Source organism: Rhizobium sp. P2_G2, from assembly GCF_056403555.1.
The window spans coordinates 55,765-110,069 of sequence record NZ_JBFUFF010000006.1; the positions used below are offsets into that span (position 1 = coordinate 55,765).

General features: G+C 60.9%; 63 protein-coding genes and 1 tRNA gene (2 of these 64 only partly in view). 33 read left to right on the forward strand and 31 right to left on the reverse strand.

Features of this window, described 5'->3' with window-relative positions:
• From AC1D06_RS07300 to AC1D06_RS07325, 6 genes are all read right to left on the reverse strand, one after another.
• Positions 1-1,101, reverse strand: the 5' portion of a protein-coding gene (locus AC1D06_RS07300; RefSeq protein WP_477985745.1) for a divergent polysaccharide deacetylase family protein. Its footprint begins 93 nt before the window's first position; the window shows 1,101 of its 1,194 coding nt (coding positions 1-1,101); the start codon lies at positions 1,099-1,101; the stop codon falls past the left edge of the window.
• A 105-nt stretch (positions 1,102-1,206) separates the two neighbouring features.
• Positions 1,207-2,553, reverse strand: coding sequence for a S41 family peptidase (locus AC1D06_RS07305; RefSeq protein WP_477878251.1), 1,347 nt, complete (start codon positions 2,551-2,553; stop codon positions 1,207-1,209).
• The gene (locus AC1D06_RS07310) at positions 2,543-3,874 is read right to left on the reverse strand and encodes a murein hydrolase activator EnvC family protein (RefSeq protein ID WP_477985746.1); all 1,332 of its coding nucleotides are present in this window, start codon (positions 3,872-3,874) and stop codon (positions 2,543-2,545) included. The genes AC1D06_RS07305 and AC1D06_RS07310 overlap by 11 nt, the downstream gene beginning before the upstream one ends.
• A gap of 351 nt (positions 3,875-4,225) precedes the next feature.
• Positions 4,226-4,708 carry a 23S rRNA (pseudouridine(1915)-N(3))-methyltransferase RlmH gene (gene rlmH, locus AC1D06_RS07315; RefSeq protein WP_477985747.1) on the reverse strand — a complete coding sequence of 161 codons (483 nt, stop codon included), beginning with the start codon at positions 4,706-4,708 and terminating at the stop codon, positions 4,226-4,228.
• 91 nt (positions 4,709-4,799) lie between these two features.
• Positions 4,800-5,213: a ribosome silencing factor gene (gene rsfS, locus AC1D06_RS07320; protein WP_477985851.1), complete on the reverse strand. Its 414-nt coding sequence runs from the start codon at positions 5,211-5,213 to the stop codon at positions 4,800-4,802.
• A gap of 119 nt (positions 5,214-5,332) precedes the next feature.
• A complete protein-coding gene (locus AC1D06_RS07325) occupies positions 5,333-6,547 on the reverse strand; it encodes a ubiquinone biosynthesis hydroxylase (RefSeq protein ID WP_477985748.1) in 1,215 nt (404 codons plus the stop codon).
• An 88-nt stretch (positions 6,548-6,635) separates the two neighbouring features.
• On the opposite strand from AC1D06_RS07325, the gene tesB reads away from it, so the two are divergent.
• The 6 genes from tesB to AC1D06_RS07355 all read left to right on the forward strand — a co-directional run bounded on the left by tesB (position 6,636) and on the right by AC1D06_RS07355 (position 12,107).
• Complete coding sequence (gene tesB, locus AC1D06_RS07330) at positions 6,636-7,520, forward strand: acyl-CoA thioesterase II (protein ID WP_477985749.1); 885 nt, start codon at positions 6,636-6,638, stop codon at positions 7,518-7,520.
• Positions 7,521-7,754: 234 nt separating this feature from the next.
• On the forward strand, positions 7,755-8,093 hold the full coding sequence (locus AC1D06_RS07335; protein ID WP_477985750.1) for a P-II family nitrogen regulator: 339 nt from the start codon (positions 7,755-7,757) through the stop codon (positions 8,091-8,093).
• Between the two features lie 52 nt (positions 8,094-8,145).
• Complete coding sequence (locus AC1D06_RS07340) at positions 8,146-9,480, forward strand: ammonium transporter (protein WP_477985852.1); 1,335 nt, start codon at positions 8,146-8,148, stop codon at positions 9,478-9,480.
• A gap of 394 nt (positions 9,481-9,874) precedes the next feature.
• A complete protein-coding gene (gene fic / locus AC1D06_RS07345; RefSeq protein ID WP_477985751.1) occupies positions 9,875-10,966 on the forward strand; it encodes a protein adenylyltransferase Fic in 1,092 nt (363 codons plus the stop codon).
• Between the two features lie 77 nt (positions 10,967-11,043).
• The gene (locus AC1D06_RS07350; protein ID WP_477985752.1) at positions 11,044-11,568 is read left to right on the forward strand and encodes an RNA pyrophosphohydrolase; all 525 of its coding nucleotides are present in this window, start codon (positions 11,044-11,046) and stop codon (positions 11,566-11,568) included.
• A gap of 119 nt (positions 11,569-11,687) precedes the next feature.
• Positions 11,688-12,107: a DoxX family protein gene (locus AC1D06_RS07355; RefSeq protein WP_477985753.1), complete on the forward strand. Its 420-nt coding sequence runs from the start codon at positions 11,688-11,690 to the stop codon at positions 12,105-12,107.
• Between the two features lie 83 nt (positions 12,108-12,190).
• Here the strand turns inward: AC1D06_RS07355 and bfr are convergent, their stop codons facing one another.
• On the reverse strand, positions 12,191-12,682 hold the full coding sequence (gene bfr, locus AC1D06_RS07360; RefSeq protein WP_477985754.1) for a bacterioferritin: 492 nt from the start codon (positions 12,680-12,682) through the stop codon (positions 12,191-12,193).
• 130 nt (positions 12,683-12,812) lie between these two features.
• Positions 12,813-13,121 carry a (2Fe-2S)-binding protein gene (locus AC1D06_RS07365; protein WP_477878262.1) on the reverse strand — a complete coding sequence of 103 codons (309 nt, stop codon included), beginning with the start codon at positions 13,119-13,121 and terminating at the stop codon, positions 12,813-12,815.
• Between the two features lie 233 nt (positions 13,122-13,354).
• Here AC1D06_RS07365 and AC1D06_RS07370 point away from each other — a divergent pair, with 233 nt between their 5' ends.
• Entirely contained in the window at positions 13,355-13,834 is a 480-nt protein-coding gene (locus AC1D06_RS07370) for an N-acetyltransferase family protein (RefSeq protein WP_477878263.1), read from the forward strand.
• Positions 13,835-13,855: 21 nt separating this feature from the next.
• On the opposite strand, the gene pncB is transcribed toward AC1D06_RS07370, so the two are convergent.
• From pncB to AC1D06_RS07395, 5 genes are all read right to left on the reverse strand, one after another.
• The gene (gene pncB, locus AC1D06_RS07375; RefSeq protein WP_477985755.1) at positions 13,856-15,160 is read right to left on the reverse strand and encodes a nicotinate phosphoribosyltransferase; all 1,305 of its coding nucleotides are present in this window, start codon (positions 15,158-15,160) and stop codon (positions 13,856-13,858) included.
• A 22-nt stretch (positions 15,161-15,182) separates the two neighbouring features.
• Positions 15,183-15,782 (reverse strand): bifunctional nicotinamidase/pyrazinamidase, encoded by a 600-nt coding sequence (pncA, locus tag AC1D06_RS07380; RefSeq protein WP_477878265.1) that lies wholly within the window; start codon positions 15,780-15,782, stop codon positions 15,183-15,185.
• Between the two features lie 99 nt (positions 15,783-15,881).
• Complete coding sequence (locus AC1D06_RS07385) at positions 15,882-17,084, reverse strand: MFS transporter (protein ID WP_477878266.1); 1,203 nt, start codon at positions 17,082-17,084, stop codon at positions 15,882-15,884.
• 121 nt (positions 17,085-17,205) lie between these two features.
• Positions 17,206-17,979, reverse strand: a complete 774-nt coding sequence (locus AC1D06_RS07390) for a DeoR/GlpR family DNA-binding transcription regulator (RefSeq protein WP_477985756.1) — start codon at positions 17,977-17,979, stop codon at positions 17,206-17,208.
• 380 nt (positions 17,980-18,359) lie between these two features.
• Positions 18,360-19,028: a cysteine hydrolase family protein gene (locus AC1D06_RS07395; RefSeq protein ID WP_477878268.1), complete on the reverse strand. Its 669-nt coding sequence runs from the start codon at positions 19,026-19,028 to the stop codon at positions 18,360-18,362.
• Between the two features lie 134 nt (positions 19,029-19,162).
• Here AC1D06_RS07395 and AC1D06_RS07400 point away from each other — a divergent pair, with 134 nt between their 5' ends.
• Together AC1D06_RS07400 and AC1D06_RS07405 are read left to right on the forward strand one after the other, a co-directional pair.
• Positions 19,163-19,975 carry an arginase family protein gene (locus AC1D06_RS07400; RefSeq protein ID WP_477985757.1) on the forward strand — a complete coding sequence of 271 codons (813 nt, stop codon included), beginning with the start codon at positions 19,163-19,165 and terminating at the stop codon, positions 19,973-19,975.
• Between the two features lie 93 nt (positions 19,976-20,068).
• A complete protein-coding gene (locus AC1D06_RS07405) occupies positions 20,069-20,548 on the forward strand; it encodes a group II truncated hemoglobin (protein WP_477878270.1) in 480 nt (159 codons plus the stop codon).
• A gap of 12 nt (positions 20,549-20,560) precedes the next feature.
• Here the strand turns inward: AC1D06_RS07405 and AC1D06_RS07410 are convergent, their stop codons facing one another.
• Positions 20,561-21,427: a methyltransferase domain-containing protein gene (locus tag AC1D06_RS07410; RefSeq protein ID WP_477878271.1), complete on the reverse strand. Its 867-nt coding sequence runs from the start codon at positions 21,425-21,427 to the stop codon at positions 20,561-20,563.
• Positions 21,428-21,527: 100 nt separating this feature from the next.
• Between AC1D06_RS07410 and AC1D06_RS07415 the strand changes: the two genes are divergently transcribed.
• From AC1D06_RS07415 to AC1D06_RS07440, 6 genes are all read left to right on the forward strand, one after another.
• The gene (locus AC1D06_RS07415; RefSeq protein WP_477878309.1) at positions 21,528-22,271 is read left to right on the forward strand and encodes a ComF family protein; all 744 of its coding nucleotides are present in this window, start codon (positions 21,528-21,530) and stop codon (positions 22,269-22,271) included.
• A gap of 42 nt (positions 22,272-22,313) precedes the next feature.
• A complete protein-coding gene (gene grxC / locus AC1D06_RS07420; RefSeq protein WP_477985758.1) occupies positions 22,314-22,571 on the forward strand; it encodes a glutaredoxin 3 in 258 nt (85 codons plus the stop codon).
• 8 nt (positions 22,572-22,579) lie between these two features.
• The gene (locus AC1D06_RS07425) at positions 22,580-23,425 is read left to right on the forward strand and encodes a carbon-nitrogen hydrolase family protein (RefSeq protein WP_477985759.1); all 846 of its coding nucleotides are present in this window, start codon (positions 22,580-22,582) and stop codon (positions 23,423-23,425) included.
• A 5-nt stretch (positions 23,426-23,430) separates the two neighbouring features.
• A complete protein-coding gene (locus AC1D06_RS07430) occupies positions 23,431-23,859 on the forward strand; it encodes a DUF1178 family protein (protein ID WP_477878274.1) in 429 nt (142 codons plus the stop codon).
• Positions 23,860-24,013: 154 nt separating this feature from the next.
• The gene (locus AC1D06_RS07435; RefSeq protein WP_477878275.1) at positions 24,014-25,429 is read left to right on the forward strand and encodes a lipopolysaccharide biosynthesis protein; all 1,416 of its coding nucleotides are present in this window, start codon (positions 24,014-24,016) and stop codon (positions 25,427-25,429) included.
• A 2-nt stretch (positions 25,430-25,431) separates the two neighbouring features.
• Positions 25,432-26,703 (forward strand): GNAT family N-acetyltransferase, encoded by a 1,272-nt coding sequence (locus AC1D06_RS07440; RefSeq protein ID WP_477985760.1) that lies wholly within the window; start codon positions 25,432-25,434, stop codon positions 26,701-26,703.
• A 4-nt stretch (positions 26,704-26,707) separates the two neighbouring features.
• On the opposite strand, the gene AC1D06_RS07445 is transcribed toward AC1D06_RS07440, so the two are convergent.
• Entirely contained in the window at positions 26,708-27,622 is a 915-nt protein-coding gene (locus AC1D06_RS07445) for a prephenate/arogenate dehydrogenase family protein (protein ID WP_477985761.1), read from the reverse strand.
• A gap of 72 nt (positions 27,623-27,694) precedes the next feature.
• Positions 27,695-28,447, reverse strand: coding sequence for a class I SAM-dependent methyltransferase (locus AC1D06_RS07450; RefSeq protein WP_477985762.1), 753 nt, complete (start codon positions 28,445-28,447; stop codon positions 27,695-27,697).
• A gap of 198 nt (positions 28,448-28,645) precedes the next feature.
• Here AC1D06_RS07450 and gloB point away from each other — a divergent pair, with 198 nt between their 5' ends.
• The 3 genes from gloB to AC1D06_RS07465 all read left to right on the forward strand — a co-directional run bounded on the left by gloB (position 28,646) and on the right by AC1D06_RS07465 (position 30,739).
• Positions 28,646-29,416, forward strand: coding sequence for a hydroxyacylglutathione hydrolase (gene gloB / locus AC1D06_RS07455; RefSeq protein ID WP_477985763.1), 771 nt, complete (start codon positions 28,646-28,648; stop codon positions 29,414-29,416).
• A 19-nt stretch (positions 29,417-29,435) separates the two neighbouring features.
• The gene (locus AC1D06_RS07460; protein WP_477985764.1) at positions 29,436-30,077 is read left to right on the forward strand and encodes a DNA-3-methyladenine glycosylase family protein; all 642 of its coding nucleotides are present in this window, start codon (positions 29,436-29,438) and stop codon (positions 30,075-30,077) included.
• A gap of 104 nt (positions 30,078-30,181) precedes the next feature.
• A complete protein-coding gene (locus AC1D06_RS07465) occupies positions 30,182-30,739 on the forward strand; it encodes an HNH endonuclease (RefSeq protein WP_477878281.1) in 558 nt (185 codons plus the stop codon).
• A 61-nt stretch (positions 30,740-30,800) separates the two neighbouring features.
• Here AC1D06_RS07465 and AC1D06_RS07470 read toward each other — a convergent pair whose 3' ends face one another.
• From AC1D06_RS07470 to AC1D06_RS07480, 3 genes are read right to left on the reverse strand one after another with little or no spacing between them, the layout of a single operon-like run.
• Positions 30,801-31,343, reverse strand: coding sequence for an O-acetyl-ADP-ribose deacetylase (locus AC1D06_RS07470; RefSeq protein ID WP_477985765.1), 543 nt, complete (start codon positions 31,341-31,343; stop codon positions 30,801-30,803).
• A 29-nt stretch (positions 31,344-31,372) separates the two neighbouring features.
• Positions 31,373-31,882: a disulfide bond formation protein B gene (locus AC1D06_RS07475; RefSeq protein WP_477985766.1), complete on the reverse strand. Its 510-nt coding sequence runs from the start codon at positions 31,880-31,882 to the stop codon at positions 31,373-31,375.
• Positions 31,883-31,894: 12 nt separating this feature from the next.
• Positions 31,895-32,485, reverse strand: coding sequence for a YqaA family protein (locus AC1D06_RS07480; protein WP_477878310.1), 591 nt, complete (start codon positions 32,483-32,485; stop codon positions 31,895-31,897).
• Between the two features lie 175 nt (positions 32,486-32,660).
• On the opposite strand from AC1D06_RS07480, the gene AC1D06_RS07485 reads away from it, so the two are divergent.
• Entirely contained in the window at positions 32,661-33,617 is a 957-nt protein-coding gene (locus tag AC1D06_RS07485) for an aldo/keto reductase (RefSeq protein ID WP_477985767.1), read from the forward strand.
• 100 nt (positions 33,618-33,717) lie between these two features.
• Positions 33,718-33,802: transfer RNA gene (locus AC1D06_RS07490), tRNA-Leu, on the forward strand.
• Between the two features lie 73 nt (positions 33,803-33,875).
• Here AC1D06_RS07490 and AC1D06_RS07495 read toward each other — a convergent pair.
• Together AC1D06_RS07495 and AC1D06_RS07500 are read right to left on the reverse strand one after the other, a co-directional pair.
• On the reverse strand, positions 33,876-34,373 hold the full coding sequence (locus AC1D06_RS07495; RefSeq protein WP_477985768.1) for a hypothetical protein: 498 nt from the start codon (positions 34,371-34,373) through the stop codon (positions 33,876-33,878).
• Positions 34,374-34,608: 235 nt separating this feature from the next.
• The gene (locus tag AC1D06_RS07500; RefSeq protein ID WP_477985769.1) at positions 34,609-35,538 is read right to left on the reverse strand and encodes a hypothetical protein; all 930 of its coding nucleotides are present in this window, start codon (positions 35,536-35,538) and stop codon (positions 34,609-34,611) included.
• A gap of 354 nt (positions 35,539-35,892) precedes the next feature.
• Here AC1D06_RS07500 and AC1D06_RS07505 point away from each other — a divergent pair, with 354 nt between their 5' ends.
• The 5 genes from AC1D06_RS07505 (at position 35,893) to lepB (AC1D06_RS07525) (ending at position 39,106) form a co-directional block, all read left to right on the forward strand.
• On the forward strand, positions 35,893-36,024 hold the full coding sequence (locus AC1D06_RS07505) for a hypothetical protein (RefSeq protein ID WP_477985770.1): 132 nt from the start codon (positions 35,893-35,895) through the stop codon (positions 36,022-36,024).
• 27 nt (positions 36,025-36,051) lie between these two features.
• On the forward strand, positions 36,052-36,309 hold the full coding sequence (locus AC1D06_RS07510; RefSeq protein ID WP_477985771.1) for a hypothetical protein: 258 nt from the start codon (positions 36,052-36,054) through the stop codon (positions 36,307-36,309).
• 218 nt (positions 36,310-36,527) lie between these two features.
• On the forward strand, positions 36,528-37,310 hold the full coding sequence (locus AC1D06_RS07515; protein ID WP_477985772.1) for a phytanoyl-CoA dioxygenase family protein: 783 nt from the start codon (positions 36,528-36,530) through the stop codon (positions 37,308-37,310).
• Positions 37,311-37,483: 173 nt separating this feature from the next.
• Entirely contained in the window at positions 37,484-38,374 is an 891-nt protein-coding gene (lepB, locus tag AC1D06_RS07520) for a signal peptidase I (RefSeq protein ID WP_477878303.1), read from the forward strand.
• A 78-nt stretch (positions 38,375-38,452) separates the two neighbouring features.
• Positions 38,453-39,106, forward strand: coding sequence for a signal peptidase I (lepB, locus tag AC1D06_RS07525; protein ID WP_477985773.1), 654 nt, complete (start codon positions 38,453-38,455; stop codon positions 39,104-39,106).
• A 2-nt stretch (positions 39,107-39,108) separates the two neighbouring features.
• Here the strand turns inward: lepB (AC1D06_RS07525) and AC1D06_RS07530 are convergent, their stop codons facing one another.
• On the reverse strand, positions 39,109-39,912 hold the full coding sequence (locus AC1D06_RS07530; protein WP_477878305.1) for a DUF72 domain-containing protein: 804 nt from the start codon (positions 39,910-39,912) through the stop codon (positions 39,109-39,111).
• 113 nt (positions 39,913-40,025) lie between these two features.
• Between AC1D06_RS07530 and AC1D06_RS07535 the strand changes: the two genes are divergently transcribed.
• Positions 40,026-40,619, forward strand: a complete 594-nt coding sequence (locus tag AC1D06_RS07535) for a hypothetical protein (RefSeq protein ID WP_477881892.1) — start codon at positions 40,026-40,028, stop codon at positions 40,617-40,619.
• Between the two features lie 346 nt (positions 40,620-40,965).
• Entirely contained in the window at positions 40,966-42,633 is a 1,668-nt protein-coding gene (locus AC1D06_RS07540; RefSeq protein WP_477985774.1) for an AMP-binding protein, read from the forward strand.
• Positions 42,634-42,642: 9 nt separating this feature from the next.
• On the opposite strand, the gene AC1D06_RS07545 is transcribed toward AC1D06_RS07540, so the two are convergent.
• From AC1D06_RS07545 to AC1D06_RS07555, 3 genes are all read right to left on the reverse strand, one after another.
• Positions 42,643-43,005, reverse strand: coding sequence for a response regulator (locus AC1D06_RS07545; RefSeq protein ID WP_477881888.1), 363 nt, complete (start codon positions 43,003-43,005; stop codon positions 42,643-42,645).
• A gap of 111 nt (positions 43,006-43,116) precedes the next feature.
• On the reverse strand, positions 43,117-43,659 hold the full coding sequence (gene hpt / locus AC1D06_RS07550) for a hypoxanthine phosphoribosyltransferase (protein WP_477985775.1): 543 nt from the start codon (positions 43,657-43,659) through the stop codon (positions 43,117-43,119).
• A gap of 46 nt (positions 43,660-43,705) precedes the next feature.
• Positions 43,706-44,359, reverse strand: coding sequence for a hypothetical protein (locus AC1D06_RS07555; protein WP_477985776.1), 654 nt, complete (start codon positions 44,357-44,359; stop codon positions 43,706-43,708).
• 137 nt (positions 44,360-44,496) lie between these two features.
• On the opposite strand from AC1D06_RS07555, the gene ftsE reads away from it, so the two are divergent.
• From ftsE to AC1D06_RS07575, 4 genes are all read left to right on the forward strand, one after another.
• Positions 44,497-45,156: a cell division ATP-binding protein FtsE gene (gene ftsE, locus AC1D06_RS07560; protein WP_477985777.1), complete on the forward strand. Its 660-nt coding sequence runs from the start codon at positions 44,497-44,499 to the stop codon at positions 45,154-45,156.
• Entirely contained in the window at positions 45,149-46,150 is a 1,002-nt protein-coding gene (locus tag AC1D06_RS07565) for a cell division protein FtsX (protein WP_477881881.1), read from the forward strand. The genes ftsE and AC1D06_RS07565 overlap by 8 nt, the downstream gene beginning before the upstream one ends.
• 62 nt (positions 46,151-46,212) lie before the next feature.
• The gene (locus AC1D06_RS07570) at positions 46,213-46,872 is read left to right on the forward strand and encodes a YdcF family protein (RefSeq protein WP_477985778.1); all 660 of its coding nucleotides are present in this window, start codon (positions 46,213-46,215) and stop codon (positions 46,870-46,872) included.
• 255 nt (positions 46,873-47,127) lie between these two features.
• Positions 47,128-48,105 (forward strand): zinc-binding dehydrogenase, encoded by a 978-nt coding sequence (locus AC1D06_RS07575; protein WP_477985779.1) that lies wholly within the window; start codon positions 47,128-47,130, stop codon positions 48,103-48,105.
• A gap of 66 nt (positions 48,106-48,171) precedes the next feature.
• Here the strand turns inward: AC1D06_RS07575 and AC1D06_RS07580 are convergent, their stop codons facing one another.
• Genes AC1D06_RS07580 through AC1D06_RS07595 form a run of 4 tightly spaced genes read right to left on the reverse strand, consistent with a single transcriptional unit; the run spans position 48,172 to position 49,656 of the window.
• Entirely contained in the window at positions 48,172-48,639 is a 468-nt protein-coding gene (locus AC1D06_RS07580; protein ID WP_477985780.1) for a DUF1801 domain-containing protein, read from the reverse strand.
• Between the two features lie 10 nt (positions 48,640-48,649).
• Entirely contained in the window at positions 48,650-48,865 is a 216-nt protein-coding gene (locus AC1D06_RS07585; RefSeq protein WP_477881875.1) for a hypothetical protein, read from the reverse strand.
• Between the two features lie 39 nt (positions 48,866-48,904).
• Positions 48,905-49,336: an SRPBCC family protein gene (locus tag AC1D06_RS07590; protein ID WP_477881874.1), complete on the reverse strand. Its 432-nt coding sequence runs from the start codon at positions 49,334-49,336 to the stop codon at positions 48,905-48,907.
• Positions 49,333-49,656, reverse strand: a complete 324-nt coding sequence (locus tag AC1D06_RS07595) for an ArsR/SmtB family transcription factor (RefSeq protein ID WP_477985781.1) — start codon at positions 49,654-49,656, stop codon at positions 49,333-49,335. The genes AC1D06_RS07590 and AC1D06_RS07595 overlap by 4 nt, the downstream gene beginning before the upstream one ends.
• Positions 49,657-49,857: 201 nt before the next feature.
• Between AC1D06_RS07595 and AC1D06_RS07600 the strand changes: the two genes are divergently transcribed.
• Positions 49,858-50,652, forward strand: a complete 795-nt coding sequence (locus AC1D06_RS07600) for a lysophospholipid acyltransferase family protein (protein WP_477985782.1) — start codon at positions 49,858-49,860, stop codon at positions 50,650-50,652.
• Here AC1D06_RS07600 and AC1D06_RS07605 read toward each other — a convergent pair.
• Positions 50,637-51,182 carry a gamma-glutamylcyclotransferase gene (locus AC1D06_RS07605; RefSeq protein WP_477985853.1) on the reverse strand — a complete coding sequence of 182 codons (546 nt, stop codon included), beginning with the start codon at positions 51,180-51,182 and terminating at the stop codon, positions 50,637-50,639. The two genes, AC1D06_RS07600 and AC1D06_RS07605, sit on opposite strands and share 16 nt — an antisense overlap.
• 43 nt (positions 51,183-51,225) lie before the next feature.
• Between AC1D06_RS07605 and AC1D06_RS07610 the strand changes: the two genes are divergently transcribed.
• Positions 51,226-52,239, forward strand: a complete 1,014-nt coding sequence (locus AC1D06_RS07610) for a DUF2125 domain-containing protein (RefSeq protein WP_477985783.1) — start codon at positions 51,226-51,228, stop codon at positions 52,237-52,239.
• 419 nt (positions 52,240-52,658) lie between these two features.
• Here the strand turns inward: AC1D06_RS07610 and AC1D06_RS07615 are convergent, their stop codons facing one another.
• Positions 52,659-54,305: the 3' portion of a TIGR02302 family protein gene (locus tag AC1D06_RS07615; RefSeq protein WP_477985784.1), read on the reverse strand. 897 nt of this gene lie beyond the right edge of the window; only the last 1,647 of its 2,544 coding nucleotides appear in the window; the start codon falls outside the window, past its right edge — the gene reads right to left on this strand; its stop codon occupies positions 52,659-52,661.

Genomic DNA, 54,305 nt, shown 5'->3' on the forward strand with positions numbered 1-54,305 from the left:
TTCGTCGAAGCCCGAGGCAACGCCAACAGCCTTGCCTTTGCTCAGCGCAATGCGTTCGAGCGCGTCGAGCTTCTTCAGGATCGCGTCCTTCTTGACCTCGTTGTCGAGCACGACGTCGGCGAAGGCCTGCGGCATGTTATAGGCCTTGGCATAGGTCGCGGTCAGCGATTGCGCCGCCGAACCATCGTCGAGGAAGAGCAGGCCGCGCTTGCCGATGTCGCTCATGATCGGCTCCAGTGCATTCGGGTCCGAGAGCAGCTTGCCGCCGAGATAGTTCATCACGCCGGTATAATTGGTCATCTTCGCCATCGATTCATGCAAGAGCTCGATATTCTTGTCCGGCGAATTGCCATGCGTCAGCGTCAGCGGGCCTGGATCGTTGTTCGGGTAATCGAACGGCTCCATCGGCACCTGCAGCAGGATTTCATGGCCGCCGCGGCGCGCCACCGGCATCCAGCGCCCCAGCGAATTGCCATTGGCGGCAAAAGCCAGCGTGATCTCCTCCGGCAGAAGTTTCAGCGCCCGCTGCGTGCCGGTCTGGCTGAGCCCGAGCCCGCCGATGATGATGGCAATGCGCGGTCCCTTGGCACCTGACCAAGGCCGGGCATAGCGGTCGACCGGCCGCGTGCCGTCGGCAGAGACCGTGGGCAGCTGGCCTTCGGCGGCGGTCTCGATCAGGTTCTCGTCCGGCAGCGCCGCCGTCTTCAGGTCCTGAGGGCCATTGGCATTGGCGTCGATGATCAGCGGACCATCCCTGCTGCGGTCGCGCGGCGTGATCTTGGTGACGATCGAGCCGTCATCCATCACCTGCCGCTCGACATTGGCGCCATCGAGCGGCTTGGTGCGCTTGAGCCTGTCCGCTTGTGTCGGGTCGGCCTGGGCGACCTTGGCGTCGACGGGTTTATCAACCGGCTTCTTTGAGACGTCAGCCAGTTCCGGCTTCTGGAAATGATCGGCCGGGCGCAGCAACGGATAGGCAGAGACACCGGCAAGACAAAGCACGACGACAACTGCCAGCAAACGGCCAAATGTGAAAAACGGCCGACGCTGGCGCGGTGGCCTTCTGTCCTGCCCGAGCGGCGAATGAATGCCGGAATTCAAGGGTGTCCGCCCGCCCTCTCAAATGGTTTCGGCGCATTTAACGGGATCGCCTTCCCGGAATCGAAAACGGCGGAGCCAAAACTCCGCCGCTTTGCAATAAACGCCTTACTTGGTCGTTTCGGCCTTCTTCTGCTCGACAGCGACGGCCTTGCTCTGGTCCGGCGGGAAAGCCGGGTCCTTCTTCAGGCCGCGCAGCAGATCGAGCGCGTAGTGCAGCTGGACGTCGTCCTTCGGATCCGGCGGCACATAGGCAGCCGAGCCGGAACCATCCGTCGTCTCGTTGGCGCCCTTGATATGGCCGGCGAGCGAGGATTCGGCCGCCTTCTCGATCTTGCCCTGCAGTTCCGCCGGGATCGGCTCATCGACCTTGACATCCGGCGTGATGCCGATGCCCTGGATCGACCGGCCCGACGGGGTGTAGTAGAGCGCCGTGGTCAGGCGCAGCGCGCCGTTATCGCCCAGCGGGATGATCGTCTGCACCGAGCCCTTGCCGAACGAGCGCGTGCCGAGGATGGTCGCACGCTTCAGATCCTGCAACGCACCGGAGACGATTTCCGAGGCCGAGGCTGAACCGCCATTGATCAGCACGATCACCGGCTTGCCGTTGATGAGATCGCCTTCGGTCGCCGAGAAGCGACGGGTCTCGCTTTCGATACGGCCGCGGGTCGACACGATCTCACCCTTGTTGAGGAAGGCGTCGGAGACATTGATCGCCTGGTCGAGCAGGCCGCCCGGATTGAGGCGCAGGTCGAGCACATAGCCTTTCAGCTTGTCGTTCGGCACCTGGCTCTGAATCTTCTCGATGCCCTTCTTCAGGTCGTCATAGGTCTTTTCGGTGAAGGAGATGATACGGAGATAACCGACATCGCCCTCGACACGCACCTTGACCGCCTGCACGGCGATGATGTCGCGCTTGATGGTGAATTCGAGCGGCTTGTCGGCGCCCTTGCGCAGGATGGTCAGCCTGATCGGCTGGCCGACATCGCCGCGCATCTTGTCGACAGCATCTTCCAGCTTCAGGCCGCGCACATCGACGCCATCGATCTTGGAGATCAGGTCGCCGGCCAGCACGCCGGCCTTGGCGGCGGGCGTGTCGTCGATCGGGGTGATGACCTTGACGAGGTCGTTTTCCATCGTCACTTCGATACCGAGACCGCCGAATTCGCCGCGCGTCTGCGTGCGCATGTCGTCGGCATCCTTGGCATTCATGTAGCTCGAATGCGGGTCAAGCGAGGAGAGCATGCCGCTGATGGCGCTCTCGATCAGCTTCTGCTCGTCAGGCGGCGTCACATACTGGGCGCGAACCCGCTCGAAAACCTCACCGAAAACGCTGAGCTCTTTATAGGTCGATGAGCCGGCTGCCTCGGCCGGCAGGCCGGCGGAGTAGACTCCGACCATCGCGGTCGAGCCCAGGAGGGCGCCCAGCAGCACCAGTGAAGTCTTACGTAGCATTTCGCGCCTTTCCAAGATTTTTCGCGGACCACCAGGGCAACGAATCGACCGGTTTTCCGTCCTTTCGGAACTCTATGTATAGTGTCGGTCGGTCCGTGACTATATTCACCGCGGCCGCACTTGCAATTCTCTTTTCACCCATCTGGCCGATCGGTTCGCCCGCGACGACGAATTGACCCTGCCGGGCTGTTACCGCATCCATGCCGGAGAGGACAATATGATAGTTCTCCCCCACATTCATGATCACCATCTGGCCGTAGCTGCGGAATGGTCCGGCGAACATGATCCAGCCATCGGCCGGCGCCGTCACCACCAATCCCTGGCCGGCTGCAACCGTCAGACCCTGTGCCGGATGGCCGGTTCCATCGTCATCACCAAAAAACCGCAAGACGTCGCCGGCAACCGGCAGGTCCAATTTGGCCTTCATTACCGAGAACGGATATGCGGGCGCAATGCGGTTTTTGTCGGGCAGGTTGGTCTCGGCGTCGCGCCTGGCCTGTTCCAGCTCGGCCGGCGACATGTTCTGACGCTTGATATCCTCGAGTTTTGAAGCCTCTGCGGCCTGCCGGGTCGAGGCGATGTCCTTCTCCATCGACGAGATCAAATTTTCGAGAGATGTGGCGCGGGACGCCAGTTCGGCCGTGCGCTGCTTCTCGTTTTCGAGCTCGGCCTTATTGCGTGTCGAGAGCTTGTCGTTCTCGTCGATCAGCCGCGACATGCGGTTTTCTTCCTCGAGCGCCGAGGCCATGGTCGTCACATAATTCTGGCGCTCGCTGGCGATCTGGGTCTTGACGTCACGCAGCGATTTCAGGTCAGCGGCAAGCTTGTCAGTCTCGCCACGAATGCCCGGCACCACGGCGCCGAGCAGAATCGCGCTGCGGACGGACGAGAGCGCATCATCGGGGGTGACCAGCAGCGCCGGCGGCGGATTGCGGCCCATGCGTTGCAATGCGGCCAGCACTTCGGCGAGCAGGCCGCGCCGCTCATGCAGCGACGCCTTGACCTTGGCCTCCTGGCCTTGGAGATCTTTCAGCTTGGCTTCTGTTGCGAGCGTCTGGCGCTCAAGCTCCTTGCGCTTGGACGCGGAGTCGACCAGCGCCTCGCGCAGCCCGGCCGTGGTCTTTTCGATGCCGGCAATGCTGGCTTCGAGCGATTCGGAATGCGCCTTGGCCTCGGCGATCGACTTGGCGACATCGCGCAATTCGCTCTCGGTGGCGGTGCGCTTGACGTTGAGCACGCTTTGCTGGTCGACGGGCGTGGTGCTGGCCGGCGTGGTCTCTTCGGACAAAGACCGACCGGGCAGCAGACAGGCCGCCGCCATGCACGCTGCCAGCAATGTCTTGTTCRTCGATCTACGCAAACCCTGCCGCACCGCGCCTCGAGAATCCGCGCATGTTAAGCTGATTTGCCCCAATCGCCAAATAATTTGGCATTTGCATGTCAGAGAACGATTTGCGGGCGATCTGCCTGCCGCCACCCCCCTCTGTCCTACCGGACATCTCCCCCTCAAGGGGGGAGATGGTGTGGGGCACCCGCTCGCCTCGTTCTCCAGCCACCGCTCGCAGCACTCGACATCGACTTGAGATGGGGTGCATGCCGCTAGCCAATCTCCCCCCTTGAGGGGGAGATGCCCGGCAGGGCAGAGGGGGGTCGCCGCAAATACAAGCACCCGTCACACCCGATGATAGGGATGCCCCGATAAGATCGTCACCGCCCGATAAAGCTGCTCCGCCAGCATCACCCGCACCATCTGATGCGGCCAGGTCATTTTTCCGAAGGACAGCACATGCGCTGCCTGCCCGTGCAGCGCCGGATCGAGCCCGTCCGGCCCGCCGATCGCCACGATCACGTCGCGCTTTCCGGCATCGCGAATGCCGCCGAGCAGATCGGCGAACGCCGGACTGTCCAACGCCTTGCCGCGCTCGTCGAGCAGGATCAGCCGCGCGCCGTCTGCAAGCAGCTTCTCCAGCACCGCCGCTTCCTCGCGCTTGCGCGTGTCCGGATTGGAGGCGCGGCTTTCATTGATTTCAGTGAGTTTTCCGAATTCGAGGCCAATTGCGGGGCCAGCCTTGGCGAAGCGGTCAAGGTAGCGCTCTGCCAGGTCTCTTTCAGGGCCGGATTTCAACCTGCCCACTGCGAATAGCGAAATCCGCATGGCTTTCTTCCGACCAAAATTTCCTTCGCGGAAGAACGAAGCTTCCGCAATTCATCAGCCCTGTCGACGCCGCTGGGGCGGCAGCCGAAGACTAGTGCAACGTCTCTTCCTCGAGATCCGGCGCGGCCCACATCTTTTCGATGTTGTAGAACTCGCGGATTTCGGGACGGAAGATATGCACGATCACGTCGCCCGCATCGATCAGGATCCAATCGCCGGTTTCCAGCCCCTCGACGCGGACCGGGCCGATGGCTTCGGCCTTGAGATCGTCGATCAGGTGTTCGGCAATGGCCGTCACATGACGGTTCGAGCGCCCGGACACGACCACCATATAGTCGCCCAGCGCGGATTTGCCCGTGATGTTGAGGGATGTGACGTTTTCTGCTTTCGAGTCTTCGAGACTTTCGAGGACCAGCTTGAGAGCGATGGCCGCAGCATCGTTACCGCGCTCCATGCTCCGGGAGTAGGTGTGAGGCACCACTCCTTTCGCGTGCACTGTTGTCAGAGGACTTCCTTTCTATCGAACAGAACAAGCACCGGACCGACGCAGCCCGGATAGATAAAGATAGTCATCAAACCTTAAAACTTTCAAGACACGGGTCTTAACCAATTTAAATACTTAGCTCAGGGCAGGGTGCCGTCGAGCAATTTGGGATTGCCGCCCTGACCCACGCCGGCTGCCTGCTTGATGAAAAAGCTCTTCAGTGCCGGCATTCGCTCGACCAGGCCGAGGCCGAAATCGCGCGCCACGCGGATCGGGGTAATATCGTTGGAAAACAGCCGGTTGAGCACATCCGTCGTCACGCCCATGCGGAATGTGTCGAAGCGCCGCCAGGACTGATAGCGTTCGAGCACGTCGAGCGCGCCGATATCCATGCCCAGCCGGTCGGCGTCGATCACGGTCTCGGCCAAAGCGGCGACGTCCTTGAAGCCGAGATTGAGGCCCTGGCCCGAGATCGGGTGGATGCCATGCGCCGAATCACCCGCAAGCGCGAACCGCTCGGCGACGAAACCGCGCGCCAGCGTCAGGCCGAGCGGGAAGGCACGCCGACCGCCGGCGATGCGAATCGTGCCGAGCTTGTGGCCGAAACGCCGCTCGAGTTCCTCCTCGAACACCAGGTCGTCGGAACGTACGAGACGCTCGGCATCCTGGCTGCGCTCGGTCCAGACCAGCGACGAGCGATTGTCCTTGAGCGGCAGGATGGCGAACGGGCCGGCGGGCAGGAAATGCTCTTCGGCGACGCCATTGTGCGGCCGCTCATGCGCCACGGTCGTGACGATGCCGGACTGGCCATAGTCGAAATTGACTGTCTTGATGCCGGCGATATCGCGCAGCTTCGATTTGACGCCGTCGCAGGCGACCAAAAGCCGCGCCTCGACCGTTTCGCCATTCGACAACTTTGCCTCGACCGAGGCCGGCTTGTTGCTGAACGTGTCCACCGTCGTCGCCGACCTGACATCGACGCCCAATTCGACGGCAAGCTTCAACAGCGGCCCGACCATGGCCGGGTTCGGCACCATATGCGCAAACGGCTCGCCCGCCGCGACATCGCCGTCGAAGGTGAGAAACACCGGCCGCACCGGATCGGCGGTGCGCGAATCGGTGATGATCATGCTGGTGATCGGCTGCGCCTCCGGCAGGATCTCGTCCCAGACACCGAGCGCCGTCAGCATGCGGCTTGCCGCTGCGGCAATTGCCGAGGCGCGCTGGTCCTTCTGCCAACTGCCCTCGGGTGCAGCGTCGACGACCGTGATCGTCAGGTGCGGCGCTGCCTTCTTGATCGACACCGCCACGGAAAGGCCGACATATCCACCACCGGCGACCAGGATATCGAGCATCGGGTGTACCTTTCTTTCGTCTTGCTGACGGTCTCTTACGGAGTATAGAGGATCACATCGCCTGATGAAACCGCCGGAGCCTGCCAAAATGCCGCCAGCACGAAACACTCTCTCCGAAATGGAACATCTGGTGGCGATCCTCGATCTCGAAAAGATCGAGGAGAATATTTATCGCGGGCTGAGCCCCGATGTCGGCTGGCAGCGGATTTTCGGCGGCCTGGTGATCTCGCAGGCGCTGGTCGCCGCCAACCGGACGGTCGCGCAAGACCGCTATGTGCATTCGCTGCACAGCTATTTTCTTCGTCCGGGTGATCCCGCCGTGCCGATCCTCTACGAGGTCGACCGCATCCGCGACGGATCGAGCTTCACCACGCGGCGTGTGGTGGCGATCCAGCACGGCAAGGCGATCTTCTCGCTCTCCGCCTCTTTCCAGGTCGACGAGCCCGGCCTCGAACATCAGGCAGCAATGCCCGATGTGCCGCTGCCGCAGGATCTGCCCGATCCGGAAAGCCTCTACGAACAATATCTCAAGGATGCACCCGAGCATATCAAGCGCTTCTGGATACGCGAGCGGCCGTTCGAGATCATTCCGCTGTCGATGGATCACTATCTCTCCAACAAGGCGCTGCCGCCGAAGCAGAGCATCTGGATCAAGGCCAATGGCAAAGTGCCGGAGGATCGCCCGTTCCAGGCCGCATTCCTCGGCTATCTCTCGGACATGACCCTGCTCGACACCGCGCTTTTTCCCCATGGTCTGTCGGTCTTCGACCGCTCCATCCAGGGCGCCAGCCTCGACCATTCCATGTGGTTCCATCATCCCGATCCGCTTGACGACTGGCTGCTTTACACCACCGACAGCCCCTTCTCCGGCGGTGCTCGCGGGCTGTCGCGCGGCAGCATCTTCAATCGCGCCGGCCGCTTGATCGCATCGACGGCGCAGGAGGGGCTGATCCGGAAACGGGCAAATGATTAATTGACGTGCAAAATTCAAAAACAGCCTATTTTTTATGCAAATGATTTTGAATCAACTGCCCGTTTTTTAGCGCCTTTCGTAATTAGCGTTAAATTTCAGTAACTTATTACCAGGCACCGAATCTGGCACGGCCTTTGTATAGCAAGGGGCGGTCACGGGAGGGTGCGCAGACATCCCGCGATTACGGAGAGGCGGCCCGCCGCCCGAGTTGTTCGTCAAAGGATGGGAAACCAGATGAAAATTGTCATGGCCATTATCAAGCCGTTCAAGCTGGACGAGGTGCGCGAAGCCCTCACGGCGGTCGGCATCCAGGGCCTGACCGTGACCGAGGTGAAGGGTTACGGCCGGCAGAAGGGGCATACCGAAATCTATCGCGGTACGGAATATGCGGTCAGCTTCCTGCCGAAGCTGAAAATCGAAGTCGGCGTTCCCAGCGAACTGGTCGACAAGGCCGTCGAAGCCATCGCCACCGCCGCCAAGACCGGTCAGATCGGCGACGGCAAGATCTTTGTCTACTCGATTGACCATGCCGTGCGCATCCGCACCGGCGAAACCGATTCCGAAGCGCTCTGACGGCCGCACATTTGCAGGGGAGTTTTACCTGATGTCACTATCCAAACTTACAATGAAGCTCAGCACGGCCTGGCTCGGCCTGGGCATGGCAATGGCGCCGGCCATCGCCTTCGCGCAGACGGCCACGGCGCCGGCCGCCGCCGCACCCGTGCCCAACAAGGGCGATATCGCCTTCATGTATATTGCCACGCTGCTCGTGCTGCTGATGATCGTGCCGGGCCTCGCGCTGTTCTACGGTGGCCTGATGCGCACCAAGAACATGCTGTCGATGCTGATGCAGGTCACCATGATCGGCTGCGTCGTCATGATCGTCTGGGCGGTCTTCGGTTATTCCATGGCCTTCGGCGGCGGCACCAATCCCTTCTACGGCGGGTTTGCCAAGGCCTTCATGATGGGGATGTCGCCGTCCACGACATCTGCGACCTTCACCAGCGGCGTCGTCATTCCGGAATATCTGTTCTTCCTGTTCCAGATGACCTTCGCGGCGATCACGCCTTGCCTGATCATCGGCGCCTTCGCCGAGCGCATCAAGTTCTCGGCTTCGGTGTTGTTCTGCACGCTTTGGACGATTGTCGTCTATTTCCCGGTCGCCCACATGGTCTGGGATGGTAACGGCTTCCTGTTCAAGCTCGGCGCTCTCGACTTCGCCGGCGGTACCGTCGTGCACATCAATGCCGGCGTTTCCGGCCTCATCGGTGCGATCATGGTCGGCAAGCGCACAGGCTTCGGCAAGGACATGATGGCGCCGCACTCGATGACCATGACGTTCATCGGCGCCAGCCTTCTCTGGGTCGGCTGGTTCGGCTTCAACGCTGGTTCCAACCTCGAAGCCTCCGGCGGCGCACTGATCGCTACCATGAACACCTTCCTGGCAACCGCCGCCGCAACGGTTTCCTGGTCGATCGTCGAAACCATGACCCGCGGCAAGGCCTCGATGCTCGGCGCAGCGTCTGGCATGGTTGCCGGCCTGGTTGCCGTTACACCGGCTTCGGGTTATGCCGGGCCGATGGGCTCGATCGTCCTTGGCCTGCTGGTTTCGCCGCTCTGCTACTTCTTCGTCTCGACGGTGAAGAACAAGTTCGGCTATGATGACACCGCAGACGTGTTCGGCGTCCATGGCATCGGCGGCATGTTCGGCGCGGTTATCACCGGCATTCTCGCCAGTTCATCGCTCGGCGGTGTCGGCTATGCTGCCGGCGTCACCATGGGCCACCAGATCGTGGTGCAGATCGAAGCTGTCGTCGTTACCATCCTCTGGACCGGCATCGGCTCGATCATTCTCTACAAGGTCGTCGACCTGATCGTCGGTCTCCGCGTGTCGCCGGAAGCCGAACGCGAAGGTCTTGACCTCTCGTCGCACGGCGAAGCCGCTTACCACAACTCATAAGGAATTGCGGCGCGACGCTGTCGCGCCGCCAACATTCCCGTCGCGGCCTATGGAAATATGCCGCCTTTGGCCCGAAGCACCCGCTTCGGGCCTTTTTATATTGGCGACCGATTCGTATGGTATTGTTTCTCTGACGCTCGGAGCCATGTGTCGATGGCGATGGATCTGACGTGCAAGAACAGGAAAATCACCGGAAATTTGCAGTCGCTCTGCACCAGTTTTACTGTTTTGGTGCGGATCAAGGCCAAGCCCGTGATCCAGATTGTAAGACGGTCTGCCCATCCTTGCTCCAAGCCTCATATGTCGATAGAATTGAACTCTGTCGACACGTCATGCCGACATGTCGTCATCATCGACATATCGAAACATGTCGATAAATGAGGAAAACCTCGACATGTCATTCAGACCCGACCGTCCCTACAACGACTTGCCTCTTCTACCCCCCGCAGCGGATATAGAATCCAAGGCGATTTTGAAGGCCTGTATCGAAGCGCGCGCTGCGATCGCTGCGTTGAAGATTGCCGGCCAACTAATTCCGAACCAAGCCGTGCTGATCAATTCCATCCCACTTCTCGAAGCCCAGGCGAGCTCCGAGATCGAAAACATTGTCACGACGGCAGACCGTTTGTTCCAATTCGCCAATGAAGGAGCTCAAGCTGACCCCGCGACAAAGGAAGCCTTGCGGTACCGTACGGCGCTAAATCGAGGCTTCCATTCGCTCAAGGAACGGCCAGTTTCCACGACGACAGCAGTCGATATCTGCCGCACGATCAAGGGCGTGGAACTCGATATTCGGGCAACGCCTGGGACGGCGTTGATGAATGAGGCGATGGGCACGATCATCTACACCCCACCCGAAGGTCAGGCACTGCTACGGGATAAACTCTCAAACTGGGAGCGCTTCATTCACGAGGCCGAAGAATTCGATCCTCTCATTCGGCTTGCGGTCATGCATTACCAGTTCGAGGCAATCCATCCGTTTATCGATGGCAACGGCCGTACCGGACGTGTCCTCAATCTGTTGTATCTTGTCGACAAAGGCCTGCTGGAAATTCCGGTCCTCTATCTCAGCCGCCACATCATTCGCAACAAGCAAACCTATTATCAACGGTTGCTCGCGGTCACTGCCGAGGGTGCTTGGGAAGCATGGATCCTCTTTATGCTCGAGGCAGTTCGTGCAACGGCTGAATGGTCGACGGCGAAAATCCGTGCAATCCGCGACCTTCTCGATCGGACAGCGTCGCGTCTGCGGCAGGATGCATCCAAAATCTATTCCCGCGAACTGGTCGAAGTAATCTTCGTCAATCCTTATTGCCGGATCGGCGACCTCGTTTCATCCGGAATTGCCCAACGGCAGGCGGCGTCGACCTATCTCAAGACCCTTGTCGGTCTGAAAGTGCTCAACGAGGTCAAAGCAGGGCGAGAAAATCTCTACATCAATCCCGCTCTCCTTGCATTGCTGTCGGATCGCACTGAGGGTGTATAGTTTGCCATAAGAATTTGGTACGGCAGAGCTTGCGGCTCGCCCATTGGCGATCGCCGTGGAATTGTCTGGAGAGATGCATGAGCAACAAGATCAAGGCCGAGGACCTGCCCTATCGCCCCTGTGTCGGCGTCATGGTGCTGAACAGAGACGGGCTCGTCTGGGCCGGACGGCGCACATCGATCGACAACAGCGAATATGACGGTTCGATCAAGATGTGGCAGATGCCGCAGGGCGGCATCGACAAGGGCGAGGATCCCGAAGCCGCCGCCTGGCGCGAACTCTACGAAGAGACCGGGATGAAAAGTGTGAGCCTGATCGCCCAGGCGAAAGAGTGGTTCAACTACGATCTGCCGGACCATCTGATCGGCATCGGCCTCAAGGGCAAATATCGCGGCCAGACCCAGGCCTGGTTCGCCTTCCGCTTCGAAGGCGACGAATCCGAGATCGCCATCAACCCGCCGCCGGACGGCCATTCCGTGGAATTCGAGGAATGGGCCTGGACGAGGATGGAAGAATTGCCGGAGCGCGTCGTCGAATTCAAGCGCGGCGTCTACGACAAGGTGGTGGCCGAATTCGCCCATCTTTCAGGCGTAAAGTCCTGAATTAAAACGCTTCTAAGCTCACGGAAATCTTACCGATCGTGAACGTTCGCGCCATGACAGCGGCGCGAGCCGCCGCTATGACGCTCCTGGGAGGAGGGTGAAATCAAATGGAGCCGACAATGAACATCTCGACCGCCCTCGACCCCTATAAGCCCTATATCCTCAGCATCACCCGCATCATGACCGGCCTGCTCCTCTTGGCGCATGGCACATCCAAGCATCTCGGCTTTCCGATCGCCGATCATCTGCCGCCGGCCGGCTCGCTGCCTTGGGTCGCCGGCTGGTTCGAACTGGTCTGCGGTTTCCTGATCGCCATCGGCCTGCTGACGCGGCCCGCCGCCTTCGTCGCCTCGGGCCTGTGCGCCTTCGCCTTCTTCATCGCGCATTTTCCGAAAAGCTTCTTCCCGGTAGTCAACGGTGGCGATGCCGCCGTGCTCTACTGCTTCATTTTTCTCTATTTCGTCTTCGCCGGCGCTGGCCCATTGAGCATTGATGCCCTGTTCGGCAATCGCGCAGCCGGATCGCTCAAGACCGCTTAAGTGATTTTATCTGCTGGCACTCTGCCTAGAAAAAAGCCCTCGCCCGTTGCCGGACGAGGGCTTTTTTCGCGATGGCGCGAAACTCAGTGGCCTTCGGCTTCGTCGGCGGAGTCAGCATTCAGCTGGCCATACTTGCCCTCGCCAAGCTTGCGCAGCAGGTCGAGCTGGGTTTCGAGGAAGTCGATATGGCCCTCCTCGTCCGTCAACAGATCCTCGAACAGATTCATCGACACATAGTCGCCGGCATTGTGACAGATATCGCGGGCGGCCTTGTAGGCGGCGCGGGCGTCATATTCGCCGTGGAGGTCGGCTTCGAGCACTTCCTTGACGTTCTGGCCGATGCGCAGCGGCGCCACGGTCTGCAGGTTCGGATGGCCTTCGAGGAAGATGATGCGCTGGATCAGCCGATCGGCATGATGCATCTCCTCGATCGATTCGGCGCGCTCTTTCTTGGCGAGCTTGGTGAAGCCCCAGTCTTCGAGCAGGCGGTAATGCACCCAGTACTGGTTGACGGCACCGAGTTCGAGAAAGACGGCGTGGTTGAGCTGTTCGATGACCTTCGGGTCGCCCTTCATCTGGATACTCCTGGCTGGCGTTTTGCTGGCGGATAAAAACAGGATCGATAGACAAAGTCGAGAGGGCTTTGGCGATGAATCCAGAGGATAAGCGGGGAAGATGCCTCAGCGCCGCAAAGGCCGGCCGAAATCACGCAGCCTGTATGCCGCGCCGGCGTTCAAGGATCGCCGCCTTCTGCTCGGCCTGGAAGCGCTTCAGGCGCTCCATGAAATCAACCACTTCGAGCCCTTCGGATTGGCGCCGGGCGTGGTATTCCTCAGTGGTCTTGACGATGATGTCGACGACATTCGGAAAGCAGCCACAGCAGCGGCCGCGCTTCTGCATGGCATGATAGACCTTGCCCGGCACGATCAACTGCCAACAGTCCTGATCGAGGAGCGAGATGATCGTCTCCCTGATGTCCTTGTCGGTGATAACGTTGCAGCTGCATACCATCATGGCCGGAAAACCCGAACGAAGCACTCAATATTTCATGCTCCATCTTTAATCAAAAGACGACTGCCTGTGTCAAGATATACGTTGTCGCAGTTCTGCAAAAATTCGACCGGCCAAGGCCGGTTTTCGTGAGGTTTTCTTTCATTGGCTTTGCCGAGCCGCGTTGACAAGCCGGCCTGCCCTGCGCATGAACCACCTGGCGATTGACGCGCCCGAAGTCCACGCAAGGTTCCCCAATGACACTGACCGTTCGCGAAGCCGTTCCCGATGATGTGGCCGATATTCTTCACTTCATTCGCGAATTGGCGATCTACGAGAAGGCCGAACACGAGGTCGAAGCGACAGTCGAGTCGCTGACCGCATCGATCTTTGGCGAGAACTCTGTGACGCGTGCGCTGATCTGCGAGGAGGATGGCGCCGCACTCGGCTTTGCCGTCTGGTTCTTCAACTATTCGACCTGGCAGGCAAAGAACGGCCTCTATCTCGAAGACCTCTATGTCACGACGTCCGCCCGCAGCCGCGGCGTCGGCAAAGCCTTGCTCAAGCGGTTGGCAGCGATTGCCGTCGAAGCTGGCTGCGGCCGCTTCGAATGGAGCGTGCTCGACTGGAACGAACCGGCAATCCGGGTCTATGAGGCGATCGGCGCAGAGCCGATGAGCGAATGGACGCGGTACCGATTGAGCGGCGAGAAGCTCAAGGCGTTTGCGCAGGGCTGAGCGGGCCTAGGGCTGCAGCCGTCACACCGTCACCAGCTGTTCGTGGAAATCCTCTGTACCGAAGAACCGCTTGTAGCGCTCGACTTCCGTCGGCTCCCCCGTCGCCTTGCGCGGATTGTCCGATAGTTTTACCGCCGGCCGGCCATTGGCTTCCGTGACCTTGCAGACCAGCGAGATCGGGTCGAGATCGACGCCATCGGGCGCGCAATCATGGAAATCATTGGTGAGATTGGTGCCCCAGCCAAAGCTCATGCGCACCCGGCCCTGGAAGTGCCGGTAGGTCTCGATGATCGTATCGACGTCGAGGCCGTCGGAAAAGATCAGCAGCTTTTCCTTCGGGTCGCGGCCATGCGCCTGCCACCATGCGAGGATCTTTTCACCGCCTTCGATCGGCGGGGCGCTGTCGGGACGGAAACCGGTCCAGTCGGCCACCCAGTCCGGCGCTTTACGCAGGAACGCGGCCGTGCCGAAAGCGTCGGGCAGCACGATCAGCAGATTGCCGCCATAAAGCTGCTTCCAGTCCTCCAGCACCCTGTAGGGCGCCTCGCCGAGTTCCTTGTCGTTGACGGCCAGCGCCGCCTTGACCATCGGCAGTTCATGCGCATTGGTGCCGACCGCTTCGAGGTCGGTATCCATGGCAAGTAGCACGTTGGACGTGCCGGTAAAGGCCGGGCCGATGCCTTCCTTGAGCGCCTCGACGCACCAGCGCTGCCAGAGGAAGGAATGCCGCCGGCGCGTGCCGAAATCGGAAATCCTGAGCCCCGGATAATCGCGCAGCCGCTGCACCTTCTCCCACATGCGCGACTTGGCGCGCGCATAGATGACGTCGAGGGTGAACTGGCCAAGCCCCTTCATCGCCGTCCGCGAACGCAACTCGTTGACGATGGCGAGGGCGGGGATTTCCCACATCGTCGTTTCCATCCACTTGCCTTCGAAATTCAGCTCGTACTGGCCGTTGCGGCGCGAGAGCTCGTATTCCGGCAGGCGGAAATTGGCGAGCCAGGCAACAAATTCCGGCTCGAAAATCTGCTTGCGACCATAAAACGAATTACCCGCCAGCCAGATCATCTCTTTCTTGGTGAAGCGCAGGTCCCGGCAATGGTCGAGCTGGTCGCGCAGTTCATGCTCCTCGATGTCGTCGGCGAGCCGCACGCTCTTGGTCCGGTTGATCAGCGAAAAGGTGGCGTCGACCTCCGGATGCAGCTTCCAGATCATCTGCAGCATCAGGAGTTTGTAGAAATCGGTATCGAGCAGGCTGCGCACGATCGGATCGAGCTTCCAGGTGTGGTTCCACACCCGCCGGGCGATGTCAGTCTTCGTGGCCATCCGGGCCCTCCCTCAAAACGGCTTATGTGAGCGAGACGCCTGCCGCTTTCATCTCATTCGTCATCGTCGCGATCGAGCCGCCGAGGTCTATTCCCCGGCAGGCGTCGAGCATGACCTGGGTTTCGAAGCCGCTCCTGATGGCATCGAGCGCCGAAAAGGCGACACAGAAATCCGTCGCCAGGCCGCACAGCATGATTTTTCCGATGCCGCGCTCGCGCAGATAGCCGGCAAGACCGGTCGGCGTCGTGTGGTCGTTTTCGAAGAAGGCCGAATAGGAATCGATTCCTTTCCGGAAACCCTTGCGGATCACCAGCTCGGCCCTGTTCCATTCGAGCGCCGGGTGGAATTCCGCACCCTTTGTCCCCTGTACGCAATGATCCGGCCAGAGCGTCTGCGGCCCATAGGGCATGTCGATCATCTCGAACGGCGCCTTGCCGGAATGGCTCGAAGCGAAACTCGAATGGCCGGCGGGATGCCAGTCCTGTGTCAGCACCACGTGCTCGAAACGCGCAATCAGCCCGTTGACCAGCGGCAGAATGGCGTCGCCATCGGCGACAGCCAGTGCACCGCCAGGGCAGAAATCGTTCTGCACATCGATCACGATCAGCGCTTCCGACGACATGATGCACCCCCATCAACGGTCCGGATGCAAGGTCAATCATGTTTATCGCGGAGTGACAAGCCGCTGAGCTGAAAATGTGGCCTGCCCATCACCCTGAATTCAATGACCTTTGATGCCGTCCGCATACCGCGCCAGATTGGACAGCAGCAGCACGACGATCAGCAGCATCGGCGTGCCGATATAGATCGCCGAGAAGCCGATATGCTCGGCGACGAAGCCGAACAGCGTCGGCGCGAACAGCGTGCCCGAATAGCCCATGATGGTGACCACGGAAAGCCCGACGCCCTTGGCCATGCCCGGCAGGTTGCCAGCAGCGGAGAAGGCGATCGGCACCATGTTGGAAACACCCAGCCCCGACAGTGCGAAGCCCGCGATCGCCACCCCGGCATTCGGGGCAAAACCGCCGATCAGCATGCCGACAAAAGCGATCACGCCGGAGATCCGCATAGTCTGTACCGCGCCCAGCCGGTCGCGAATGCCGTCGCCGAACAGGCGCATGATCGTCATGGCTCCATGGAAGCTGCCGGCAGCAAAGGCGGCCAGCGTCAGGCTCGAGCCGAGATCGCGGTTGAGATAGAGCGCCGACCAGTCGATGACGATGCCCTCCTGCACCATGCAGAACAGCGCCATGATGCCAAGCAGCCAGGGCAACGGGCTCTTGAACAGGCTCGGTTTCGGACCGGCTTCCGCATGCGCTTCCTCGATATGCGGTCCGTCGTGCAGGATCATCGAAAGCGCTGCAAAAAGCACGATGGCGTCGACCACGGTGATGATGATCGAATGCGGAACGGCGCCGAAATGCTCGATCATGTAGCCGCCGGCCGCCGAGCCGATAAGCGCCCCCAGGCTCCAGAAGGCATGGCAGGACGACATGATCGCCTTGCGCATCGATTTTTCCACCTCGACGGCGTTGGCATTCATCGCCACGTCCATTGCGCCGGCAAAGCCACCGAACAGGAAGACCGCGATTGCCGCAGTCCAGACATTCGGCGCCAACGAGATCAACAACATGGTGAACAGGAAGACGATGCCGGTGCCCCTGGCGACAACGCTGGAACCATGCTTGGCGATCTGCCGGCCGCAAAGCGGCATGATGGTGATCGAACCAAGGCCGAAGAACACCACGATCAAGGCAATATAGAAAGGCGAGAGATTGAGCCGCTCCGACAGTTCCGGAATTTTTAGCGACCATGCGCCGGTATAGAAGCCGTTGGCGAGGAAAAGCAGACAAACGGCGACCCGCTCCTTGGGAAAAGTCCCGGTGAGTTGCGTCGGGCGCCCAGCAATCGATTGATCGGCCATGTTATCTCCAAAGTGTCGCCGAAGCGCACTGCTGGCCCCCAACGCCATATCCCGGCTTTGAAAGCGATTTCAATTTCCATCGAAAATCGATCGGATGCTTGGAAATCCAACCGATTTTCTGCTATTTTCCGGCGCGGACCAGTTCGGCGCCGGCAGCGGCCAGACTGTCGACTGTCCCCGGATCCGCATCATGCTCGACGATCACCGGACCAACTTTCTGGAACGGAATCACCGCGAAAGAGGCCGGCACGCCAAGCTTCTCATTGGTGACCGCCGCCATCACTTTCCGGCTCCTCAGCGCCACGAAACGCTTGAATTCCGCTTCCTCGTAGAACGACGCCGTGACGCCGTTCTCGGTATCGAGTCCGCAACTGCCGAGCACGCAAAGATCGGGATGAAAGCTCTCGGCCTCCTGCATTGCCTTGGCACCCAGCATGGCGCCGGACGTATGATCTAGCCGACCGCCGATACCGACGACATCGATCTCGCGCCGTCCGACAAGGCTGGCCGCAATCATCGGCGCATTGGTGATCACGGTGAGCGGCAGATCCGCGGGAATGGTCTGCGCAATTGCCAGATTGGTGGTGCCGGCATCGATAAACAGCGTCATGCCCGCTTTGAACAGGGTCACGGCCGCTTTCGCCAGCGCATCCTTGCGTTCCGGCTTTTCGGAGAGCCGCTTGATCAGCGTATTGTCCGCCCCATCCGCCGGCGCCAGCGCCCCGCCATAAACGCGCCGGCAAAGCCCGGCCGCTGCCATTTCGCGCAGATCGCGCCGGATCGTGTCCTCGGAAATGCGGAACTCCTGCGCCAGATCGGTAGCAATCACGCGCCCCTCGTCCGCAAGCCGCTTGCGGATGAGGCCCTGACGTTCATGGAGAAGAAGTTCGGTCATTGTCGAATCCGGTATGAATGCGTACAAACATGCACAAACGTGCACGAACTGTCAACGCTATTTTTTGCTGAAGGGAATAATGAAGATGCTCACGCCGCTAATATTCGGGAACAAAGGCTGGCATGGTTTGCTTTCGAGCCCGCCGCGAAAGAACCGTCCTGATTGGCGTCCACCGGTCAGCCCAGCCCCTTGAACCGGCCATCGCGCGCACTATTTAAGCTCACGAACCGACTGGCGCTGATGCAGCCGAATGGCTGGGACCGGCGGCAGTCAGGTGATGTAAAGGGCGCTCCCCGGAAGGGTCGAGCGCCCTTTCTCTATTCAAGCATCGCGCCACAACCTGCCTGCATTGCGTCAGCATTCCTGTTGCCAGATTATGGTCACACTCTCGGCAATCGTCCGAGCGCTTCGATCACTGCCGACGAATCGGTCAAAGCACCAAAAACACCGTTTTCGACCGTCACCATGTGAAGCGCCGCCTCATGGGCATATTGATCTCCACTGGCGCATGCATCGGAAATCGTCAGGCATTGGAAATTCCGGTCACATGCTTCGCGCAGCGTGGTGTGGACGCAGACATCCGTCGTGCATCCGGCGAACATGAGATGTGTTATCCCCTGGGCGCGCAGGACATGTTCGAAATCCGTGTAGGTGAAGGCGCCGTTGCATGTCTTGTCGACGATAATGTCCTGCGGCCGGACATCGATCTCCGGAACGATCTCGAAACCGCGACTTCCGCGCAGCAGCACGTCGGTACCTTCCAGCCCGGCCCGCTGGCGCCGCCATTTCTCGTAAGGCGTCATATCTGCCTGGTCGGCGCGATAGCCTTGCCTTGTATGGATGATTTTCACGCCGGCGGCGCGGCAGGCAGCGATCAACCCGGACAGGACCGGCAGCGTCGCACGCAAAGGCGATGGGTCGTAGCCCTGCCTGGCAAAATAGCCATCGGCGGAAAGGAAATCGTGCTGCATGTCGATGACGACAAGCGCGGTCGCGCCGGCCGTCAGGTTTCCATCATAGGGATAATCGAACGGTTTTGCCTTGATCAAATGGTCCTCCCCGGGAGCCGCAGCGGCCGGTGCATTCAGCGCAAGCCATATCATAGTCCATCCGCGCAAGCACTTGTGACGCAACTGAAACCGGCTATTGAATGGCGGCAGACCGCAGTTTCAGGGAGCGCACAATGACGGCAGCATTGACGGTTTTCCAGGCAAGAGCAGGCGATCACAACGATCTCGCGATCCCGGGCGCGATGTCGCTGTCGAAACTGCTCGCGCAGCGACTCGGTCTTGAACCGACGGTTATCGGCCGCCCCGAGCCGATGACCCGTGCCGGCTGGAAACCGGAACTCGAATTTGCGATGCCTGCGCTCGAGGCGATGCGCGACAGATTCGAGGCCGTGTATTTGCGGGGCCAGCGTTCCCTGGCCGCATCGAGCCGTTGCGCGGTTTCCCTTGCCACCTTGCCTGTTGTCGCAAGGCATCGTCCCGATGCCGTGGTCGTCTGGTTCGACGCCCATGGCGATCTCAACACGCCCGACGCCAGCGCCACCGGCTATCTTGGCGGCCTGGCGCTGACGGGGCCGCTTGGCATGTGGGAGTCCGGCCTCGGTTCAGGGCTGCGGTTCGAAAACCTGGTGCTTGTCGGGCAGCGGGACCTGGACCCGTTCGAAGTCGAGTTGATCGAAGAGCGCGACCTCCCCATGATCGCACCAGGCTCCAATCTGGCGCAACGTCTTTCCACAGCCGTCGGGGGACGTCCGGTCTATGTCCATCTCGACTGCGATGTGCTGGAGCCGGGGATCGTCCCGACAGACTATCGTTGCGAGGGCGGCCTATCCCTTACCGACCTGAAAGCCGCTTGCGCGGTTCTGGCGGAGAGCGAGGTCGTCGGCCTCGAAATCGCCGAATACCAGATTTCATGGGTGGAGGGTGGAGAACCGGTTTCTGCCGCACCGCTGATCGATGCCGTCTCGCCTTTGTTGGCCAGGCTTTAGACGCGGCCCGCGAGCCATCCTCCACATTCAAGCATCGCGCCTTGAAAGACCATCTCGCCCACACATATTGTCCTCTGACGGACGGAGGCAATGATGACGGTACCCACGCTCTACGAATGGATTGGCGGCTTCGATGCGCTGAAGCGGCTGACGACGGAATTCTATCGGCGCGTCCCGCAGGACGAATTGCTCGGGCCGGTCTTCGCGGGCATGGACAGGGACCATCCCGAGCATGTCGCCATGTTCCTGGCGGAAGTGCTGGGCGGGCCAAAGCTCTATTCCGAACAGCGCGGCGGCCATCCCGCGATGATCCGCCATCATCTCGGCAAGCACCTGACCGAGCCGATGCGCCGACGCTGGATCAATCTGCTGCTCGACACCTATACCGATCTCGGCCTGCCGGCCGATCCGGAATTCGCCTCGGCGCTTGTCGGCTATCTCGAATGGGGCACGCGGCTTGCGGTGATCAACTCGCAGCCGGGCGCCAAGGTCTTCGAGCATGCGCCGATGCCGAAATGGGGCTGGGGCGAGCCGGGCGGGCCATATATTCCGAAGCAAGCCAAATCTTCGTAAGCTTGATTCCGTTCAGTCCAGCTTGATGCCCTTCAACGCATCCGCCAGCCGCACCTTGGCCGAACCGGGCTTCAGCGGCTTCTGCTGGCTCTCGTGCGGTGCCCAGCCGGAGAGGAAGATCATCGAGAAGGTCGCGCGAATGCGGCCATCGGGATCGGAATAGCGCTCGGCATAAAGTCGCGCCGCTTCGAGGAAGAAGGTCCGGGTCATCGGCCGCTTCGAACGATCGGCGAGCGGATTGGTCTGGCCGAGCGCCCTGAGATCGGCCATCAGGCCGAACAGGGAATCATAGCGCACTGTATACGTTTCGACATCGGCAACCGGCAGGCTGAAACCGGCGCGCTGCAACAGGCCGCCCACGGCCCGAACCTCGCCGAATGGCACGACGCGCGGGCTGGCGCCGCCATAAAGCCGCTGTTCGGTTTCGAGCAGGACGTCATTGAGTTCGGCGAGCGTGCCGGCACCGGGGATCGCTGCCATCAGCAGTCCATCCGGCTTCAGCGCCCGGCGAATGCGGATCAGGCTGCCGGGGAGGTCGTTGACCAGATGCAGGAAGGGTGGCGCCAGCACCAGATTATAGGCATCCGCCTCGAGCGGCACATCTTCCAGCGAAGACGCGGCATGATCGGGCGCGGCCTCAGTCAGCACGTCGACCTGTTCCAGCCTGCCGATCTTGCCGGTGGCAAGCGCGGCCTGCGCCACCGCGCTCGTGCCGCCGAACAGTTCGGCCGCACGCTCGAAATGCCGCTCGACGGCGCCGAGCCGCAGTGCAAATTCCTCGGCGGCGAGATCGAGCAGGAAACCGGCCTTCGGATCGAACCTTTTTGCGGCACGGCGGCGTCGGGCCACGGCCAGTTCGGGGTCGATCAGGATATCCATGCCAGTCACTCGCAAAAACCGCTTCGCAAAGGCACCAATCCCCGACTATTGTCAATCCATGCAAGAGGCGGAAGAACAGGCAAGCGTGAGCAGAACGACGATGGTGCGCGGTCATCTCGCCGCGCTCGCGCGCCGTGCCGTCGACCTGCTTTTCCCACCGGCCTGTCCCGGCTGCGGCCGCATGGCGGCGGGTCACGGTGCGCTCTGTCCTGACTGCTGGCGCGACATCGCCTTCATCGAGCGGCCCTATTGCGAAGTGCTCGGCGTCCCCTTCAGCCACGATCTCGGCCCCGGCATTCTCTCGGCCGAAGCCATAGCCAATCCGCCGGATTTCGACCGCCTGCGCTCCGTCTGCGCCTTCAACGGCACCGCCCGCAATCTCGTCCACGCCCTGAAATACCGTGACCGTACCGAACTTTCGCCGATGCTGGCGCTATGGATGGCCCGCGCCGGCAAGGAACTGCTCGCCGATTGCGACGTCCTCGTTCCCGTGCCGCTGCATCGCTACCGGCTGATGTCGCGCAAATTCAACCAGGCGGCCGAACTGGCGCTCGCCTTGTCGCGCCTGACCGACAAGCCGATGCTCGCCGATGCCATCCGCCGCACCCGTCATACCAAGCATCAGGTCGGTCTCGGGCGCACCGGCCGTGCCGAAAATGTCCGTGGCGCCTTCCGTATCACCGAACGTGGCAAGGCCGAGATCGCCGGCCGCCGCATCGTCATCATCGACGACGTCTATACGACCGGCGCAACCGTCTCGGCCATGGCCCGTGCCGCACGCCGGGCCGGAGCCTCGGACATAGCGGTATTAACCTTTGCAAGAGCCCTTCCCGATACTATATGAACTTGAAATGACAGAAGAATAGAATTCTGATCGGAGAACGGCATGGCATCCGTGATCATCTATACGAGACAGTTCTGCGGCTTTTGCTCCGCCGCCAAGGCGCTGCTGGAAGCCAAGGGCGTCGACTATGTCGAGCATGACGCGACCGGCAAGCCGGACCTGCGCGCCGAGATGGTCGACAAGGCGCATGGCCGCAACACGTTTCCGCAGATCTTCATCGATGGCCGGCATGTCGGCGGCTGTGACGAGCTGCATGCGCTGGACCGCGCCGGCAAGCTCGATCCCCTCTTGGCAGCGTGAGGTCGGATATGGTCAAGGTCGCCGCCATCCAGATGTGCTCGGGCACCGACATCGCCCGCAACGCCGCCCGCGTCGAAGCGCTGGTGCGCGAAGCGCATGCTCAAGGCGCCGTCTATATCCAGACGCCCGAAATGACCGGCGCGCTGCAACGCGACCGCAAGGCGCTGTTCGACGCGCTGAGGCCCGAGGACACCGATGTCATCGTCGCCAAAGGTGCCTCGCTGGCCAGGGAACTCGGCATCCATCTGCATATCGGCTCGACGGCCATCGGCCTTGGCGACGGCAAGGTCGCCAATCGCGGCTTCCTCTTCGGCCCCGATGGAGCGATCATCTGCCGCTACGACAAGATCCATATGTTCGATGTCGACCTCGACAATGGCGAAAGCTGGCGCGAAAGCGCTGTCTACAGGCCGGGCCACGAGGCGCGCATCGCCGACCTGCCCTTCGGCCGGATGGGTTTTGCCATCTGCTACGATGTCCGCTTCCCGCAACTGTTCCGCACCGAGGCGCTTGCCGGCGCCGAAATCCTGACCGTGCCCACCGCCTTCACCCGCCAGACCGGCGAGGCGCATTGGCATGTCCTGGTTCGCGCTCGTGCGATCGAGAACGGCGCTTTCCTGATCGCGGCTGCGCAAGGCGGCAAGCATGAGGACGGCCGCGAAACCTATGGCCATTCGCTGATCGTCGATCCCTGGGGCCGCATCCTCGCCGAAGGGCCGGATAGCGGCGAGGCCGTTATCACTGCCGAACTCGATCTGTCCACCGTGGCGGCGACACGCCAGAAAATTCCGAACTTGAAGAATGCGCGCGATTTCGAAGTTGCGGAAACGCGCCTCAACGAAATGGTAGAGTAAGTTAAGTGATCCGCTATTCCCTTCAATGCGATAAGGAGCACGAATTCGAAGGCTGGTTCGCCTCGAGCGAGGATTTCGACCGGCAGCTCACGGCCGGCTATGTCAGCTGTCCGCATTGCGGCTCGCAATCGGTGACCAAACTGCTGATGGCGCCGAACCTCACCACCGGCCGGCAGAAGGACGGCATCCGCCAGATGGTGATGGACAATAGCCGCCGCGAAATGATGGCCAAGATCAAGGAAGTCGTCGCCGAAATCCGTAACAATTCCGAGGATGTCGGCGAGAAATTTCCCGAGGAAGCTCGCAAGATCCATTATGGCGAGGCGGAAGCCCGCGGCATCATCGGCCAGGCGTCGCATGATGAGGTCACGGCGCTGGTCGATGAGGGCATTGAGATTGCTGCGCTGCCGGTATTTCCGGAGGATGTGAATTAGCCGCGACGGAGCTGGTTCCCACTCCGTCTGATATGGCACAACAAATCCGTCAATATTCCCCGCTCGAAACCACCCTATCCACACCGTTTCTTAACCTCAACCGGCCTAGAACAGGCTGGGTATTCGTGCGTCACGAAATCGGGTATTGCGTATCATGGCCATCCTCCAGGCGTCCGCCAAGGACCTGCCGGAAAACCGCGTCGAAAGGCTTCTGGCCCTGCCCGGCAGGATGCATGCCTTTCTGACGGCGCGCGATGGCGGCGGCCAGGCTGGGCGCATGGCGCTGATCGCCTTCCTGATTCGCATCGTTTCGGCGGCCATCGCTTTCGTTTCGCAGATCATCCTCGCCCGCATCATGGGCGAGCACGAATACGGCATCTTCGTCTTCGTCTGGGTGCTGGTGATCCTGATCGGCAACCTCTCCTGCCTCGGCTTCCATTCCGCCCAGATCCGCTTTCTGCCGCAATTCCAGGCAGACAATGATTTCGAACGGGTCCGCGGCCTGGCCGTCACCGCCCGCATCTTCGCCATGCTCTCGGCTACGATCGTGGCAATCATCGGTTTTGTCGCGCTCGAAATCTTCAAGGCCGAGATCGAAAGCTATTATGTCGTGCCGCTGTTCATCGCGCTGTTCATCCTGCCGATGATTGCGCTGGGCGACACGATGGAAGGCACGGCACGCGCCAATAGCTGGGCCGTGGTGGCGCTCAGCCCCACCTATATCGTCCGGCCGCTGCTGATCCTGCTGTTCATGCTGGGCGCCGTCTGGGCCGGCGAGCCGCAGACCGCGCGCACCGCCATGGTCGCCAGCCTCGCCGCGACCTATGTCACTTCCGTCGCCCAGCTGTTCAACATCCGCTGGCGGCTCAGCCGGCATTTCGACAAGGGGCCGATCCATGTCGAATTCGGCACCTGGCTGAAGGTCGCCTTTCCGATCTTCCTGATCGAGGGTTTCAGCTTCCTGCTCACCAATTCCGACACTGTCGTCACCGGCCTCTTCCTGTCGCCGAGCCAGGTCGGCATCTACTATGCCGCCTCGAAGACCATCGTGCTGGTACAGTTCGTGTTCTTCTCCGTGAAGGCGGCATCCGCGCCGCGCTTCTCGGCGCTCTATGCGGCGGGCGAAGGCACTGAGCTCGCCCGGTTCGCCGGCCAAACCGTGCGCTGGGCCTTCTGGCCGGCGCTGTTCATCGGTCTTGCAGCATTGCTTGCCGGCAATTTCCTGCTCTCGATGTTCGGTCCCGGTTTTACCCAGGGTTACTATGTCATGGTGATCCTGTTTATCGGCATCCTCGCCAAATGCTCGGTTGGGCCAGGAGAGGTCCTGCTTGCCATGGCAGGCGAACAGACGCTGTGCATGAAGCTCTATGCCGTGGCGCTGACCGCCAACATCGTCTTTAACGTCGTGCTCGTACCGCTCTATGGCATCGAAGGGGCGGCCTTTGCCGCCGCCGGCGCGATGTTCGTCGAGGCGACCCTGCTGCACGTCGCCGTGCGCAAAAAACTTTCGATCGTACTTTTTGCCTTTGCCCGGCCCCATGGCCGCCGCTTGATGCCCAAGGATGCGTGACGATGGCCCCCGCACCGACCTATGAAGAAACCAGCTTCCAGATGTCGATGAAGCTCGCCCATGGCGACATCGGCCACCTGCGCGACCGGCCGCTGCCGGTGCTGGAAATCGACACGCCAAAACCGGGCCGCACGCTTTCCATCTATCAGGCGTCGTCCGGCTATGACCTGCAGGAAGAGCTTGATTTCCTCTCCAACAGGGCGATGGAGCCGAATGTCTTCTTCGCCAGCCGCTTCCTGGCGCCCGCCTTGCCGCGCCTCGAGGATCGCGAAATCCGCCTCGCCGTCATCCGCGACCAGCGCGACGACCGCAGCCGGCTGCGCTTCCTCATGCCGTTTTCGATCGAGAAGCCCGGTTTCGCCATCGGTGCGCCGATCATCCGCACCTGGGCCAATCCCTTCGGCCCGCTCGGCACACCGCTGGTCGATGGCGAAAACCCCGCCGAGACGATGGATCATCTGCTCGATGCGTTTGGCCGCGAGGCGAGCCAGCTGCCGCATGTGCTGGTGCTGCCCGATATCCGCCTGCGTGGCCCCTTCGCCCAGATGCTGAAGGCGATCGCCATTTCCCGCAACCTGCCGGTCTTCACCGCCAACCAGCATGAACGCCCGATGCTGGAAAGCCTGCAGGACGGCGAGACCTATCTCAAGGCATCGATCAAATCGAGCCATATGCGCGAGATGCGCCGTCAATGGGGACATCTCGAAGATCTTGGTGCGGTCACCTATAATGTCGCCCGCCATCCGCATGAAGTCCGTCAGCGCATGGAGGAATTCCTGCTGCTCGAAGCCAGCGGCTGGAAGGGTAAGAAGCGTTCGGCCATGCTCTCGGACCGATACCGCGCCGCCTTTGCCCGCGAGGCGCTGTTCAACCTCGCCGAGGCGGATGCCGCCCGTATCCACACCCTAGACATCGACGGCAAGGCGATCGCCAGCATGGTGGTGCTGATGATGAACGGCGAGGCCTATACCTGGAAGACGGCCTATGACGAAAGCTATGCCCGCTTCTCCCCCGGCAAGCTCCTGGTGGCCCACCTGACGGAATGGCATCTCGACGATCCTAACATCGTCCGCACCGATTCCTGCGGTGCGACCGATCATCCGATCATGAGCCGCCTCTGGCGCGAACGCGAGGAAATGGGCACTCTGGTCGTCGGCCTGCTGCCGAATTCCGACCGCGAGGCGCGGCAGGCGACGTCGCAACTGCATCTCTACCAGAACACCCGCAGCGTCGCGCGACTGATCCGCGAAAAGATCATGTCGTTCCGGAAATAACGGACTATCCGCGCCGGCCGAAATCCGCCGCCGCCGTATCCTGCCCCGCCTCGACGATCTCGCGGCGGATGGCGCGCGTGCGGGTAAAGAGATCGAACAGTTTGTCGCCCTCGCCCCAGCGGATCGATCGCTGCAGCGAGGCGAGGTCTTCCGAAAACCGCGCCAGCATTTCCAGGATCGCATCCTTGTTGTGCAGGCAGACGTCGCGCCACATCACCGGATCGGAGGCGGCAAGGCGGGTGAAGTCACGGAAACCGGAGGCAGAATATTTGATCACTTCCGATTCCGTCACGGTCTCCAGGTCCTCGGCCGTGCCGACGATATTGTAGGCGATGAGGTGCGGCAGATGCGAGACGATCGCCAGCACCTTGTCGTGATGGCCAGCTTCCATCCGATCGACGCGCGACCCGAGCGCCTCCCAGAAGGCGCCAAGCTTTTCGACCTCAGCCTCCTCGGTGCCCGGTACCGGCGTCAGAACGCACCACCGGCCCTGGAACAGGCTGGAAAAGCCGGCATCGGGACCGGAATGCTCCGTGCCGGCGATCGGGTGCCCGGGGATGAAATGCACGCCGGCCGGCACATGCGGCAGCATCTGCGCGATGACCGACGATTTGGTCGAGCCGACATCGGTCAGGATGGTACCCGGCTTCAGGCCCGGCGCGATTTCAGCCGCAACCGCCCCCGAGGCACCGACCGGCACGGAGACGATCACCAGGTCGGCGTCGTGCACGCATTCGACGGCGCTTTCCGTATAGAAGGTGCCAAGTCCCAGTTCCTCGGCGCGCGCCAGCGTCAGCGCACTGCGCGTGGTGATCGACACCTCGTTGGCGAGATGCTTTTCCTTGACCGCGCGCGCGATCGAGGAGCCGATCAGGCCGATGCCGATCAGGGCGATCTTGTTGAACTGGACATCGCTCATCTGTTGAAAATCCGCCGAAAATTCATTGCCGGCAGCCATTAGAGCCTTTCAAGCTTAAATGGAAGCGTTCTGTTATTTGTCGGGCGGCAGGCTGCGCGCCGTCGGCATGCCCTGCGGCGCCAGCACCKGCACGAACACACGGCGCGAGGCGCGCGCGAACACCGGCAGACCCTGGTAGAGCCGCTTCTGCGCCTCGGCAGCGATGACGCCGGAAAACAGCGGCAAGGCACGCCGGCCAAGCGGATCCAGGCTATGGAACAATCGCAACAGCAGCCGGGAACGGTAGGGCGGATAGAACAGGGCGCCGGCAAAGGCCCCCGGCGTGAAATTGGTCTCCCGCAACAGCGAGGTCAATTGCCCCCGCGAATAGGGCCGGCCGGCGCCGAAGGGCGTATGCTCGAGCCGCGCCCAGACACCGCGCCGGTTCGGCACCACGATCACCAGCCGCCCGCCCGGCGCCAGCACACGATAGATCTCTTTCAGCATTTCGCGGGGATTCTCGGCGAATTCCAGCGAATGCACCAGGAGGATGCGGTCAATGGAGGAATCCGGCAAAGGAAGATCCTCGTCGAACACCAGCGCGGTGGAGGACAGCGCCCCGGCCGGCCAGTTGACTGCCCCCTGCCCGGCCGGCATGAAGGCAAACGTGCGCTCTGCCCCTTCCCGGAACCGCTCCAGATAAGGCAGCGCATAGCCGAGCCCGATCAACCGCTCGTCCGGCAGGCGCGCCCAGAGCGTCTTCAGCGCCTGACTGATCGACGCCTCCGCCGCCTGTCCGAGCGGCGACGAATAAAACTCTCTCAAATCAACGATGTCCGTCTGCATCCGGCAAATGTAGCCGGCTCGGGCTGGACTTCAAGCGCTCATATCCTAAATGTGCGGGCGCGCCACGCATGTCTCCCGAAAGTGGGAACCGGTTTCGGGATAAAGAGATGYGCAAACAAAGAACCAAAGCGCCGGAGCGAACCCATGGATCGCGACGCGCTTTGGTCGCATTTCAGGCAAGCCACATGGAGGGACCCCATGGCTGAACTCGAAATCGAACTCTTTCCCTGCCGCCAGGACAATTTCGGCATCCTCCTGCACGACCCCGTGTCAGGGAAGACGGCATCGATCGACGCACCAGAAGAAAGGCCGATCCTCGACGCGCTCAATCGTCGCGGCTGGAACCTGACCGACATTTTCACTACCCATCATCACCATGACCATGTCGAGGCCAATCTGGCGCTCAAGGACGGCTTTGATGTCCAGATCACCGGGCCGAAGAATGAGGCCGACAAGATTCCCGGCATCGGCTTCGCCTTCGGCGATGGCGGCCAGTTCTCCTTTGCCGGCCATCCGGTCGAAGTGATCGAGACGCCCGGCCACACCGCCGGCCACATTTGCTACTATTTGCCTGAGGACAAACTGCTATTCTCCGCCGACACGCTGTTTGCGCTCGGCTGCGGCCGGCTGTTCGAGGCTTCCGCCAGGGAAATGTGGACCTCGCTTTCCAAACTCAAGGCGCTGCCGGACGACACGATCGTCTATTTCAGCCATGAATATACGCTGACCAATGGCCGCTTCGCGCTGACCATCGATCCGCGCAATTCCGAGCTCGTCACCCGCGTCAAGGAAATCGAAACACTGCGCGCCGAGGGCGGCCATACCTGCCCGACCACGATCGGGCTCGAAAAGCGCACCAATCCCTTCCTCCGGGCGGACGATGCCGAAATCCGCAAGCATCTCGGCATGGAGGGTGCTGAGGACTGGGAAGTCTTCGCCGAGATCCGGAGCCGCAAAGACAAGTTCTGATTGATAAAGACAAGTTCTGATGCAGCCGATCCGCACCGAAGCTGACATTGCCGCAGGCGTGCAAGCGCTTCTGAAGACCGACCCGGCCTTCGCCCCGGTCGTCGAGGCGGCGGGCCATATTCCCCTGCGCCACCGCCCGCCGGCCTATGAGGGGCTGGCACATATCGTCGTCGGCCAGGTCGTGTCGCGCGCCTCGGCCGATGCGATCTGGCGGCGGCTGGAGTCGCTGGCCGGCACGATCACGCCGGACCGCATCCTTGCCTTGAGCGTCGAGGAGTTGCGGACGACCGGCCTCTCCGGCGCCAAGGAATCGACGCTGCGCGGCCTGGCATCGGCCTGCCGCGACGGCCTCGATCTCGAACGGATCGCCTTCCTCGATGCCGAGGTGGCGATCGCCGAACTCACGGCGGTGAAAGGCATCGGCCTCTGGACGTCGGAAGTTTTTTTGCTGTTCTGTGCCGGCCATCCYGATGTCTTCCCCACCGGCGACATCGCGCTTCAAAGTGCCGCAGCAGAGGCCTTCGGGCTTGCCGAGCGACCCCAGCACAAGGCCTTCCGCGCCATGGCGCTGCGCTGGCAGCCCTATCGTTCGATTGCTGCCCGCGTCCTTTGGGCGTACTATGGGGTGAGAAACGGACGGCAGGGCATCCCTGTCACCTAAAATCTGGGAGTACAAAAAACTCTTTCTTTTCAGGACTTCACAATCCTGTCGCAATACCACTAGTATGAGTAAAGCAGGGAATTCGAATCGTTCAGGAGCTTGACTTGACGATTGCAGTGTCACCCCAGTCGCTTCCCGCCCTGGTCCTCAATGCGGACTACAGGCCGCTGAGTTATTACCCGCTTTCTCTCTGGTCCTGGCAGGACGCCATCAAGGCCGTCTTCCTCGATCGCGTCAATATCATTGCCGAATACGAGCACTCGGTGTCCTCGCCCAGCTATTCGATGAAGCTGCCGAGCGTTGTCTGCCTTAAGTCTTACGTGCAGCCGTCGCGCTATCCGGCCTTCACACGCTTCAACGTTTTCCTGCGCGACAAGTTCGAGTGCCAGTATTGCAATTCCGATGACGACCTGACCTTCGATCACGTCACGCCCCGTGCGCTCGGCGGCCAGACGACGTGGGAAAATGTCGTCACCGCCTGCGCACCGTGCAATCTGCGCAAGGGCTCGAAGCTGCCGCGCCAGGCCGGCATGTTCCCGCACCAGAAGCCCTACCGGCCGACAGTGCAGGACCTGCATAACAACGGCCGACTGTTCCCGCCGAACTACCTGCACGACAGCTGGCTCGACTATCTCTACTGGGATACCGAACTGCAGCCATAAGCGTCTTCGTGAGGCCGGGCACCGTCGGCGCAATTGCAAGAACCGTCAGACAAGTCCGGCATCAGATTTTGCTGAAGCCGCCATGCTTGGCTCTGTCGAGCGTCGCGGCGTAGATATCGAAGACTTGTCCCGGCAGGCACGCAAACAGGACGCGTTCAATGGAGTGATCTTGCTCGATGAACCGGGCAACCCGCTCCAGTGCGATCTCCGCAGCCAATTCCGGCGGATATTTATAAATTCCGCAGCTGATGGCGGGAAACGCTATCGACCGAACCTGCTTGGCTGCTCCCAACCGCATGCTGTTTTCGTAACAGGACGCCAACAGCGCAGGCTCTCCATTGCCGCCGCCACGCCATACCGGACCAACAGTGTGGATGATGAACCGGGCCTTCAGACGATAACCGCCCGTAACCCTTGCCTCGCCGGTCTTGCATCCGCCCAGCAACCGGCACTCATGCACGAGGTCCGGGCCTGCCGCACGATGGATCGCGCCATCGACGCCACCGCCACCGAGCAGCGAGGAATTCGCGGCATTGACGATGGCATCGACATCGAGCCGCGTAATGTCGCCGGCAATGACCTCCATGCGTTCGAACGCGTTCATGAGACCCTCGAGCGATAACAGGCGCTATTTCACGCCTTCCGCACTGCGAAAACGCCGATCACGGCAAGCACCAGCGTCGCCACCACATTCCAGCCGGAGAGCGACAGGCCGAGAATGCGCAGCGCCGCTTCGCTGCAGGACGGCTCATGCTGGGTGGAGAGGTCGCTCAGCAGATCGCCAGCGCTCTTGGAAATCGTATTGAGCGAAGCCGTGCAGCTCGACGGTCCTTCCCAGAATTTCCACTCGACGCCGGCGTGATAGACGCTCAGCCCCGCGCCGATCAGCATGGCGATCACGACGATGCCGATCAGCACGCGCGTCGTGGTCGCCGGCATCTTCAGCCCGGCCGAGAGGATCGCCAGGATCGCCAGGGGAATGCCGACATAATAGGGAATGCGCTCCTTGAGGCAGAGCTCGCAGGGAATGTAATGGCCGAAATATTCCAGGCCGAGCGCCGACAGGATGACGACCGCCATGCCGAGCGTCAGCAATAGGACGGCGGGGATCGACTGGCGGCCAGGGGAAGCGAGTGCGGTCATGGACAAATCCGGTCAGTGTTTCACGAGGAGATAGACGACATAGGCGACGACCAGCACCGCCGCCACCAAGCCTGCGATGAGATTGAGGCGCTTTTCGATGAAATCGCGGATCGACACGCCATATTTCGCAAACAGCCAGGACAGCAGCGCGAATTTGCCGCCGCGCGCCACGACCGCCGCGAGGAAGAAGAACAGCAGATTGACCTGCAGCACGCCGGAAAGAATGGTCACAACCTTCAGTGGCGGCAGATGCGCCAGCCCCGACGTCACCAGGAAAAGCAGGATCACCTCGAAATTGACATAGGACTTCAGCTTTTCGAATTCATGCATGCCGTTATAGAATTCGAGGATCGGCCGGGCGATCGCCTCGAAGAAATAGTAACCGATCAGCCAGCCGGCGACGCCGCCGAGGATCGAGCCGAGCGCCGCGATCAGGCCATAGCGCCAGACGCGTTCGGGCTTGGCGATCGCCATCGGCAGGAACAGCACTTCGGCAGGCACCAGAAAGATCGAGCTTTCGACGAAGGCGATGATGAACAGCCAGATTTCGGCGGAGGGACGTTCGGCAAGGCGGATGGTCCAGTCGTAGAGGCGCTTCAGCATGTTCATCCCGGTTGAAATGGCTGGCATCTTTATGCAGCCCCTCACGGATTTGTAAACCGCTGCGGCGCTGCAAAGCTACACTTTGATGTGATGCCGGCCGTACCGATTTCAGGCAATTGCGCTTGATTTTGGGCGTGCCGCGCTCTTTTCTGCGACGGCAAAAGGAGATGACGACATGGAAAAACGCCCGCTTGGAAATACCGGCTTCGACATCGCCCCGCTCGTCCTCGGCGGCAATGTGTTCGGCTGGACCATCGACGAAAAGCAGAGTTTTGCCGTTCTCGACGCCTTTGTCGACCACGGCTTCAACGCCATCGACACCGCCGATGCCTATTCGCGCTGGGTCCCCGGCAACCAGGGCGGCGAATCGGAAACGATCATCGGCAAATGGCTGAAGGCCAACCCCACCAAGCGCGATCAGGTCGTGGTATTCACCAAGGTCGGCTCGGAAATGAATGCCTCGATGACCAAGAAGGACCTGTCGGCACACTGGATTCTCGAAGAGGTCGACAATTCGCTGCGCCGCCTCGGTGTCGATGCGATCGATCTCTATTTCTCCCACTGGCCGGACCCGGACACCCCCTATGCCGAAACGCTCGGCGCCTATGACACGCTGCTGAAGGCCGGCAAGGTCAAGTCGATCGGCTGCTCGAACCTCGATGCCGAGCAACTCGGCGAGGCGCTGAAAGTCGCCAAGGACAACGGCTTGCCGCGCTATCAGGTGCTGCAGCCGGAATACAATCTCTATGCCCGCTCGAAGTTCGAAGGCCCGTTGCGCGATCTCTGCATCAGGGAGGGCCTGGGCGTCGTCAATTATTACGGTCTTGCCTCGGGCTTCCTCACCGGCAAATATCGCTCGGAGAAGGACTTGGACAAAAGTCAGCGCGGCAGCAGCTCCGCAAAATACCTCAACGAGCGCGGGTTTGGGATTCTCGCGGCTCTGGACGAGGTCTCCGCTCGCCACGGCGCCGACCAGGCCGAAGTGGCGCTAGCCTGGCTGATGGCGGCCCCCGGCATTACCGCGCCGATCGCCAGCGCCAGCAAGGTCAGTCAGGTCGAGAGTTTTGCCAAAGCCGCAGCCCTCAGGCTTTCTGCCGAGGACATGGACACGCTCAACCGGGCAAGCGTCTGAGTCTCTGTTCAAAAACACGAACGCCGCGCGAAAAACCGGTTGACCGGGCGGCGTTCCTTCGTATAGTCCGCCGCTGTCTTCCGTGATCCTCACTGACATTGCCCCATTGGCGGAATTGGTAGACGCGCTCGACTCAAAATCGAGTTCCGAAAGGAGTGCTGGTTCGAGTCCGGCATGGGGCACCAAAACCTTCTGCTTTGCCGAATATATATAGTAATTTCAACGAGCTAAGCCTCAAGGAAGGCTGAGCCGTACTGCTCAATAGCAGTCCCTCTGGGTGATCTCCACTACCAGTTTTTTCGAACTTCCGTCTTTTCTGAAGGTTAGCCCAAACATCTCAGGTGTTCCAGAAAGAAGAAGTTTGCTGATGCTGGGGCATACCGCCGGTATTATCTGATCTATATTATCTTCGTTGGCGACAGCTGCCGCGTTTCCAAACAGCGTATAATCGTAGTCAACCTCACCAGCAGGCATAGAAACACGATCCAGCCTTGCTTCTGCATCGATCATTTTCGGAAGACCTTCGTTGGTTCTTTGAGCCTCCAACACGTTGTCGAAGTAAACGGCTGCGGTTTTGTTGTGCAAAATTGGATAAAGCGAAACGAGGACAACCGGAAAAACCTGCCTCATCGCCCCCAATTCTGACGCTTTCCGCAGGATTGCATAAACAACGAGGCCAATGCCCCCCAATGCCACGGCAGCAGCCGTGTAGCTCACCCAAACCGGTAGTGCTGCGAGATCAACCACTTCCATCATCCCATCTCGCCCAGACAATCACCCAGCCTTCAACCGGCTGTCAATGATATCTGCCCCATAACTCCATCTCCCATGCCCTCGGCTATGCGACCACGGTGGCATGCGGTGAATCGGCGAGTGCCTGGATAAGCCAATAGCGCCGGCTCATCGGAGCCGGCGATTGTTTGTTTGGTTGAAACAACAGATACAGAAAGTCGTCGGCACCTGTTGCGCCATTGCTCGGTCAGCCGTGCGATCAGACTGTATGGAAATCCCCGGCAGTCAGGGCCAGGTTCGGATCGAGATGGGCGATCTCGACCGCCGCACCGTGGCCCGAGCCATCGGCGTCGTAGAAGAGGTCGCCGGTGCCGGCATTGTAGATGATATGCTGGTTGGCGGTCGTGGCGGCAGCACCGATCTTGAATTCGGAGGCTGCAAGCGTGCCAACGTCGAGCTGCTTGTAGGCGTGATGGGTGAATTCGAACGAGTCGGCGCTGACATCGAAGCCCATGACCTGGTCGACATTATCAGCGGCCGCAGCGGTCGAAAACCGAAACGTGTCGGCGCCGCCGCCGCCGATCAAAGTGTCAAAGCCGGCGCCGCCGGAAAGGCGATCGACGGTGGCGCCACCGCGCAGCGTGTCATCACCACCCAGGCCATCGAGGCGCAAATGGTCGGCGAGGACAAATACCGGTGCATTGGCGACCGCCTGGACCGCGGCATACATGGTATCATTGCCGGCTGTACCCTCCCAGTTGACGACATTGCCTTGCGCAAATGTCGCGCTCATCGACTGGATGGCCTGCCCGAGTTCGAAGGAGAGCGTTGCGACCTTTCCGTCGCTGATGCTGAATTCGATGCTCGAGGCGTGCGACAATCCACCGAAGATCGAACCGTCGTAAGGCGATAGCGCGGCAATGTTGGCGGCAGTATCGCTGATGACGACATCGACATCCTGGTCCTTCGCCAGCATGTCGTTCATCGCGTAATCCTTGTAGATCCCGAACATGGTGTGAACGTAGGAATAGACCGAGTTCACCGCATCGAAATCCGCCACCGTGTCGGTGATCGCGGTTTCGAACCGCCCATGCACGAATGAATTCGATTGATGCGCCCAAACATAGCCCTGGGCAGTGTATTCCTCGAAAAGCGGCGTGCTGATGATGGAGTTATGAATGCCTGGCATGACGTATTCCTTTCGTTGAACGGGAATCGGATCGTCTGGGAGGGGCGAGTAGAGGATTCCCTCTTGGCAAATGCTGACTAAAACTTATCGGAATGGGCCGCTCGACGCTGTTCCGTTCGGAACAACGGTGGATTTGCCACGTAATATTCGTTTGATTTACGAAACTGGTGAGGTGCCGTTGTTTTTTCCGCGACCCTCGGGAATGGCAAAGCTCCTGGAATCTCGCAGCGCCACGGGCTTTCAACTTACGCTGTCTCGGCAGAGCTCCGGCTCTCAGGAAGTTTCATCGAACCGTCTTCAAGTGCGAACGGGCGGCCCGACGGAACTTTTCACCCGGCGAATCATTGCAAAGACATGAAAAGCACAGGACAGAACGCCCGTCGTGGCATGATGACCTTCGTGGCCACGATCTTCTCCATCGCCTGCATGATAGCAGTGATGTATTTTGTCGTCTTCCATCCAGGCACGCCCGTGCTGCCCGGCTGAGGCATGAGGAGTCCCGATATGGGCATCATGGAAAGAATCAAACGCGCCTTTGGCGGCGACACGCCGGAAGTCGTCCGGGACGAGGCCGATACGCCGGAGGCGAGCTATCTGGGGACACAACTGTCGACGACGGGCGTGATCCCGGACGTCTCGACATCGGCGACGGACCCAGCCATGCATGACGTTGCTGCCAATGGCGTGCAACCGATTTCCAAGCCGGCCGAGATCGAACGGGGACAGAACCCGGAAGCCCGCCGCGACAACGAGATCGTGCGAAAACCCTGATGGGATAACGCCCACCTCGATCCCGGACACGAGGCCGAGCGGCTGTGCGACGACGCGTCCCATAGCCGTGCGGGCGTAAGAACCAATCTCCAACGCCAAACAGACCCCGCAAGGCACACCAGCTTGCGGCGGATCGACAAACGGTCCGGACCTGTGACACCCGCCAGCGAAAAGCAAGGATGTCGACATGCAGGCAACCGACCTCGTCCCCCCCCCAAATGATCGAGGACTGTCAGTGCGACGGCGCGGTGCTGGTCAAAGGCCTGTTTGCGTCCTGGGTGGAAGAACTGCGGGCCGGCATCAAGCGCAACATGGACGAGCCGGGCCCTTCTGCCTCCGAGAACCTGAAACCCGGCGAAAGCGGCCGCTTCTTCGACGACTATTGCAACTGGGAGCGCATTGCGGAATTTTCCGATGTCATCCGCCAGCCGCTTGTGGCGGATGTCGCCGCGGCGCTGATGCAATCCGAGACGGTGCAGATGTTCCACGACCATGTTCTGGTGAAGGAGGCGCAGACTTCCAAGCCGACGCCATGGCACCAGGATGGGCCCTATTATTTCGTCGAAGGACGCCAGACGGTCAGCTTCTGGTCGCCGCTCGATCCGGTGAAAGAGGCCAGCCTGCGCTGCGTCGCCGGCTCGCATCTCTGGGAAAAGCAGGTGCTGCCGACCCGCTGGCTGTCGGAGCAGAATTTCTATCCCGACCCGAGCGCCTATATGCCGGTGCCGAACCCGGATGCGGAGGGAATGAAAACCCTCGAATGGGACATGCAGCCGGGCGACGCCGTGGCCTTCAACTTCCTCACCCTGCACGGCGCCCGCGGCAACGACAGCGGCATCCGCCGCCGCGCCTTCTCGCTGCGCCTTGTCGGCGACGACGCCCGCTATGTCGAACGGCCGGGCCGCACTTCGCCATCCTATCCGGGGCATAACATGCAGCCGGGACAGCGGCTCAGGGAGGATTGGTTTCCCTATCTCAGGGGACGCGCGACGGCTGTCTGATTTTTCGGATTGCGACGAACGCACTGCTTGATTTGACGTAGGGAACAAGCAAGGATGGCGTCAGGTCCAAGTCTGTATATCAGTGATTTAAAATGAGCATATTAACCCCATTTCGCAATCGTCATCCGCTTGTCGCAGTCCTTGTCAGTTATTGCCTCGGCGTCCCGGCTGGCATGGCCTATATCGGGCGCGGGCGGCTCAGCATTGTCTATTTCATTCTGACTGTTCTGATCTGTCCCTTTGCGGGCATCCTGTTCGTCGGTGAAACCCGCCCGGGCATCTATGCTGCCATAGCCGGAATCGTGCTGCTGTTTCTCTTGGTCGGCCTTGTTCACACATTCATCTTGGCGCGCCGGATCCCGCCAGGAATGCAATACAAGTGGTATTCCAGATGGTATGGAGTCATCCCGATCTTCCTTCTTGTACCGTTCACAATTGCATTCGGTATGCGGTCATTCATCCTGCAGCCGTTCACCATCCCATCGGGGGCGAACATTCCCACTATTGTGATCGGCGATTATCTGTTGGCGTCAAAAATGGCCTATGGCTACAGCGAGTTTTCGATCCACTTCATGCGGGGCCTCGCTAGTTTTTCCCTGCTCAGAATCCCGCCCGCCCGCGGCGACATGGTCATATTCGGCCGGCCCAGCGACCCAAGCATAAACCAGATCATGCGAGTGATCGGCCTGCCCGGCGACCGAGTGCAAATGAAGGACGGAATTCTCTATCTGAACAACTTGGCGGTGAAACGCGAACCAGCCGGTACCTACACCAATACCGGCAATGATAACGGCGTCTCATATTCCGAGGTCCCAGTCTTCCGCGAAACCCTCCCCGGCGGGAGGACCTATCTGACGCTGGATCTGAGCGACGACGCCGAAGGCGACAATACTCAGATCTTCACGGTTCCGCCTGGTCACTATTTCGTGCTCGGCGACAACCGGGACAACAGCAACGATAGCCGATTCAGTATGGGCTTTGTTCCCGAGCACTATATCTATGCCAAGGCGCTCTCTGTTTATGACGGCACGAAGCCCGGTTTTCCGTTTCGAACAATCCAGTGACGTGCGTCTCTACTTTCACCCGCTCGACTGGCTCCCTCGCCGCAGGTTTGCGTGGCGCCAAATCAAGATGGAATTCTCATGGACCCGTTGACTTTACCGGCGCTCGGCCTGGCCCTTTTGATGCGCATCTTCATCTTTGAACCGTTTACGATTCCGGCGGGCTCAATGGTGCCGACCTTCGACATAGGCGACTATGTGATCGGCACGAAATTCAGCTACGGCTACGACCAGTTCTCGATCCCCTCGCCGATAAAGGCTGATCTGCCGGAGTTCCAGCTTATGAAAGGCGTGCCGAAGCGGGGGGATGTCGTCTTCTTCGCCTATCCTCCCAATCCATCTATCAGCTATGTCAAGCGTGTCATTGGCCTGGCCGGTGACCATGTGCAAATGATCGATGGCATGACCTACCTTAACGGCAAGCCGTTGCCTCGCCACCTCGTCGCGCACTATCACGGCCGGACGCCCGGCTATGATGGGGATGCGATCTATCGGGAAACGCTCCCCGATGGAACGAGCTACGATGTCATGGAAATCACCGACAATGGCGATGGCGACAACACGCAGGAATTCATGGTGCCGCCGGGACATTGCTTTGTCCTCGGCGACAACCGCGACAACAGCGCCGACAGCCGCTTTCAGGTTGGCTACGTGCCTTACGCCAATATCTTCGCTAAAGCACTCGTCAAGGTCGACTATTACGGCCCGAAACTGAAGGCGCACTCCATCCGCTGAGCCTACTTCACCCGCTCGATCAGCTCCATCGCCGCATGCGGGTTGCGCTCCTTGAAGCCGCTGATCACATAGAGGAACACGTCCCTCGCCTCGGCCTTCGGCTGATCCTTCGATGCGGCCTTGAGGTCATCCGGCACCTTGCCCGCAGCCCATTCCTTCGCCCTTTCGGCCCAGCGGTCGAGCACCTTCGGCGCATAGCCCTTGGCGTGGTCCTCGGTCGTACCCATGATCCGGGCATAGACGAAGGGGGCTGTAATATCGGCGATCTCAGGGAATTCCGAATCGCCAGCGGTGATGATCGCCACCTTGTATTCCCTGAGCAGCGCGATGAAATCCGGCGCGCCGAAGCTCTCATGCCGGACTTCGACGGCGTGCTGGATCTTGCGGCCATCCACCTCCTGCGGCAGCAGTTTCAGGAATTTCTCGAAATCGTCCGGATCGAATTTCTTCGTGCCCATGAACTGCCAGTTGATCGGCCCGAGCTTTTCCTTGAGCAGCAGAATGCCGCTGTCGAAGAATTTTTCGATCGAACCGCCGGCCTCGGCCAGCACCCTCTTATTGGTGGCGAAACGCGGCGCCTTGAGCGAAAAGACAAACCCTTCGGGGGTCTCGTCATACCATTTGGCAAAACTGTCGCCCTTGATCGAGCCGTAGTAAGTGCCGTTGACCTCGATCGAGGTCAGCTTGCTTGCGGCATATTCCAGCTCGCGCTTCTGCGACAGTTTTTCAGGATAGAACGTGCCTCGCCAAGGCTCGAAGGTCCAACCGCCGATGCCGATCCGGATCGTTCCCGCGTCCTTGCTCATCTCGTCCTCCGCTTTTGTGACTTTGTTCTAGTCGCGGAAGCGCATGCCGTCCAGCAACCCGAAAATATTTGCTCCCGCCGATCCGTCCTATCAGAGACAATACAGAGGGCACGATGATCCGTTCTATGCTGATTGCAGCGCTGTTTCTGGCAGCATCCACACTTCACGGCCAGGCCGAGGAGAAATTCTTCGGGTTCACGGTCAAGGGCGAACCGGTGAACCCCGTCTGCCTCGAACATATTCACCCCTGGCTCAGCGACACGGACATCATCATCAAGTCGATCATTCTCGACTATTGCCAGGACAGCAACTGGGCCTTCCCCTTCAACCCGATCAAGGTCGACGGCGATCTGGTCTCGACCGTGATCAAGGGCGTGGAAGATTCCGAGATCCAGTCGAGCACGTTCAGCTATCGGGTCGTCGGCAAGACGGACAACGGCATGTTCATCCTCGAACTGCCCGCCAATAACGAAATGGCCGCCTACACGATCACCGAACAGACAATCAAAAGCGATCTTTTCGAACCGGACCCCACAAAGGTGAAAATCCTGACGCAGGTCTCTCTTTCGTCTGTCTTCTGTGTGGAGAAGGCCTGGGTGAAGGGCAACACGGTGTTCGTGCAGAAGCATGTCCGCGATGAGAATGCCCTGCGTTCAGGAATGTGCACGCCGAAGATGGAGACGGTGTCTTACGATGTTGCGCCGTGATGGGTGCACGCGCATCAACAACGGTTCATCCAACAGTCCCTCTGTATGGGACAGGACCCTTCGAGGCCCCATTCCGCTTCGCGTCATGGGGCGCCTCAGGGTGAGGGAGTATGGGGCGCTCGCAGTGCCACAAGCACACGCGCAGCAAGGGGAGATTGGGGCACCACACCGCCACACTCTCGACCTCACCCTGAGGCACTTTTTCGGCGCAGCCGGAAAAGCCTCGAAGGGTCCGTACCAATCGCTGACATCAACCCTCCAGCCTCGCAACAACCGAGCCAGCTAAACTATTCCCCGCACCGCGAAAAAATGCTATTGCATTGCGGAAAGTGCGAGGTTTCTCGGAATGTTTCTGCCGAAATGCGATAGTTATGACGCGCTGATTGCCGATTTCCACTGGGAAATTCCCAAGAAATTCAATATAGGCCGAGCCGTTGCCGACGATTGGGCGGAGCGAGAGCCGGATCGTCTGGCGTTGCAGCATTTCAGCCCGGACGGTACCCATCGCGACCTGACCTATGGCCAGCTGCGCGACCGGTCCAATCAGCTTGCCAATGGCCTCGTCTCGCTCGGCGTCAAGCCTGGCGAGCGCGTGGCGATCCTGCTGCCGCAGAGTTTCGAGACGGTCATCGCCCATGTCGCCATTTATAAGCTCGGCGGCATCGCGCTGCCGCTGGCGCTGCTCTTCGGCGCCGATGCCCTGGAATACCGTCTCAGGGATTCCGGTGCCGCAGCCGTGATCACCAATGACTTCGGCTATGCCAAGCTCGACCCGATCCGCAAGCAATTGACCGGCCTGCGCCAGATCATCCTCACGGGGGGCGCCAGTCATGCCGATACATTGTCGTTCGACGCGCTCAGCGATGCCCATCCGCCGCTCTTTTCGGTCGCCGACAGTTCCAAGGACGACCCGGCGCTGATGATCTATACGTCGGGCACGACGGGACCGCCCAAGGGCGCGCTGCATGCGCATCGCGTGCTTGCCGGCCATGTGCCGGGCGTGCAGATGGCGCAGGAATTCATGCCGCAGCCGGATGACAAGTTCTGGACGCCGTCCGACTGGGCCTGGGCGGGCGGCCTACTGAACTGCCTGCTGCCCGGCCTGATGCTGGGCGTTCCGGCCGTCTGCTCGCCGGCGCAGAAATTCGATCCAGACCTTGCCTATCGCATCATGGCCGAAATGGGCGTCACCAATGCCTTCATCCCGCCGACCGCGCTCCGGCTGATGACGGCCATCGACCGGCCGCTGGAGAAATATGCGCTGAAACTGCGCGCCATCGGCTCCGCCGGCGAATCGCTCGGCCGCGAGACCTATGAATGGGCGAAACGCACGCTCGGCATCACCGTCAATGAATTCTACGGCCAGACCGAGTGCAATATCGTCCTCGGCTCGATGGCCTCGCTCGGCGTCACCCGCGCCGGCGCCATCGGCCGCATCACCGCTGGCCATACCGTGGCGATCATTGACGACAAGGGCCGCGAACTGCCGCGCGGCACGGCCGGCCAGATCGCCGTCAAGCGCCCAGACCCGGTGATGTTCCTGGAATACTGGAACAATCCGGAGGCGACGGCGAAGAAATTCATCGGCGACTGGATGCTGACCGGCGACCAGGGCGTCATGGATCGCGACGGCTATGTCGAGTTCTTCGGCCGGGACGACGACGTCATCACCTCGTCCGGCTACCGCATCGGTCCGTCCGAGATCGAGGATTGCCTGCTGTCGCATCCCGCCGTGCAGCTCGCTGCCGCCATCGGCAAGCCCGACCCGCTGCGGACGGAGATCGTCAAGGCCTATGTCGTGCTCAGACCCGGCGTCGCGCCGTCGGCGAAGCTGGCCGACGAAATCGCAGATTGGGTCAAGCAGCGCCTCTCCATGCATGAATATCCGCGTGAGGTGGAATTCATCGACGCCCTGCCGCTGACCACCACCGGCAAGGTCATTCGCCGGCTGCTCAGGGAAAAGGCGATTGCGGATGCGGCAAGTGCTGCGCCGAGGCGGGCGGCGCAGCGATAGACTGTCTCGTTATGCGGCCTTCAGCGCTCTCGCGACCGCCGTGCGGATGTCCGGCAACGTGAATGGCTTGCTGACCACGTCGACGATCTTTTCCATCAGATCGTCGGCGCGCTCGCGCTGCTCGGCATAGCCGGTCATCAGCAGGATTTTCAGGTGGGGATTGCTGGCCGAAGCCTTGTGCGCCAGTTCGATGCCATCCATGACGGGCATGCGGATATCGGAAAGAAGCAGGTCGAAATTGCCGCCCTGAAGCGCTTCGAGGCCTTCAGCGCCGTCGGCACATTCCACCGTGTCATGGCCATCCATTCTGAGTGCGCGCGCCACAAAACTGCGGAGCGAGTCCTCGTCTTCCGTGATGAGAATGCGTGCCATTTTATTAACCCCGTTTTAACGTCTGGGTCGAGTGAACACCATCGGCTCTTTGGGAATGGTAAACGGCCGCGTTAACGGAGGCCGTAAATGGCTTTATGCTTGCCCAATCCTTTACGCGTCGCCGGTGACCACGCCGACGAAAGGCAGCTCGCGGAAGGCATAGGCAACGTCCATTCCGTAGCCGACGACGAAGTGGTCCGGGCACTCGAAGCCGACATAATCAGCATTCAGATCGGTCTGGCGCTTGCCGGTCTTGTCGAGCAGGACGGCGATCGAAACATGGCGCGCACCGCGCTCGAACATCAGATCCTTGGCAAAGGAAAGCGTCCTGCCGGATTCGAGGATATCGTCGATCAGCAGGATGTCGCGATCCTTCACTTCGCTGTCGATGTCCTTGACGATTCTTACGCCCTTCGACGTCGTACCGATGCCGTAGCTCGAAAGGGTGATGAATTCCACTTCCGGCGCGAGCCCAGCATGATGCAGTGCGCGGATCAGGTCGGCGGCGAAGATGAACGAGCCCTTGAGAATAGAAATGACCAGCAGGTCCTTGACCGGACCATGAGCGATTTCGGCAGCAAGCTCCTTGTTGCGCTTGTCGATCGCCTCGGCGGTGAACAGCGGCTCTATGGTCTTGCCGCGAATGACATGCATGAGGGAACTCCGATCCGTTAAAAAACGGTGCCCTAACACAGGATACTTAAAGACGCTCGGGAATTATCGCGAGATCGCTGGATTTTCCACCGGCGAGCCGGAAGCGGCTGCCGAAGGGAATGGTGACGCCGGGGCCGATCCGGTCGACCGGCAGCACGATGGTGCCGATGATGTCGCCATGACCGCCAGCGACGATGGCAAGCCGCGGCGCATCGATGATCCTGCCGGACGTGTTGCGGACAGCACCGGTGACCATCGCCACCTTCATGCCATTGGCATCGACCGTATCGATCGAGGTGCTGACGAGCGAGAAAGGGGCTTCGGAGGCATCGGCGGAAGAGGCGCCAAGCGCCGAAAATCCGCCGCAGAGCCAGAATACAGCCAGAACAGCCGAGGTCAGCAGTGTCACGAAAGCCTGGGGCGAAAGCCCGGCCAGCCGCTTCTCGACAACAGCCGCAAGCCGGCCGCCCATTTGGGCCAGGATCGGCAACAGGCTGGTCTCGCGAACCGGCTGTCTTGGCGGCGGATTGTCGTTGACGCGTGCCTGCGGCCGGGAACGAATAGCGACGACTTCGAAGACCGCATCTTCGATCTGGGTCGCGCGGACCGGGCTTGTCGGCCGGCGCCGCTGGGCGGGGTCGGGCAGCAGAAAATCCTGCGGTTCGATCGTCCGGGTCGCGGTTCTCTTATGGGTCTGCATTGGCGCACTTCCCCGCCGCATGCGGAAGGCTATCCGGTACGGCCATTGATGTTGGTCTTTACCGAAAGTAAACTGATATGGTTAATGCTTCGCAAATCAGCGCAATTTCCAGGAATCCCTGAAGGCAGGACAAAACATTGATTCATTTCGAAAATGTTGGCCTGCGTTACGGCATGGGGCCGGAAATTCTGCGTGACCTGACCTTCGACATCCCGAAAAAATCCTTCCAGTTCCTCACCGGCCCGTCTGGCGCCGGCAAGACCAGCATGCTCAGGCTGCTGTTCATGTCGCTCAAGCCGACGCGCGGCCTGATCAAGGTCTTCGGCCGCGAAATTTCCACCATTCCGCAATCCGAATTGCCGATGCTCCGGCGCCGGATCGGCATCGTCTTCCAGGATTTCAGGCTGCTCGATCACCTCACGACCTATGAGAATGTCGCCCTGCCGCTCAGGGTACGCGGCAAGGATGAGTCGACCTATCGCAGCGATGTGCTGGAGCTTCTGAAATGGGTCGGCCTCGGCGACCGCATCAACGTGTTGCCGCCGGTGCTCTCGGGCGGTGAGAAACAGCGCGCGGCGATTGCTCGCGCGCTGATCGACCAGCCGGAACTGCTGCTCGCCGACGAGCCGACGGGCAATGTCGATCCGCATATGGCCCGCCGCATCCTGAAGCTTTTTGGCGAGCTCAACCGGTTCGGCACGGCCGTGGTCATCGCCACCCACGACCTGGCGCTGATGGACCAGGTCGAAGCCCGCCGCATGATCCTCACCTCGGGACGGCTCGACCTCCATGACTGACACGAGCCCTGCCGCTCCCAAGGAAAAGACCGCGCCGCGCCGCGAAATGGCGCTTCGCCGCACCGCCTCGATCGTGCCGCAGCAGAGCGTGCAGGGCCGCGCTTTGCTCGCGGTGGTCATCATCATGTCATTCCTGGCCTGCCTGACGATCGGCGCGGTCAGCATGATCCGCACCACGGCAGCGTCGTGGCAGAGCCAGATCTCGCGCGAAATCACCATCCAGGTGAAGCCCGACGACAAGATCGACATGGAAAAGACGCTGATCGATGCCCGTGCGCTCGCACTCAACTTCGTCGGCACCAAGACCGGCACGATCATGGACAAGGAGGCGACCGCGCGTCTGCTCGAACCATGGCTGGGCGCCGGCCTCGACATCGACGAACTGCCGGTGCCGCGGCTGGTGATCATCACCATCGACGACCAGAATCCGCCCGATTTCAACGCCATGCGCGCCGAGCTCAAGAAGCGCATCCCGCAGGCCTATCTCGACGACCACCGCACCTGGGTAGACCGGCTGGTATCGATGGCGCGCACCACGGTGATCATCGGCTCGGCCGTGCTGGGGCTGGTCTTCTTCGCCATGGTGCTGACGGTGATCTTTGCCACGCGCGGCGCGCTCGCCGGCAATCGGCACATTGTCGAAGTGCTGCATTTCGTCGGCGCGGAATCGTCCTTCGTGGCGCAGGAATTCCAAAAACATTTCCTGATGATCTCGCTCAAGGGATCGCTGACGGGAGCTTTGCTGGCCGCGCTGTGCTTCGGCGCCGCCGGCTGGTGGCAGACGCGCAGCCTCGCCACGCCGGAAAGCGACCAGGCCGCCGCGCTGTTCGGCTCGTTCAGCATCGACTGGACCGGCTATGCCGGCATCTTTCTGACCATGCTGGTGATCGCGGCATTGACGACGTTGACGGCACGGTTCACCGTGATGCGTACGATTGACGAGATCGACCATATCCGGTCCGATCCGGGGCGGCTCGACCAATATCAGGGATAATGCTGTAAGGGCGGAACGCCCCTTTCCAGCCCAAAAGTTTTGGTAGCATGTTTGGGATGTTGATGAACGAGGCAGATGTCGGCGAACGGATGACGACGGGGCGGAATTTCAGCCGCAGCCGCATCGTCCGGGTTGTGCGCTATTTCCTGCGCATCATCGGTTTCGCCATTCTTGCCGCAATCGTCGCCTTTGCCGGCGGGTTCCTCATCTTCTTTGCGCAAGTCGCCTCGATCCGGCCGCCAGTTGCTCCGAAGGCCGATGCCATCGTCGTGCTGACCGGTGGCTACCAGCGCATCGATCTCGCCGTGCAGTTGCTCCAAAGCCATGCTGGCCAGCGGCTGCTGATTTCCGGCGTGAACCCGGCAACCACGGCAAAACATATTCGGGTCCTGACGCGCAGCTCGGCGGGTCTGTTCGAATGCTGCGTCGACATTGGCCGCGACGCGCTCGACACAGCCGGCAATGCGACGGAGACGGCGCATTGGATCAAGGGTCATCACTACAAGACCGTGATCCTGGTCACCAACAATTATCACATGCCGCGCAGCCTCGCCGAAATCCGCCGCGCCGACAGCACGTCGGAATTTATCCCCTACCCGGTTGAGCGCGAACTGTCGCTCTCCGACATCAGCGACAATCCGATGCTGATCAAGACGCTGGCATCGGAATATGTGAAATATCTGCTGGTCGAAAGCCGCGGCTGGACGGGGGTCAGCATATAACGGGGATCGCAGGCACCCCTGCCCTCCTGAGCTTTTGTCGAAGGGCGGGCATCTCCCCCTCAAGGGGAAAGATTGGCCAGAGACTGGCTCCCGGCCTCAAATTAGCGTCGAGTGCTGGGAATACAACAGAAGATTGGGGCGAGGCAGCGCTCCATCCAATCTCCCCTTGAGGGGCATATGCGACACGCTCTAGACCGGCGAGACGTTCGGGTGTAGCACCCGCGCTCATTTACAGTCGATCCCCAAGGAGTCACCATGCGTAGCGCCATCCATAAAAGTTTTGGCACGCCGTCCGAAGTCCTGACCCTCGCCGAAAGCGCCGTGCCGCAGCCCGGCCCCGGCGAGGTCCGAATCCGGATGACGCTCGCAGCGATCCACAATCACGATCTCCTGACCGTCGCCGGCACCTACGGCTACAAGCCGGACCTGCCGGCCATCGGCGGCAGCGAGGCGACTGGGACGGTCGACGCGCTGGGCGACGGCGTCCAGGGACTCAAGTCGGGACAGCGCGTCGCCGTCAGCGGCGTGCGCGGCGCCTGGGCTGAATATTTTTGCGCGCCTGCCGCTTCCGCCGTTCCCTTGCCCGATGCAATATCCGACGAAACGGCCGCACAACTGCTCGCCATGCCGCTGAGTGCCCTGGTGCTAATCGAATTCCTCGGCGCGAAGCCCGGCCAATGGGTGATCCAGAACGCCGCCACCGGCGCGGTCGCCAAGGTGCTGTCGATGATTGCGAAGACGCGCGGCATCCATGTGGTGAACCTCGTCCGCCGCGAGGAAAGTGTCTCGGAACTCCATGACCTTGGCATCGGCAATGTCGTCTCGACCGCCGCAGCCGGCTGGCAGGACGAGGTGGGCAAAATCGTCGGCACGTCGTCCATCAGCTTTGCGATCGACGGCGTCGGCGGCAAGGCTGCGGGCGAACTCATGGCGCTTGCGGGCGAAGGTGCGACACTCGTCTCCTTCGGCGGTATGTCCGGCCAGCCGCTGGAAATCTCCGCCGGCGATCTCATCTTCAAGCAGGCCGTGGTCAAGGGTTTTTGGCTCGCCAAGATCATCAAGACCACGCCGCGCGAAGAGATCGGCCGCTGGATCGGCGAACTCGTGCGGCTGGTGGCCGAAGGCAAGGTGACGCTACAGGTCGGCGGCATCTTCGACCTTGCCGATATTGCCAAGGCGGCCGAGGCGGGTGCGGCATCGGGGCGTGCGGGGAAGATTTTGGTGCGGGGGTGAGTTTTGTCGCGGCTTGTTCAGCCATGCCGCCGAACGAAACTGCTCAAGTTTTAGCGACGCCTCTACTCAAAGCCTCTCTCCAGGCAACCGGCTCGCCTGCTCAATCCACGCCGTCAGCAGCACGTCGTCGATCGCATCGCCCTCACGGATATTGAGATAGCGCACCTCCTTCTGCCTGGACGTGCCCGGCGGCACGGGATCGAGCGACGTGCCGCGGAAAAAGGCGACCTTCACGTATTTCGTCAGGCAGTGAAATCCGAGGAACCAGCCCTGGCCTTCGAGGCCATAGAAGGGCGTGTTCCACTTGATCGCTTTCCTCACATCGGGAACGGCCCGCTCGATCAGTGCGTCGAGGCGCAAGCCGATATCGTGCTTCCAGCCCGGCATCGCCGCGATATAGGCCTGCACCGGCCCATCACCCTCGCCCCTGGCGATCTCAGGATTGCCACCGGAAAGCAATTTCGGCTGTGCACCGGCTTGTTTGGCCGATACCGTTTTCACCTTCCTTGCCTTGCCAGGCGTCTCGCCGGACATCGCTGCCTCCTCAGGCGCTCCTGCTGCGCCATTTGGCCGTATAGGGCAGCGCGAACATATATAGGCCGCTGAACAAGAGCAGGAAAAGCGGCGGAAGCGGGGAATAGACGATCCAGGCCGGCGGCTGGCCGACCAAAGCCATGGCGACGAAATTGGCGATCACCGTCAGCGTGAAGATGATCGACAGCCAGCGATGCAGTTGCCGGATAGAGGCATTCCAGTTCATTGATCTCTCCTTCAGGAATAATAATGGCGCCGCCGAATGTCAGTCCGCGCGGCCCGCCACCTGCTCCAGTTTTTCCAGGAATTGCTGCCATCCGGCCTTGGCGCCGCCATAGGCCTGCTTCTGGCCCGGGCGGAAGCCCGCCTGTTCCATGCGCAGATGCGTGCCGGTGCTGGTTGGCGTCAGCGTCAACGTCACCACGCTTTTGAGGTCATAGGCCGCATCCTCATGTTCGTAGTTCCAGGTATAGGCGAGCTTCCGGTTCGGCTCGACKGTCAGCACCTCGCAATCGAGCACGCCGCCCCATTCGCCACGAAGATTGAAGCGATGGCCGACCATGGGCTGGAAATCGTTCTTCATCAGCCATTCCTCGATCAGATGCGGTTGGGTCAGCGCCCGCCAGATTTTCTCCGGCGGATGCGGGATGTCGCGCTCGACGACGGCGGTGAGCACTTCAGGCGGTACTGCGTTCATTGATCCATCCTTTTCAAAAGGTCTTCGAGGTCGTCGAAACGGCCTTCCCAGAAGCCAGTCATCTGCTTGGTCCAATCGAGGAGCGGGGCGAGCGCTGCCCGCTCGGCGCTGTAATGCGTTTGCCGGCCTTCGTGGCGGTCGCGCACCAGCCCGGCCTGTTTCAGCACGCCGAGATGTTTGGAGACGGCGGGTTGCGACACGCCCGCCCGTGCCGTCAGCGCCGCGACCGTCTGCTCGCCTTCGCGACACAGGCGCTCGAAAATCGTCCGCCGCGTGGGATCGGCGAGCGTCTTGAACAGCATGTCCTGGATATTTTCCATCTCTAATTCATAACCCGTTGGCTATGGGTTAATCCATAACCGACGAGCTATGAATTCGTCAAGCGGAAATGTCGCCGCCCGATTGCCATCGGCAAGCCTGCCTCCGGCCGACTGCAGAAGACGAGAGTTCCGTCTTTCGCTTGCTGTCTTCATCGGTTAAGGAAGGCGCTGTCGCTTGCGCCGCTTTCGGAATCCTGCCGCATGGTCTATTTGCGTTCCGCCCTCTTCCAGGTCACCTTCTACCTGGCCTTCATCGTGCAGATGATCATCTTCACGCCGTTCTATTTCCTCCTGCCGCGCAAGATCGCCTATCACATCGCCAAGTTCTGGTGCCGCGGCAATCTGTTCATGGCCGACAAGATCGCCGGCATCAGCTACGAGATCCAAGGGCTCGAAAACCTGCCCAAGGGCGGCTGCATCATCTCGGCAAAACATCAGTCCTTCTGGGACACGTTCGCAATCGTGCCGACCTTCGACGATCCCGTCTTCATCCTCAAGCGCGAGCTGATCTGGATTCCACTCTTCGGCTGGTACCTGGCCAAGCAGCGGATGATCGCCATCGACCGTTCCGCCAAGGCGCGCGCCATCCCGAAGATGATCGAACAAGCCAACGAGGCGATGGCGGAGAGCCGCCAGTTGATCATCTATCCCGAAGGCACGCGCAAAGTGCCTGGCGACAAGCCGGACTACAAATACGGCATCGCCAAGCTCTACACCGACCTCAATGTCCCGGTCGTGCCCGTCATTCAGCATGCCGGTCTGTTCTGGCCGCGCAAGAGCTTCCTGCGCCGCGCCGGCCATATCGTCATCCGCATCCTGCCGCCCATCCAGCCCGGCATGAACGCGCGCGAATTCTTCCTGCACCTGGCCGATTATACCGAGCGCGAAAGCGACAGGCTGCTGGTCGAAACGGTCGCCGCCAATCCGCAGGTGCCGCTGACGGAGATCACGAAGAAACGGCTTGCTGAATTGAAGGGGCCTCAGCCGAGCGCCTGATAGAGGCGCAGTTTCTCGCCGACCTCTTCCATCCAGGCATCACGGATGCCGAGCGAACGCAGATGCTCGACCGTGTTGAGCACATAGTCGATGTTGCGTCCTGATTTGCCGACCGCATTGGCGGCGATACGCGCCGCGTCGTCGGTGGTCAGGGCCGGCGCATATTGCTGGTGGTCGCGGTCGACGATGTAGGTGATCGCCGTTGCCCGCCGGCCATCGGCGATGCGGATCGGCAGGAACCGTTCGAGATAGACGTTCGTTACCAGTTCACGCTCACGCAGATAGGCGACGACCTCAGCGCGATTATCAGGATGCACGCGATAGGCCGCGCCCCTGCAGGCGCCGCCGCGATCGAGCCCCAGGACCAGGCCGGGATCGAGCTCGGTGCCGCGATGCACCCAGGAATGGATGCAGAGCGCGCGGTGATAGCCCCTGAGCACGGCAAGATGCCGCTCCTCGAAGGCAAAGCCCGGGTTCCACATCAGCGAACCGTAGCCAAATACCCAAAATTCGTCCATATCGGCAGGCATTGGCAAGGGCGACATCTGAATCCGGGCAGTCTGGGAGCATTGAATGACAGCAGAGGCGAGCGCCGCATCTTCACCGGCCGGACGAAAAATCCGGCGGCTCGGCATAGCGGTGGTGATCGCCGTCGCCCTTTATTCCGCCGGCTGGTTCTATGTTGCAAKAAAATTCCAGGATTTTCTCGGACAATTCGTCAATCGCGAAAGCCCGGGCAAGGTGAGCTTCACCTGCGCCAACCTCTCCACCGGCGGCGCGCTCTATCTCTTCCGTTTCGGCATCGGCTTCACCTGCGAACAGACCGGTGTCACCGATCCCATCAGCGGCGCCGAAGTCAAGGCCGGCCCGGTCCAGGCCATGGCACGCGTCTACAATCCCGGCTTCGTCAATGTCGAGCTCGCAGGCCCGGCAACCGCGACACTGGAAGACGGGACCACCGTGACGGCCAGCTGGAAGAAGCTCGGCTCATCGCTGCATGCCGGCCTTTCCGGGCTGCAGGAGCTGTCGCTGCAAGGCGATCTGCCTTCGCTGAAGATCGATTCCCCTGCTTTCGTCGGTCCATTCGACCTCAAAGTGAAGGAGGGCGAATTCCACACGCGGCAGAACAACGGCGATCTCGATCTCGCGGTCATCGCCAACGATTTCGAATGGCTGGACAAGGATGGCGCCGCCATCGTGCCGAAACTGTCGACCAGCGCGGATCTGACCGTCTACGGCAAGGCCGCAGCACTGCAGGGCAAGCCGATCCGCAATCCGATGAAGGGCGAGATCCGCGCCTTCAAGATCGCCACGCCGGATGGGCTCTACGGCGAATTGTCGGGGCCGTTCACGGTCGACGAGAAGGGCTATATCAACGGCACCTTCCGCACCAGATTCGAGAAGATCGATCTCTGGGACCAGAAGCTGCGCGCCCTCTTTCCGGACGCGCAGGACACGATCGGCGCCGTCGCGGCCCTGCTCAAGGGGCTTGCCAAGGGCGGCGACACGGTGACGGTCAATCTCAAGGTCGAACGCGGCGACATTTCGCTCAGCTTCATACCGCTCGGCAAACTGCCGCGGATCTGAGGCGTACCTCTCCTTTGATCTCAGCTAGCAGGTTGAGCACGACATCCGGACGCGAAATGGCGTCGCGCCCACGGGGGTGAGCAGCGACAAACGGCGTAGCCCTCAGACACCCGTCTGACACCCGTCCGACACCGGTGTCGGACGGGTGTCGACATACAGAGACGGAGACACAGACTGAGACGGAAAACGAGACGGAAAACAAAACCAAACAAAAACAAAACTTGAAACCCCGCCTTCGATCGAGGCCGCCCCCAGCCGAACCGTTGCCTGGCTCTGGAAAGAAGCAGGCGGACGGATGGGAGTAAGGAAGACAGGAGCCGTGTGGACCGGCGAATGGTCTGCTTTGCCTCTCGCCCAGACGGCAGCAAATTGTCGACGTGTCGCGTTTGATAGTCCAGCGCTGCAGCAACCCATCGGGGTCACTGCAGATCCAGCAGCCTTTCGAGATATTCCTTCTCGATAATGCTCGCCGGCCCGTCGCCAAGCTTGCGGCGGATGGCGTCGAGGATTTCGCGCGCACGCTGCACGTCGATCTGGTCGGGCACCTTGACCTGGTCATCGACATCGGCGCCGAGCTGGCCGGAGCGGCGGCCGAGCGGGTCGTTGCCGTCGGTCTGTTCGTTGCCCGGCATCGGCATCATGCCCTGCTGACCTTGCCGACCGTTCTGGCTCAGCTGCTGCATCAGTTCGCCGGCACCCTTGCGCAATGCTTCGAGCGCACGACCCTGGGCATCGGCGGAGCGCTGGCCATCCGGTTTGCCAAGCGCCTCGTCGGAATTCTTCATTTCCTTGCCGGCATCACCGAAGCCGGGCATTGGTTTCATGCCCAATTCCTTCAGCTTCTTGCCGAGGCCGTCGAGGTCCTTTTCAAGGTCCTTCTGCCGCGCCTGCATATCCTTGAGCGCCTTGCGCAGTTGCTCTGTGGTCATCTTGTCTTCCGGCGACTGCTTGCCGGGATTCTGCTGTTTCTGGTCGCCGGGCTGCTGCTCGGTCAGCGGCTCGTCGTTCAGCCCCTGCTGGTCCTGGTCGCTCTGGTCGCCGCGCTGCATCCGGTCGAGCAGCTCCTGCTGCGTCCGGTGCGTGTCCTCCATCAGCTTTTCCTGCTTTTGCATCAGCTGGCCAAGCTTGTCGATCTGGTCGCGCATCGGATTGTTTTGCTGCTGCTGATTGCTGCGCCGTGCCGTCTGCATGTTGTTGAGCATGCGCTGCATTTCCGACAGCAATTGCTGGGCCTGGTCTCGGGCGCCGGAACGCGCCAGGTTTTCCAGCTGGTTCATCATATTGTCGAAATCCTGGGCACGCATCATCCGCTGCGCCTGCATCGACAGCTGGCTCGGATCGCCATCCTGCATGCGCTTGGCCAGCTCGGCGAGATAATCCTTCATCGCCTGCTTGAGCTCGCTCATCAGCTTTTCGATCTCCTTGTCGGAGGCGCCGCGTTTCAGCGCTTCGGAAAGCTTGTCCTGGGCATTCCTCAACCGCTTCTCTGCCGAGGATAGGTCGCCATCCTCGATATAGCGGGCGACATCCCAAAAATAGGCCGAGGCATCGGTCAGGTCCTGGACGCTCCGCGCCAGCCGCAGCCGATCGCCCACCGATTGCAGAAGCAGGTAGTAACTGACATTCGGGATCGTCTCGTCGGCCCGGAAGCCGGCCGCATCGTTCAGTTCCAGCGCCCGCGGAATCTGGCGGATATCCAGGCTGAACACCTGCCGCTGCTCGGCGATCGAGCCGGCGAGCGGCTCGGCGAAGAAGCGCGCCGGCAGCACGATCTCCTTGGTTTCGCTGCGGCCTTCGAGCCCTGCGGCATCCTTGGCGACAAGCGTGATCCTGACCTTCTTGCCGGAAAGCGGGTTTTCCGTCAGATCGCGGCTCGATGTTCCCTTGAGGTCTTTCGGATTGCCGCCCGGCAGGTCGAGCGGAAAGGCGGGCGGATCGAAAAGCGGCGCCGCTTTTGGATCCTGCTCCACCGGCACGATCTCGGCGCGCGCCTCGGTGACGCCATAGTCATCCTTGGCCTCGAACGCTACGTCCAGGGCACCGTTGACGGCCCGGCCCGGCTCCTT

What these genes read in the sequence shown, in the direction of transcription:
- AC1D06_RS07305 (WP_477878251.1), bottom strand. Translation starts at nt 2,553, where the DNA reads ATGCTACGTAAGACTTCACTGGTGCTGCTGGGCGCCCTCCTGGGCTCG.
- AC1D06_RS07310 (WP_477985746.1), bottom strand. Translation starts at nt 3,874, where the DNA reads ATGGCGGCGGCCTGTCTGCTGCCCGGTCGGTCTTTGTCCGAAGAGACC.
- rlmH (WP_477985747.1), bottom strand. Translation starts at nt 4,708, where the DNA reads ATGCGGATTTCGCTATTCGCAGTGGGCAGGTTGAAATCCGGCCCTGAA.
- AC1D06_RS07325 (WP_477985748.1), bottom strand. Translation starts at nt 6,547, where the DNA reads ATGCTCGATATCCTGGTCGCCGGTGGTGGATATGTCGGCCTTTCCGTG.
- tesB (WP_477985749.1), top strand. Translation starts at nt 6,636, where the DNA reads ATGCCGCCAGCACGAAACACTCTCTCCGAAATGGAACATCTGGTGGCG.
- AC1D06_RS07335 (WP_477985750.1), top strand. Translation starts at nt 7,755, where the DNA reads ATGAAAATTGTCATGGCCATTATCAAGCCGTTCAAGCTGGACGAGGTG.
- AC1D06_RS07340 (WP_477985852.1), top strand. Translation starts at nt 8,146, where the DNA reads ATGAAGCTCAGCACGGCCTGGCTCGGCCTGGGCATGGCAATGGCGCCG.
- fic (WP_477985751.1), top strand. Translation starts at nt 9,875, where the DNA reads ATGTCATTCAGACCCGACCGTCCCTACAACGACTTGCCTCTTCTACCC.
- AC1D06_RS07350 (WP_477985752.1), top strand. Translation starts at nt 11,044, where the DNA reads ATGAGCAACAAGATCAAGGCCGAGGACCTGCCCTATCGCCCCTGTGTC.
- AC1D06_RS07355 (WP_477985753.1), top strand. Translation starts at nt 11,688, where the DNA reads ATGAACATCTCGACCGCCCTCGACCCCTATAAGCCCTATATCCTCAGC.
- bfr (WP_477985754.1), bottom strand. Translation starts at nt 12,682, where the DNA reads ATGAAGGGCGACCCGAAGGTCATCGAACAGCTCAACCACGCCGTCTTT.
- AC1D06_RS07365 (WP_477878262.1), bottom strand. Translation starts at nt 13,121, where the DNA reads ATGATGGTATGCAGCTGCAACGTTATCACCGACAAGGACATCAGGGAG.
- AC1D06_RS07370 (WP_477878263.1), top strand. Translation starts at nt 13,355, where the DNA reads ATGACACTGACCGTTCGCGAAGCCGTTCCCGATGATGTGGCCGATATT.
- pncB (WP_477985755.1), bottom strand. Translation starts at nt 15,160, where the DNA reads ATGGCCACGAAGACTGACATCGCCCGGCGGGTGTGGAACCACACCTGG.
- pncA (WP_477878265.1), bottom strand. Translation starts at nt 15,782, where the DNA reads ATGTCGTCGGAAGCGCTGATCGTGATCGATGTGCAGAACGATTTCTGC.
- AC1D06_RS07385 (WP_477878266.1), bottom strand. Translation starts at nt 17,084, where the DNA reads ATGGCCGATCAATCGATTGCTGGGCGCCCGACGCAACTCACCGGGACT.
- AC1D06_RS07390 (WP_477985756.1), bottom strand. Translation starts at nt 17,979, where the DNA reads ATGACCGAACTTCTTCTCCATGAACGTCAGGGCCTCATCCGCAAGCGG.
- AC1D06_RS07400 (WP_477985757.1), top strand. Translation starts at nt 19,163, where the DNA reads ATGACGGCAGCATTGACGGTTTTCCAGGCAAGAGCAGGCGATCACAAC.
- AC1D06_RS07405 (WP_477878270.1), top strand. Translation starts at nt 20,069, where the DNA reads ATGACGGTACCCACGCTCTACGAATGGATTGGCGGCTTCGATGCGCTG.
- AC1D06_RS07410 (WP_477878271.1), bottom strand. Translation starts at nt 21,427, where the DNA reads ATGGATATCCTGATCGACCCCGAACTGGCCGTGGCCCGACGCCGCCGT.
- AC1D06_RS07415 (WP_477878309.1), top strand. Translation starts at nt 21,528, where the DNA reads ATGGTGCGCGGTCATCTCGCCGCGCTCGCGCGCCGTGCCGTCGACCTG.
- grxC (WP_477985758.1), top strand. Translation starts at nt 22,314, where the DNA reads ATGGCATCCGTGATCATCTATACGAGACAGTTCTGCGGCTTTTGCTCC.
- AC1D06_RS07425 (WP_477985759.1), top strand. Translation starts at nt 22,580, where the DNA reads ATGGTCAAGGTCGCCGCCATCCAGATGTGCTCGGGCACCGACATCGCC.
- AC1D06_RS07435 (WP_477878275.1), top strand. Translation starts at nt 24,014, where the DNA reads ATGGCCATCCTCCAGGCGTCCGCCAAGGACCTGCCGGAAAACCGCGTC.
- AC1D06_RS07440 (WP_477985760.1), top strand. Translation starts at nt 25,432, where the DNA reads ATGGCCCCCGCACCGACCTATGAAGAAACCAGCTTCCAGATGTCGATG.
- AC1D06_RS07445 (WP_477985761.1), bottom strand. Translation starts at nt 27,622, where the DNA reads ATGAGCGATGTCCAGTTCAACAAGATCGCCCTGATCGGCATCGGCCTG.
- gloB (WP_477985763.1), top strand. Translation starts at nt 28,646, where the DNA reads ATGGCTGAACTCGAAATCGAACTCTTTCCCTGCCGCCAGGACAATTTC.
- AC1D06_RS07470 (WP_477985765.1), bottom strand. Translation starts at nt 31,343, where the DNA reads ATGAACGCGTTCGAACGCATGGAGGTCATTGCCGGCGACATTACGCGG.
- AC1D06_RS07475 (WP_477985766.1), bottom strand. Translation starts at nt 31,882, where the DNA reads ATGACCGCACTCGCTTCCCCTGGCCGCCAGTCGATCCCCGCCGTCCTA.
- AC1D06_RS07480 (WP_477878310.1), bottom strand. Translation starts at nt 32,485, where the DNA reads ATGCTGAAGCGCCTCTACGACTGGACCATCCGCCTTGCCGAACGTCCC.
- AC1D06_RS07485 (WP_477985767.1), top strand. Translation starts at nt 32,661, where the DNA reads ATGGAAAAACGCCCGCTTGGAAATACCGGCTTCGACATCGCCCCGCTC.
- AC1D06_RS07495 (WP_477985768.1), bottom strand. Translation starts at nt 34,373, where the DNA reads ATGATGGAAGTGGTTGATCTCGCAGCACTACCGGTTTGGGTGAGCTAC.
- AC1D06_RS07500 (WP_477985769.1), bottom strand. Translation starts at nt 35,538, where the DNA reads ATGCCAGGCATTCATAACTCCATCATCAGCACGCCGCTTTTCGAGGAA.
- AC1D06_RS07505 (WP_477985770.1), top strand. Translation starts at nt 35,893, where the DNA reads ATGAAAAGCACAGGACAGAACGCCCGTCGTGGCATGATGACCTTCGTG.
- AC1D06_RS07510 (WP_477985771.1), top strand. Translation starts at nt 36,052, where the DNA reads ATGGAAAGAATCAAACGCGCCTTTGGCGGCGACACGCCGGAAGTCGTC.
- AC1D06_RS07515 (WP_477985772.1), top strand. Translation starts at nt 36,528, where the DNA reads ATGATCGAGGACTGTCAGTGCGACGGCGCGGTGCTGGTCAAAGGCCTG.
- lepB (WP_477878303.1), top strand. Translation starts at nt 37,484, where the DNA reads ATGGCCTATATCGGGCGCGGGCGGCTCAGCATTGTCTATTTCATTCTG.
- lepB (WP_477985773.1), top strand. Translation starts at nt 38,453, where the DNA reads ATGGACCCGTTGACTTTACCGGCGCTCGGCCTGGCCCTTTTGATGCGC.
- AC1D06_RS07530 (WP_477878305.1), bottom strand. Translation starts at nt 39,912, where the DNA reads ATGAGCAAGGACGCGGGAACGATCCGGATCGGCATCGGCGGTTGGACC.
- AC1D06_RS07535 (WP_477881892.1), top strand. Translation starts at nt 40,026, where the DNA reads ATGATCCGTTCTATGCTGATTGCAGCGCTGTTTCTGGCAGCATCCACA.
- AC1D06_RS07540 (WP_477985774.1), top strand. Translation starts at nt 40,966, where the DNA reads ATGTTTCTGCCGAAATGCGATAGTTATGACGCGCTGATTGCCGATTTC.
- AC1D06_RS07545 (WP_477881888.1), bottom strand. Translation starts at nt 43,005, where the DNA reads ATGGCACGCATTCTCATCACGGAAGACGAGGACTCGCTCCGCAGTTTT.
- hpt (WP_477985775.1), bottom strand. Translation starts at nt 43,659, where the DNA reads ATGCATGTCATTCGCGGCAAGACCATAGAGCCGCTGTTCACCGCCGAG.
- AC1D06_RS07555 (WP_477985776.1), bottom strand. Translation starts at nt 44,359, where the DNA reads ATGCAGACCCATAAGAGAACCGCGACCCGGACGATCGAACCGCAGGAT.
- AC1D06_RS07565 (WP_477881881.1), top strand. Translation starts at nt 45,149, where the DNA reads ATGACTGACACGAGCCCTGCCGCTCCCAAGGAAAAGACCGCGCCGCGC.
- AC1D06_RS07570 (WP_477985778.1), top strand. Translation starts at nt 46,213, where the DNA reads ATGAACGAGGCAGATGTCGGCGAACGGATGACGACGGGGCGGAATTTC.
- AC1D06_RS07575 (WP_477985779.1), top strand. Translation starts at nt 47,128, where the DNA reads ATGCGTAGCGCCATCCATAAAAGTTTTGGCACGCCGTCCGAAGTCCTG.
- AC1D06_RS07580 (WP_477985780.1), bottom strand. Translation starts at nt 48,639, where the DNA reads ATGTCCGGCGAGACGCCTGGCAAGGCAAGGAAGGTGAAAACGGTATCG.
- AC1D06_RS07585 (WP_477881875.1), bottom strand. Translation starts at nt 48,865, where the DNA reads ATGAACTGGAATGCCTCTATCCGGCAACTGCATCGCTGGCTGTCGATC.
- AC1D06_RS07595 (WP_477985781.1), bottom strand. Translation starts at nt 49,656, where the DNA reads ATGGAAAATATCCAGGACATGCTGTTCAAGACGCTCGCCGATCCCACG.
- AC1D06_RS07600 (WP_477985782.1), top strand. Translation starts at nt 49,858, where the DNA reads ATGGTCTATTTGCGTTCCGCCCTCTTCCAGGTCACCTTCTACCTGGCC.
- AC1D06_RS07605 (WP_477985853.1), bottom strand. Translation starts at nt 51,182, where the DNA reads ATGCCTGCCGATATGGACGAATTTTGGGTATTTGGCTACGGTTCGCTG.